Genomic DNA, 56,147 nt, shown 5'->3' on the forward strand with positions numbered 1-56,147 from the left:
CCCCGCCGACTTCTTGCAGCTGGCCCTCAGGGGTGCTTCCGGGCGCGGTCACACCCCGCATGTCCAGCTGGCCGGTCAGAGGAGCAGGCCGCCGGTGGCGCGGATGTTCTGGCCCGTGACCCAGGCGGAGTCCGGGCCGGCCAGGAACGCCACCACCGCCGCCACGTCCGCCGGCTGACCGAGACGGCCCAGCGCGGTCAGGGCCACCGTCCCCGCGATCCCCTCGTCCGAGTTCGCCCCGCGCAGCATGTCGGTGTCGGTGGCGCCGGGCGAGACCGTGTTGACGGTGATCCCGCGCGGACCGAGCTCCTTCGACGCCACTGCCGTGACCTGTTCCAGCGCTGCCTTGCTGGCACAGTAGAGCACCATGCCGGGCCCGGCCACCACGGTGTTCAGTGTGGACAGGTTGACGATCCGGCCGCCGTCGCGCATCAGGGGCACGGCAGCCCGGATGGCGAGCAGCGGGAACTTCGTGTTGATCGTCAGCACCCGGTCGAAGTGTTCCGCGGTCACCTCGCTGATCGGTGTCCGGTCGGCGATCCCCGCGTTGTTGACCAGGATGTCCAGCCCGTCCCGGACCGGCTCGAAGATCGCCGGCAGGGTCGCCGGGTCGGCCTGGTCGCCCCGCACCGCGAGGGTGTCCCCGCCGAGCTCGGCGACCAGGGCGTCCGCCTCCTGTTCCCGGGAGTGGTAGGTGAACACCACCCGGGCCCCGTCCGCGGCGAGCCGTCGCACGATCGCCCGCCCGATTCCCCGCGATCCTCCGGTCACCAGTGCCGTCTTCCCCGTGAGCGTCATGCCCGACGCTAACACCGAGGTCGATGATCGTGGATGGATGTGCCTGTCCGCCGTACGCGGGAAGGGTCTTGATCCTCAGCGTGGCCGCAGGGCCGCCGGAGCGTGGGACGGGACCGCTGGGGAGTTCGGGGCGACCGCTTTCACCTGCTGATAGGGGGAGCCGAGGGCCGGCCGCGCGTCGTCGTCGCCCTTGTTCGGCCAGAACGACATGGCCCGCTCCGCCATCGCCGTGATCGTCAGCGACGGGTTCACCCCGAGGTTCGCCGGCACCGCGGAGCCGTCCACGACGTGCAGCCCGGGACAGCCGAAGACCCGGTGGTACGCGTCCACCACCCCGGTCTCCGCCGTCTCGCCGATCGTGGCCCCGCCGAGGATGTGCGCGGTCATCGGGATGTTGAAGACGTCACCGACCGTCCCGCCGGGGAAGCCGTCGATGCGGTCCGCGATCCTCCGCACCGCCTCGTGACCGACCGGGATCCACGTCGGGTTCGGGTCGCCGTGCCCGGGGCTCGTGGTCAGCCGGCCGCGCCTGGTCCGCCGTACCGTCAGGGAGTTGTCCAGGGTCTGCATGACGAGCGCGATGATCGTCCGCTCGCTCCACCGCCGCACCGAGATCGAATGCGCCAGGACCATCGGGTGCCGCACGCAGTTGAGCAGGAACTTGAGCGGCCGCGGGAGCCGGCCGCCGCCGTCCACCAGCAGCGTGGAGAGCAGGCCCATCGCGTTGCTGCCGGGGCCGTACCGGACCGGTTCGATGTGGGTGGTCGCGTCCGGGTGGAACGACGAGGTGATCGCGACGCCCTTGCTGAACGGCTCGGCCGGCACCCGCTTGGTTTCCGCACCGAGCAGCGCCTCCGAGTTCGTCCTGGTCAGCGAGCCGAGGCGGGCGGAGATCCGGGGGAGTACGCCGGTGTCGCGCATGCCGTGCAGCAGCCGCTGGGTGCCGAGCGCGCCGGCCGAGAGGATCACCTGGCCGGCCGTGAGCGTGCCGGTGCGCGTCTCGACCCGCCAGCCGTCGCCGTCCGGGCGGATCGCGGTGACCTCGGTGTCCGGGTGGACCGTGGCGCCCTTGCGTTCGGCCAGGTAGAGGTAGTTCACGTCGAGCCGGTTCTTCGCGCCGATCTTGCAGCCGATCATGCAGTTGCCGCACTCGACGCAGCCGGTGCGGTCCGGGCCGGCGCCGCCGAAGTAGGGGTCGGGCACGGTCTTCCCCGGCTCTCCGAAGAAGACCCCGACCGGTGTGCGGCGGAACGTGTGCCCCGCCCCCATGTCCTCGGCGACCTGCTTGATGACCACGTCGGACGGCGTCATCGTGGGTTGCTCGGTCACGCCGAGCATCCGGGACGCCTGGTCGTAGTGCGGCGCGAGCTCCCGCTCCCAGTCGGTGATCCCGGCCCAGTGCGGGTCCTGGAAGAACGGCGCCGGTGGCCGGTAGAGCGTGTTGGCGTAGACGAGCGAGCCCCCGCCGACGCCCGCCGCGGACAGCACCATGATGTCCTTCAGCAGCGTGATCCGCTGAATGCCGCGCATGCCGAGCTTCGGCGCCCAGAGGAAGTTCTTCAGATCCCATGACGTCTTCGGCAGCGTCTCGGGGGTGAATCGGCGGCCGGCCTCGAGCACGCCGACCCGGTAACCCTTCTCCGCCAGCCGCAGTGCGCTGACGCTGCCGCCGAAGCCGCTGCCCACGATCACGATGTCGTAATCCGTCATCGCTTCACCTAAGCATTACTCGCCAGTAACGTCCAGGGGTGGAAATCAGCGCCGGTAGATCGTCATCGAATATCCGACTTGGTCGATCTCGGTGCTTTCCGCGAGCAATGCCCGCAGCCGGAAGGTCGAGAGCGCGACCCGCGAGTCGGAGATGACCAGGATTCCGCGGACCTGGTCGGGCGGGACGCTGAAGGGATCGCTCGCCGTGATGCCGTAGTAGGCCGGCACGCCGCTGCCCTTGTAGATCAGCCAGATCTTCTCGCCCGGATAGTCCGTCTTCAGCTTCTGACTCAGCCGGGCCAGGTCCTGCCCCCAGTCGACGTTGGAGTCGTGCAGGTTGCGGTGCGTGTTCGCGGTCCCGCCGAACGCCTCGTTCGAGTAGGGCAGGTAGTAGGGGAACGTCAGCAGCGAGCTGACCGCGACGAACAGGACCAGCAACGCCGTCGTGACCCGCACCCAGCGGACGCGGATCAGCGCCACCGTCCCGGCCCCGACGGCCAGGAACATCGGCAGGAAGATCGCGTAACGGCTGCCGTAGTCGCGCGAGCCGGTCATCGCGGCCGCCAGCAGCACCGCCGAGACCGGGAGCAGGTAGAGCGCGGCGGCCCGCAACCGCGGAACGAAGATCATGGTGAGCGCGCCGGCCGCCCAGAGCACCAGCATCCCCAGCGGCGTCTTGATCAGCATCGCGGCCGGCAGGTAGAACCAGAGGTTCCCCTTGTAGGCGTGGCCGAACAGGAAGCCGTTGTAGGTCTTCAGCTCCAGCTTGAATTGCATCAGCATGCCGTCGCGGTAGGCCTGGGGGAACGGCAGCAGGTCGACGACCTGCGCTTTCAGGCCGGTCGGCAGGTTCGGCGGGGTCGTCCAGCGCAGCTGCGGGTCCACGATCAGATAGACGATCCAGACGACGGCGACCGCGATCAGCCCGGTTCCGAGCGCAGCGCCCGCGCTGCTGAGCAGCCGCTTCTTGAGGTCGCCGGGGCGTGCCTGCCACATGGACCAGGCCGCCAGCAACACCAGCAGCGGTACGGCCGGGAGCGCGCTCGCCCGGGTCGCCAGCGCCGCCCCGAGCGCCACCCCGGCGAGCGGCAGACAGAGATAGGGCCGGTGCCGTCCCCGCCAGGCCAGCCAGAACGCGGTGAGCAGGAACCCGGCGGCGGGAACGTCCAGCGTCGCCAGCGACCCGTGCGCGATCACATCGGGCGAGAAGGCGTACAACGCCAGCGCGAGCAGCCCCCCGACCGGCCCGGCCACGTCCCGCGCGAAGAAGAGCACGACCAGCCCGAACAGCAGCGTCAGCACGATGATCGGCAATCGCGCGGCCATCAGCAGCCGGAACGGGTTGTTCCCGCTCTCGTAGAGCAGGGTCCGCCCGAGCGCCGTCTGGCTCCCGGTGTACGCCGGGTCCAGCTCGTGCGCGCCCCCGAACGTTAGCCCGGTCGCCATGATCAGCTTGCCGAGCGGTGGATGCTCCGGGTTGTAGCGCAGGCTGTGCTGCTGGGCGTAGACCTCGGCGGTGGCGATGTAGACCGGCTCGTCGATGGTCGGCGTCTGCTGCATCGCCGTGGTCACCATGGCGAACGCCATCTGCCCCAGCATCGCCACGACAGCAAGAAGATAGAGGAGACGTCGTCGGGGCATCGGGCAAAGATAACCGGAAGATCAGCCGGTGAACTCGCCCGGAGGAGTGGCGGCCGGGTCGGCGTGTTTCTCCGCCTCGGCGGCCCGCAGCTCGACCCGCCGGATCTTGCCGGAGATCGTCTTGGGCAGGTCGGCGAATTCCAGGCGCCGGATCCGCGCGTACGGCGGCATGTGCTCCCGCGCGTGCTCGAAGATCGCCGCCGCTGTCGTCCCGTCGGCCGCCCAGCCCTCCGCGAGCAGCACGTACGCCTTCGGCACCGCCAGCCGCACCGGATCCGGCGACGGCACGACGGCGGCCTCCACCACGGCCTCGTGCTCGATCAGCACGCTCTCCAGCTCGAACGGCGAGATCCGGTAGTCGGAGGCCTTGAACACGTCGTCGGTCCGGCCCACGTACGTGATGTAGCCCTCCTCGTCGCGGAAGGCCACGTCCCCGGTGTGGTAGAACCCGCCGGTCATCCGCTCGGCGGTCAGCTCCGGGTCGCCGTGGTAGCCGGTCATCAGCCCGACCGGCCGCGGCTCCATCGCCACGCAGATCTCGCCCTCCTGCGCCGGCCGCCCGGTGACCGGGTCGAGCAGCTCGATCCGGAACCCGGGCACGGGCCGGCCCATCGACCCCGACTTGACCGGCTGCCCGGGCGAGTTGGCGATCTGCACCGACGTCTCGGTCTGCCCGAACCCATCCCGGATCGTCACGCCCCACTTCGCCGCGACCTGGTCGATCACCTCGGGGTTGAGCGGCTCGCCGGCCCCGACCGCGATCCGTGGCGGCGTCTTCAGCTCGGTCAGGTCGGCCTGGATCAGCATCCGCCACACGGTCGGCGGCGCGCAGAAACTGGTCACGCCGCAGCGCTGCATCTCGCCCATCAGCCGGCCCGCGTCGAACCGGGTGTAGTTGTAGATGAACACGCAGGCCTGCGCGTTCCACGGGGCGAAGACGTTGCTCCAGGCGTGCTTGGCCCAGCCGGGCGACGAGATGTTCAGGTGCACGTCACCGGGTTGCAGGCCGATCCAGTACATCGTCGAGAGGTGCCCGACCGGGTACGACACGTGGGTGTGCTCCACGAGCTTGGGCTGTGCCGTGGTGCCCGAGGTGAAGTAGAGCAGCAGCGTGTCGCCGGCCTTGGTCACGCCGTCCGGGGTGAAGGAGTCGCTCTCCTCGTACGCCGAGCGGAAGTCCTTCCAGCCCTCGGCGGCGCCCACCGCGATCCGGGTCACCGACTCCTCGACCTGGTCGAACTTGCCGGTCGCCGAGCCCATCGCGATCACGTGTCCCGCCCCGCCACGGGCCACCCGGGCGGCCGCGTCCGCCGGGCCGAGCAGCGGGGTCGCCGGGATCAGGACCGCGCCCAGCTTGATCCCGGCGAGCACGGTCTCCCAGAGCTCCACCTGGTTGCCGAGCATCACCACGATCCGGTCGCCGCGCCGGACGCCCTGCTTGCGCAGCCAGTTCGCCACCCGGTTGGAGCGCTGGGACATCTCGGCGAAGGAGAGGCGCTGCTCGCTGCCGTCCTCCTCGACGATCCAGAGCGCGGGAGCGTCGTTGCCCGCGGCGATCACGTCGAACCAGTCGAGGGCCCAGTTGAACTCGTCCAGCTCGGGCCAGGCGAAATGCTCGTACGCGAAAAGGTAGTCCGCGCGATGAGCGAGCAGGAAGTCTCGTGCCTGCCGGAACTCGTCAGCCATGCCCGTCAGTCTGCTCCGCCGGAACGGGGGCCGCCAGTGAGTCCGCCAGTCTCGCCGCCTGGAACAGTCGCATGATCACGATCAGCTCGAAGAACAGCATCGCCGCTCCCGCGAGCGCCGTGACCGGCAGGATCAGACCGGTCAGCGGCCCGATGATGTAGACGAACATCTCGAACTCGATGCCGCTGAACAGGTGGGTCCGGATCCGGTGCCGCCGCAGCCGGGCCGCCGTCCCGGCCCGGGGCCCGGCCGGCGTGCCGAGCTCGGCGGCCATCCCGCTGCGGACCTTCGCGACCTGACCGCCGTTCACGTAACGGATCAGATCGAGGAAGATCGCGACGGCCATCATCCAGAGGTACGTCACGTCGTGCTGCCGCGCGTACTGCCCGCCGAAGAGCGCGAGCGCGCAGAAGAAGACGCGCACCCGGTCCAAAACGAAGTCCAGCCACTGGCCGAAGATCGTGCCGGTCCCGTTGAGGCGGGCGACCTTGCCGTCCATGCAGTCGGCCACGAAGCTCAGGTGGAACAGCACCGCGCCGGCGACCAGCGACCACCGGTCCCCGCGGGCGAAGGCGGCCGCCGCGCCGGCGCCGAGCACTGTCGCGACCAGGGTCAGCACGTTGGGCGTGACCCATCGGACCGGCGCGACGAGCCACACCAGCCGGGACGCCAGCGGATCGACCAGCAGGACCGTCCACCAGGCGTCGACCGGCTTGTAGGTGCGCTCCCGGATCTCCGCCAGCGAGACCCTCACGCGTGTTCCTTCAGCCCCAGACGCGCGTGGATCGCCCGCAGCGGCCGTGGCGCCCACCAGTTCCACCGCCCGGCCGCCCGCATGAACGCCGGCACCAGGATCGGCCGGACCAGCAGCGCGTCCAGGATGATCGCCAGGCTCGCGCAGAGACCGAAGAACTGGATCAGCGACACCCCCGACGACAGCATCGCCAGGAACGAGACCGACAGGATGCCGGCCGCCGCGCTGATCACCCGGACGCTCTTGCTCATCCCCTCGACCACCGCGGTGTGCAGGTCGGCGCCCTGCTCGTGCCGCTCGATCACCCGGGACAGCACGAACACCTCGTAGTCCATCGACAGGCCGAACGCCACGCAGAACAGCAGCACCGGGATGGCCACCGCGAGCGGCGCCCCGGTCTGCCCGAGCACCGAGGAGAGATGGCCGTCCTGGAAGATCCAGACCGCCACGCCGAAGACCGCGCTCATCGTGAGCGTGTTCAGCAGCAGCGCCTTGATCGGCAGCAGCACGCTGCCGGTGAGCAGGAAGAGCAGCACGAACGTGCTGACCGCGATCAGGACCGCGGCGATCGGCAGCCGGCGGGCGATCGAGCCGGTGATGTCCACCAGCTGCGCCGCCGGTCCGGTGACCAGGACCGGGACCTCGGCCGGCACCGGCACGGCACGGATCGCCCGGGCCAGGACGGCGCCCGCGTCCGAGTAGGGCTCCACGTCGCTGACCACCGAGAACCAGGTGGTGTCCGCACCGGTGAAGCGTGGATCGGCGCGTCCGGGCGCGACCACGATCACGCCGTGCTGGTAGCTGCCGACCATGCTGTCCACCCGGGTGACGCCGGGCACCTCGGAGAGCCGCGCGGCGTAGTCGGCCACCCGGATCCGCGCCTCCGTCCCGCTGCCCCAGTGCTCGGCGACCACCACTGTCGCGCCGCTGCCGGTGTCCGCGAACTCGGTGCGCAGCGTGTCGGCGACCACCCGGCTCTCCGCCTCGTGCGGCAGCACACGGTCGTCCGCCACCCCGAAGCGCACGTGGGCGAAGGGCAGGGCGAGAAGAACCAGGACCAGGATCACCGGCGCGGCCGTACGGACGGGCCGGCGCAACACGAAGTCGGCCAGTCGCGCCCAGAACGTCGACTCGGAGCGCACCTTCCACAGCGACCACTTGTCGATCCGGTGCCCGAGCAGGGCCAGCAGCGCGGGCAGCACCAGCATCGCGGCGCCCACGGTGGTGACCACCACGGCGATGCCGGCGAAGGCGAACGAGCGCAGGAAGTACTGCGGGAAGACCAGCAGACTGCACAGCGCCACGGCCACCGTCGCGGCGCTGAACAGGATGGTCCGCCCCGCCGTCCGCATGGTGGCGCCGATCGCGGTGGTCAGGTCCGGCGTTCGTAGCCGCTCCTCGCGGTAGCGCGAGACGAACAGCAGGCTGTAGTCGACGGCCAGGCCCAGCCCCAGCGCCGTGGCCATGTTGACCGAGAAGACCGAGACGTCGGTGAGCGCCGCCAGCAGCCGCAGCGTGCCGAGCGTGGAGACGATCGAGAAGATGCCGATCAGCAACGGCGCCCCGGCCGCCCCGACCGTCCCAAACACCAGCAGCAACAGCACCAGCGTGATCGGGACGGCGATCGTCTCGGCGGTCGCCAGATCCTTGGTGACCTGGTCGTTGATGTCGTTGTTGATCTGGGTGAAGCCACCGAACTCGACCCGGATCGGCCCGTCCTGGACGGCGAGGTCGTCGTGCAGCACCGCGGCCCGCTCGGCGCTGGTGTCGTCGTCGCCGTCCACGTGCACCAGGATCATGCCCTTGTCGTGGGCCCGGCTGGCGAGTTGCGGCAGCCGGCCGGCCCAGTAGGAGCCGGCCACGGTCACGGCGGGATCGGTGACGAGACGCTGGGTGACCCGTTGCGCCGCGGCCCGGGTGTCCGGGTCGTCGACGCTGCCGCCGGGCTTGGCGATCAGCACCACCAGGTTCGGGTCGGCGGCGCGGAAATGCTCGGCGAGCACTTGCCGGCCGCGTACCGAATCGGAGTCCGGATCGTCGAAACCGCCGGTCTTGAGGGCGCTCACCACATCGCCGCTGAACGCCACGGCCAGACCGGCCAGCAGCAGCGCGACGAGCAGGACGAGCTTGGGGTGACGGGCGGTGAGCCGGACCACCGGCCCGGGAACGACGACGGGGTCGTCGATCCCGGACCGGGGACGGGTCGAGAGAGAGGTCATGTTTCAGGGCTGCTTTCAGGCGGGCTGCGGCACGCGGGCCGGGTCGAGGAACCGGGCGCACAGGTCCACGGTCGTCTCGATGTCCTCGTTGCTGTGCTCGGCCGTGACGAAGAACCGCAGGCGGGCCAGCTTCTCCTTGACCGCCGGGTACATGATCGGGTTCGCGCTGACCCCGTTCTTGAGCAGCATGTCGGCCAGCTTCAGCGCCTTCACCGAGTCGCCGGTGATGCACGGGACGACCGGGGTGCCGGAGCTCGGCCCGGTGTCCAGCCCGGCCTGCTTGGCCAGCCGCAGGAACGTCGCGGCCCGGTCGTGCAGCACCTTCAGCCGCTGCGGCTCCTCGCGCAGGATGTGCAGGGCGGCGAGCGCGGCGGCCGCGTTCGCCGGGCTCATGCCGGCGCTGAAGATGAAGCCCGGCAGGGTGTACCGCAGGTACTCGATCAGCTCGTGCCGGCCCGCGATGTAGCCGCCGCAGCTCGCGAGGGACTTGGACAGGGTGCCCATCCAGATGTCGACGTCCCGGCGGTCCACCCCGAAGTGCTCGCCGACGCCGCCGCCGCGGGCGCCGAGCACGCCGATGCTGTGTGCCTCGTCGACCATCAGCAGCGCGCCGTGCTTCTTCTTCAGCGCGATCAGGGCCGGCAGGTCACAGATGTCGCCGTCCATGCTGTAGACGCCCTCGACGATGACCAGCACCCGGCGGTACCGGTCGCGGATCCGGGTCAGCAGCGCGTCCAGGGCGTTCAGGTCCTGGTGCGGGAACGGCTGGCGGTTCGCCCCGGAGAGGCGGCAGCCCTGCAGGATGCTGTCGTGCGCGAGCGCGTCATGCACGATCAGGTCCTCCGGGCCGACCATGTGCCCGATGATCCCGACGTTCGTCGAGTGCCCGCCGAGCAGCGAGATCGCGTCCTCGGCACCGACCAGGGCGGCCAGTCCGCGGTCCAGCTCGTCGTGCAGCGCCCGGTTGCCGGAGAGGATGCGGGCCGCGGAGACCGAGGAGCCGTAGCGCTCGACCGCCTCCTTCACCGCGTAGTTGACCATCGGGTGCCCGGACAGGCCCAGGTAGTTGTAGCTGGAGAAGGAGATCAGCTGGCGGCCGTGCACCGAGGTCCGGGCGTTGATCACGCTGTCGTGCACGATGTAGTACGGGTTGGCCACGCCGACCCGCTCCAGGATGTTGCCGCGCGCCTCGAACTGGACCACCTCGGGCAGCTTGGTCACGTCGGCGACCTCGGGCCGGCGGGTGTCCGCCCGGTGCACGAGCGACTGCTCGGGCTCGGGCGCCGCCACCGGGGCCGGAGCCGGGGTGACCGCCTGGGCCGGCGCGCCGCCGCCGAGCGCCTGTGCCAGCAGCTGGGTCAGCTCGCCGACCGTGGCGATGCCGAAGACCTGCTCGGGCGCGAGCTCCAGGTCGGGCCAGCGGCGTTTGGCCGCGGCGATCAGCTCGGCCGTCATGATCGAGTCGAAGCCGAGGTCGGTCGCGAACGTCTGTTCCGGCCGGACCATGTCGGCCGGGTAGGCGCTGATCTTGCCCACCATCGCGGCGACCTCGGCGAAGATCTGCCGGTCCTCCACCTTGGCCGGGGCCGGCTTCTGCGCCGGGACGGTGACGCGGGCCGCGGGGGCCGCCGCGATCTCCGGCTTGGCGGCGGGGGCGGGCGGCTCCACCGCGGCGACCGGCGGGCGGGCCGGAACGGCCGGGCTCACCGGGGCGTCCGGCAGGGCGGCCGGGTCGCCTCCGATGTCGCGGAGGACCGCCAACTGCTCGCGCATCAGAGAGATGACGTCGTTCACCGGAATCGGCTCTCCGTTCCTGGGTGCTGCCGGCAGCGCTTCGCGCGCCGGGGTTTCGGGGGTACGGACGTGATGAGTGTCACTTGTACGGACAAATCGGGCCGGTGTGGCCCCCGGAGCGGTGCGCCTGATCGAGTAGTGCTGAGTGGCCAGAGGTGACGGCGGCAGTGTGACCAGCGGCACGCCCAGCCCCTCGAAGAGCGGCGTGAGATCCACCGGGGCGCCCGCCACGGCGAGCCGCCCGAGGCCTTCCAGCAGCGCGTAACCCTCGTCCGGCTCAGCCGGCATCAGCGCGATCGCGTCGAGCCCGCGCGCCGACGGGGTCTGCGCGGCCATCCCGAGCAGCGAATCCCCGGCCGAGACCTGGACCAGGATCTTCGCCCCGGCCTCGACCACCCGGTCCACCGCGTCGCGGAACAGCACCGGTGCCGAGCCCTGCCGGCCCCACAACGCGCGCAGCGTCTCCGGGTCGGCCGGCGCGGCCGGGTCCACGCTGGAGACCAGCGTGCGGATCGGCTTGCGGACCGGCAGCCGCTCCAGGTAGGTGGCGACCCGCGTGTCGACCTCGGACATCAGCGGCGAGTGGAAGGCGTGCGAGACCCGCAGCGGCACCACCGGCACGTCCCGGTCGCGGCAACGCTCGACCAGCTTGCCCACCGCGTCCAGGTGACCGCTCGCCACGATCTGGGCCGGGTGGTTGTAACAACCGGCCCAGACCCCGGGGATGCCGGTGCGCAGCTGATCGAACCCGGCCGCGTCGATCCGGACCGCGGCCATCGTGCCCGGGGCCGGCTCCGCACCCGAGGTCACCGCCGCGCCCCGCTCGATCAGGAACTCGATGCCGTCGTCCGGGGTCAGCGCCCCGGCCGCGACCGCCGCCGCCAGCTCGCCGACGCTGTGCCCGAGCGTGACCTGCGGGGTCACGCCCAGATCGGCGAGCAACTGGGTCATCCCGATCCCCGCCACGCCGAGACCCGGCTGACAGATCCGGGTCGCGCTGACCAGCTCGTCGTCGCCCGGGCCGGGCGTGTCGCAGAGCAGGTCGGTGACCGGTGCGCCGGTGCGCTCGTCGACCCGGTCGGCCAGCGGGCGCACGTGCTCGGCCAGCGCCGGGAAACGGGCGACCAGGTCCCGCAGCACGCCGGGACGCAGCGAGCCCTGACCGGGATAGAGGAAGGCCAGCGAGCGCTGCTCCGGGGCGAGCGGCGTGACACTCGCGTACAGCCCCGCGGCCAGGCGCCCGGTCGCGCCGGCCGCCAGCTCACGAGCCGCCACGGCGAGACGACCGGCCAGCTCCGCACGGGTCCGGCACATCACCGCGAGACGCGCGTCGAGCAGGACCCGGCTGGCCATCGTCCGGGACACCGCCGCCGGCGTCAGCGCCGCGTTCGTGGCGATCAGACCCGACAACCTCTGCGCGTACGAGGTCAGCAGCTCCCCGTTGTCGGCGGAGATCAGCACCACCCACGGGCGCTCCCCGTCGTCGCCGTCCTCCTCCGGCTCGGGCGCCTCGCTGAGCACCGCGTGCACGTTCGTGCCGCCGAACCCGAACGAGCTGACCCCGGCCCGCCGCCGGTCGTCGGCCGGGTGCTCCCAGGCCGTCGGCTCGGTGGCGATCGCCAGGCCCGCCTCGGCGAGCGGCAGCTCGGCGTGCGGGTCGATGGTCGCCGGCTGCGGCGGGACGGTCCGGTGGTGCAGGGCGAGCGCGGTCCGCAGGACCCCGGCCGCGCCGGCCGCCGGCAGGGTGTGCCCGATGGTCGCCTTGCCCGACGACAGGTAACAGGTGCGGTCCGCGGACTTCACGCGCAGCCGGCGGATCGCCTCCATCTCCACCCGGTCGCCGACAGTGGTGCCGGTGCCGTGCGCCTCGAGGAAGTCGATGGCGCCCGGCTCCACCCGCGCGTCCCGGTAGGCGGCGCGCATCGCCGCCTCCTGACCCTCGGCCTTCGGGGTCATCGGGCCGGCGCCCTTGCCGTCGTTCGCGGTGCCGATGCCGTTGATCACCGCGTAGATGCGGTCGCCCGCCTCCAGCGCGTCGTCCAGCGGCCGCAGCACCGCGAGCGAACCACCCTCACCCAGCACGAAGCCGTCGGCGCGGGTGTCGAACGGCCGGCACACCCCGGCCGGCGACAGCGCGCCCACCCGGGAGAAACCGACCAGCGCGTTCGGCGTGAGGTTGAGGAACACCCCGCCGACCAGGGCCGCGCTGCACGAGCCGGTCCGCAGATGGTTGACCGCCTCGTGCATCGCCACCAGGGCCGACGAGCAGGCCGCGTCCACGGCGAACGACGGCCCGCCCAGGTCGAGCAGCTCGCTCACCGTGGCCGGGGCCATGTTCAGCAGCGAGCCGGCCATCGAGAACGACTGCGGCGGGTCGATCGCCGCCTTCGCCGCCTCGGCGATGGCCTTCAGCAGCTCGGGGTCGTTGGCGTTCGGCGACAACGAGCCGTCCGCGAGCAGGCTCGCGGTGAGCCTGGCTCCCGTCATGTCCTTGTAGTCGGCGGTGCTCAACCCGACGAAGACGCCGGTGGTCGAGCGATCGAAGGGACGCCGCTCCCAGCCCGCGTCCTGGACCGCCTCGCGGGCCAGATCGACGAGCAGGCGGTGCTGCGGGTCCATGGCTTTGGCACGCCGCGGTGGGATGCGGTGGTGCAGGGCGGCGAACTTCTCGACCTCGTCAAGAAAGGCCACCCGGTCGGTGTACGTGGCATGGGTGTCACGGAAGTTCGTCGAGTAGAACGTCTCGTGATTCCAGCGAACCGACGGTACGGGCCGGAATTGATGAGCGGCGGCCAGTGAGTTCGCCCAGAACTCGACCACGTCGCGCGCCCCCGGAAAACGGCAGGATAGGCCGACGATGGCAATGTCCAAGAAACTTCCCCATGCTTGCGAGCCTGAATGTCCGCCGGAGGGCGGCCAGGAAAGCGCGGGACATGCCGATGGATGTCGTCGGCAGATGCGCTCGTCCGCAGAGGCTAACGCACGAGAAGCCGAAAGGATTATGGACAACCGGTCCGGCGTTTTAAGAGACCGGTCGCGGATTCTTCTCGAAACCTAGAACAGCGTGGTGCCGAGCCGTATGACCTCTGACTCGGGGTCATGCTTTCGCATGACGGCCGTGTCGCGGCTTCGGCGGCTCGTGCGTTGTTACTCCATGCAGGTCAGGGAGGATTTCCGTCACCCGTAAGTGTTCCGATTTGGGAATTTCGCCCCCTTCGCCTAGTTTTGTGCGTCATGAAGCACACGACCATGCGGTGGCTTGCTGCGGCCGCGGTTCTGGCCGGCCTTGCCGCCTCCAGCCCCGCTCAGGCGGCCCCCGAGACACACCGATCCGGCCCCGTTCGCATGAACGCGACCGCCTACTACGGCACGCTCGACGTCATCGCCCGCGAGACGCTCGGGCTGAAGGCGCACTTCACCACCTGGGACGGCCACCCCGTGGCCGGCCTGCCGATCCAGTTCACCACCACCGGTGAGCGCTTCCCGCTGTGCGAGGCGACCACCGACTTCGGCGGCTGGGCGGAATGCAAGAACGGGCCTGTCCCGCCGCCCGTCTCGCTGGCGAACCTGCTCGTCAACGGCTACGACGCGGTCTGGCTGGGCAACCGGCGGTTCGCTCCGGTGAGCGCGCACAACAACATCGGGATCGGCTGACCCTCCGTACCGGAGAAATGTTTTGGTTTTTGCACGCGGCCGTGGGGCGCGCTCACCGCGCGCCCCCGGGCGGCCGTTGTCTCAGGCTTTCGCATTTCCGGATCGCAGATCCGTCCCGACCTCGTGCAGATGGCTCAGCGCCTGCCGGTAGGAATCGATCAGGCCGGTCATCTCATAGGGCACGCCGATCTCCGCGCAGTAATCCCGCACGATCGGCTGCGCCTTGCGCAGATTGGGGGTCGGCATCGCCGGGAAAAGGTGATGTTCGATCTGATAGTTCAAACCGCCGAGCGCCGCGTCGGTCAGCCATCCGCCGCGAACATTGCGTGAGGTCAGCACCTGCTTACGGAAGAAATCCTCGGTTCCGTCAGGGTGCGGCATCCCCTTGTGGTTGGGCGCGAACGTCATTCCGAGGTAAACCCCGAAAAGCGCCTGGTGCACGACGAGGAACGCCAGCGCCTGCAGCGGGCTCAGCACCAGCAGCAGCGCCGCCACGTAGAACACGACGTGCGCGCCGAGCAGCAGCCACTCCGCCCGGGGACGTTTGACCGTCCCGTTCAGCAGCGCGCGGACGCTGTCCTTCTTCAGCGAGATCCCGAGCAGGGTGAGCAGCGGGAAGAAGAACCAGGCCTGGTGCTTCGTCAGGAAGCCCTTGCCCCGGGCCTGCTCCCGGGACCAGACCAGCACGCCCGGCCCGACATCCGGATCCAGGTCGTCGTGATTCGGATTCGCGTGGTGCTTGGTGTGCTTGTCCATCCAGTAGCCGTAGGACATGCCGATCGCCAGGTTGCCGGCGATCAGCCCGGCCCGCGAGCTCGGCCGGTTGGTGCGGAAGACCTGCCGGTGCGCGAGATCGTGCGCGACGAGCGCGGTCTGCGCGAACACCACGGCCAGGAAGACCGCCACGGCCAGCGTCCACCAGGAGGCGCCGACCAGGAAGAACGCCGCCCAGCCGCCGATCAGGGCGAGCGACACCAGGCTCAGGCGGACGGCGTAGTAGCCGGGGCGGCGGCGCAGCAGGCCGGCCGCGTTGATCCGTCGGTTCAGCTCGGCGAAATCACTTCCGGCCGCGCGCGGCCGCTCCGTCATGGTCGTCATGCCTCTCAGCCAACCGGATCAGGTGCTCGCGCACAGGAGCGCAGACCCCCCGATCGGCACCAGGCAGGCCCCCGGTGCGGGGGTAGTGCTGGCACTACCGACAAGCGTGCGGGCGGTCGGCAGGATGGGGACATGGACTCGCGTGACTGGATTCGCGACGGGCTCCGCTCCGTGGCCGGCGGGCTGCTCGCCATCCCGCTCGCGGTGCTGAACCTGCCGCTGTTCGTGCTCTCGGTGGCCACCCTGATCCTGGGGGTGGTGCCGTTCCTCGGGATGGTGCTGTTCCCGCTGGTCACGATGCTCGTGCGAGCCCGGGCCAACCTGGCCCGGCGGCTCGCCGGGGGTGTCGGCGTCCCGATCGCCCGGCCCTATCGACCGCTGCCCGACGGCAAACGGCTCGGCCCGTGGCGTTACTACCGGTGGATCCTGACCGACCCGGCCACCTGGCGCGACTTCGCGTGGCTGGTGCCGGGCGCCGTGATCGGCTTCGCGCTCGGCGCCCTTTCCCTGGCCGTCCCGATCTACGGCCTCGAGGGTGTCCTGCTCATCCCACTGTGGATCTGGCTCGGCACGGGGTGGTATGGATATGGCGCGATCTGGCCGTTCGACACGGTCGGCGACGCGTTCCTCTCCCTGCCGCAGGGTGCGCTGATCCTGGCGATCGGGCTGGCCGTCGCCCCCTACCTGCGCCGGTTCGACGCCCTCTTCGCCCGGCAGCTGCTCGCCCCGACCCGTAACGCCGAGCTGCGCCTGCGGGTCAGCCAGCTCACCGTCACCCGGGCCGACGCGGTCGACGCGCAGGCCGCCGAGCTCCGGCGGATCGAGCGTGACCTGCACGACGGCGCCCAGGTGCGGCTCGTGTCGCTGGGCATGACGATCGGCCTCGCCGAGGAGATGGTCGAGACCGACCCGGCCGGTGCCCGCAAACTGCTCGCCGAGGCGCGGGAGACCAGCAGCGCCGCGCTGGCCGACCTGCGCCACCTGGTCCGCGGCATCCACCCGCCGGTGCTCGCCGAGCGCGGGCTCGACGGGGCGGTCCGCGCGCTGGCCATGGCGTTGCCGATGCCGATCACCGTGGAGGCGGCGCTGCCGGGCCGGCTCGACACGCCGGTCGAGTCCGCCGCCTACTTCGCGATCGCCGAGGCCCTGGCCAACACGATCCGGCACAGTTACGCCCACACGGCGAAGGTCCAGGTCCGGCACACCGGGTCGCTGCTGATCATGCAGGTCAGCGACGACGGTCTGGGCGGGGCCGACCCGACCGGCGGCACCGGCCTGCGAGGCATCGAGCGTCGTCTTGCCGCGTTCGATGGCACGATGAGCCTGTCCAGCCCACCGGGCGGACCGACCGTCGTGACCATGGAGCTGCCTTGCGCGTCGTTCTCGCCGAAGACCACGCCCTCCTCCGGGACGGCCTGACCCGCCTGCTGACCGCACACGGCTGCGAGGTGGTTTCCGCTGTCGACAGCGGGCCGGCGCTGCTCCCGGCCCTGATCGAGCATCGCCCCGACGTGGCGGTCGTGGACGTGCGCCTGCCACCGACGTTCACCGACGAGGGTCTGCAGGCCTCGATCGCGGCCCGGGAGAAGATCCCCGGCATGCCGGTCCTCGTCCTCAGCCAGCACGTCGAGCCGCTGTACGCTCGCGAGCTACTCTCCGACCGCAACGGCGGCGTCGGCTACCTGCTGAAGGACCGGGTCTCCCACGTCGCCCAGTTCATCGACGCCGTCCGGCGCGTCGCCTCCGGCGGCACGGCGATGGACCCCGAGGTCGTCTACCAGCTCCTGGCCCGCCGCCAGTCCCCGCTCTCCGCCCTCACCGTCCGCGAGCGGGAAGTCCTGTCCCAGATGGCCGAGGGCCGCTCCAACGGCGCGATCGCCGCGAAACTGTTCATCGGGGATAAGGCGGTGAGCAAACACATCAACAACATCTTCACCAAGCTCGACCTGCCCGTCTCCGACGACGACAACCGCCGGGTCCTGGCCGTCCTCACCTACCTCCACGCCTGACCCGCGCAGTTCCGTCCTCCACGCCTGATCGGGGTGCGCCGTGGTTGGGCAGTGCCGTTGTCCACGCCTGACCGGCGTGCACTGCCGTCCTCCACGCCTGACCGGCGTGCACTGCCGTCCTCCACGCCTGATCGGGGGCGCCGCCGTGGCCGGGCAGTGCCGTCGTCCACGCCTGATCGGGGGCGGCGCTGTGGTCGGGCAGTGGCATCGTCCACGCCTGATCGGGGCGGCGCCGTCCTTCTCCAGGCTCGAGCCCGCCCGTGAACGCCCGCGATCTCGCGGCCTGCTCCCGGTGGCCGAGCGACTCACGGTTGCGGGCTGGTTCTCATGGGCGTTATTCGTTCCTCATAACGCCCATGAGAACCAGCCCGCAACGCCGGCTCGCGGCAGACGCGGAAGCAACGCCAACCCCGCGCCGCGTGTGTCCGTGAGCCCGTGCTCGCGCGTCCGTGCCCGCGCCCACACGTCCGCGTCGGCGTGCCAACGCCTGTGGTCGCGTGCCCACACCGGCGTGCCAGCGCCCGTGGCCACGTGCCCGCGCCCACGTGCCCGCGCCCGCGTGCCCGCGCTCGTGCCCGCACGTCCGTGCCTGTGGCGCGCCCGTGCGTCCGCGTGCTCGTGTCCGCTTGTCCGCGCCGGCCGGGATGTAGTGGCGGGCGTGACGGGACGCCGTGGTCGGGCGGTGCGGCTGGTCGGCTGGTGCTCACGGTTGTTGTGAGGGACGAATGACGACCGTGAGCACCAGCCCGGTGGGGGACTGCTCAGTGGTGTGACAGGCGGGCCACGCGGCCGTTCACGCCGGAGGCCCAGCACGTGTGGGACGCGCAGGCCACGGCGTCGAAGCTGCCGGTGTCGAAACGCCGCCACGTGCGGCCGCCGTCGGAAGAGACGTCGCTGCCGGTCGGGCCGACGGTGACGGCGGTACGGCCGGACCAGGCGACGCCGGAGCGGTATTCGCCCGGGACGACCCTGGACACCGTCCAGGTGCGGCCGTCGCGGGTGACGGCGGAGCCGGCCGGCGCGGACGCGGGAGTGGTGTAGTCCCCGCCCACCGCCAGGCCGTGGCCGGGGTCACGGAACGCGAGGCCGTAGATGCCGGCGGTCGGCCCGCTCGGGATCGGTGTCGAGGTGACCCGCCAGCTGTGTCCGAAGTCGCGGGAGCTGAACACCCGGGCGGCCGCGCCACCGCCGGTCGCGAAGAACGCCTGTCCGTGGGTGGAGACGAGGCAGGTTCCGCTGGCCGCGAACGCGAACTCGCCGTCCAGGGCCGCGGGCATGCCGCCGTCGGGGAGGACGGACCAGGAGCGGCCGCCGTCGCGGGTGGCGAGGATGCGGAACTTCCCGCCGACCGGGTCGGAGAGGGCCAGGCCGTGCCGCCGGTCGAGGAACGTCATGCAGTCGTAGAAGGCGGCGGCGTCCTCGTTCTGGAACGTCCGGGTCCAGGTGCGGCCGGCGTCCGCGGTCGTGTAGATCCGGGAGTCGGTGCCGGAACCGATGGTCAGGGCGACCGCGTGCCGGGCGTCGAACGCCTCGATGTCACGGAACTCGAGCGTGGCGGCGTCCGCCGGGCCGACCGAGGACCAGTTGCGGCCGCCGTCGACGGTGCGCAGGATCGTGCCCGCGCTGCCAGCGACCCAGGCGACCGAGTCGCTGACCGCGGCCAGCCCACGGAACTGGGCGGTGGACCCGGTCGTGCTGAGCCGCCATGTGAGCGCTGTCACCCCCGCGGAGGTGCCGGCGCGGGCGGCAGCCGCGCCCGGGAAGGTGCGGGCGGCAGCCGCGCCAGGGAAGGTACGGGCGGCAGCCGCGCCCGGAGAGTTGCTGGTGCGGGTGGCCGTGCCCTGCGGGGCGCCGGGAGAGGCCGCCGCCGGAGCGCCGGCGAAGCCGTTCGTGGCGGCGGCCGTCGCGAACGCGAGCAGTCCTATCGACAACCTTCGTTTGATCGTCATGGTCGGTGAACATACCGCTTCGGCGGGTGTGTGGCACGGCACTGATCTGCGATCCGCCATCGGGCCGAAACAGTGCGGTATCAGAATGTGGGACATGGAATCCGCTGTCACCGTCGCCATCACCCGCCGGGCCGACCCGTCCCGAGCAGCGGAGATGGCTGCCTGGGTGCGGGCCGGCGCATCGCTCGCCGAGGACTTCCCGGGGTTCCTCGGCACCGGCTGGGTTCAGCCCGCGCCGGGTTCGCCGGAGTGGCACATGCTCTACCGTTTCGCCGACGCGGAGGCGTTGCGGGCGTGGGAGGAGTCGTCGCAGCGGCGGTGGTGGCTGACCTCCGCCGAGGGTTTCGTCGAGCACACCCGGGTGGAGCGGCGCACCGGCATCGAGGGCTGGTTCGATCCGCCTCGCGAGCTGCACGTCAAGCAGAACGAGAAGGCCCCGCCGCGCTGGAAGCAGGCGGTCACCATCTGGCTGGGCTTCTTCCCGGTGAGCCTGCTGGCCGGCTGGCTGCTCGCTCCGCACCTGACCGGCCTGCACCTGATCCTGCGCACGATGATCACCACGTTGGTGCTGACGCCGATCATGACCTACCTGGTGCTGCCGCGGGTGACCCAGGTCCTGCAGCCCTGGCTGACGGGCTCCCGCAAGCGGAAGAGCTGACCCGGCGACACAGCCGGCCGAACTGGGAGCCGGCGAGGCAGTTCAGCCCCCGAGTCGCTCCCGCAGGCGGACCGTGTCGCCGACGGTCCAGCCCTGAGGCGGCGCGACGGTCGCCCACCCGTCCACGGTCGTCGACTTGTAGACGTGCCCGTGCCCGGTCGGTGGCTGGTTGGCGAAGGCCAGGTCACACGTGGTCTGCCAGAACGTCACCCACGGGAACCAGTGCATCGACGGCATCACGTCCGGCCCGCGTTCCCCGCGCAGCCAGGCCGGTCGTTGCCACAGCAGGCTCCAGTTCCACCAGACGATCGGGTCGGACGAGTTCTGCAGGTAGACGACCTTGGGCCGCGGCCCGGGCCGATCACGCAGCTCGGTCGCGTCGTCGGCGAAGTCCACCGGCAGGCCGGTGTAGACCGGGTCCCACACCGGTGACCCGGCCGCCCGGTCGCGCGTGAGCTGCTGGTGGACCGGGTTGGCGAAGGTGGGGCCCTCCATCAGCGCCCCGTCCGCGCTCGAGACCAGGGCGGCGGCGCTGCCGAAGGTCGCTTCGATGCCGTACGTGCCGAGGCTCTCCCCGAAGAGCAGCAGCTTGGGCCGGTGGTCCACGGGCAGCGCGGCCCAGCGCTCCCGCACCGCCGTGATCAGGGCGGACGCTGCGTCGACCACCTCCGACCGGTCCCCGATGAACGAGATCCAGCTCGGCAGGTACGAGTACTGCACGGAGACGAGGGCGGTGTCCCCGGCATACATGTACTCCAGCGACTGGGTGACCCGGTTGTCCACCCAGCCGGTGCCGGTCGGCAGGAACAGCGCCACCACGTCGCGCCCGAACGCGCCGGTCCGGTCCATCTCGCGGACCACCAGGCCGGCCCGTGCCTGCAGGGTGTCCGCGGAGGCCAGCCCGGCGTAGAGGCGGATCGGCTCGGCCGCGGGCCGCCCGGCGAACGCGGTCAACTCCTCCTGGCTGGGTGAGCTGGCGACGAAGTTGCGACCCTGCCGGCCGAGGGTGTCCCAGGGCACCAGCGATCCGGGGCCGCCGGAGCGCAGCGCCGAGGCGGGCTGGTGCACGCCGTTCCCGGTCCCGTTGTTGATCACCGCGGCGGACCGGTCGGCGACCGCGAACAGGTGCGCGACCAGCAGCCCGTCGAACGCGCTGTAGCTCAGCACGGCCACGACCACGGTGCCGGCGCAGTAGGCCGCCCGGTCCGGCACGATCAGCCGGAAGACCAGGGCGCAGCCGTGCGTGGCCAGTCGCAGGGCGCGCGCGATCAGCAGCAGCAGGCCGACGGTGAGCAGGCTCGCCCCGACGGTACGGACGATGTCGTACTCCTGGGCCGGTGCCATCCCCAGCCGCACGCGCAGCTCCCGCTGCCAGCGGACGCCGAGCACGAGGCAGGTGGCGATCATCGGGAGCAGCAGCACGGCCAGCACCCGCCACCAGATCCGTACCGTCCGGGGCGAGAACCGGAATCGCAGCCTGATCAGCGCCCCGATCGCGGTGCCCAGCGCGTACCCCATGGCGGCGGTGATCCCGGCGACCACGCCCTGCAGGATGCCGGTGCGCGGGAGCAGCGACGGCGTGAACGCGAGGCTGAAGAAGACGGCGGCCAGCCCGGCGCCGGTGAGGCTGAGCGGGGCCCGCATGATCCTCGGTTGCAGGTTCTCCGGGGAGCGTCGTGGCCGTGGGATCCGGGTGCCGGGACTCTGCGCGGGGGGAGCGGCCACTTCGTTGCGCATGCAAGCTCCGATCAGCGACGGGGGCGTCGGGTCGGTACCGCTCCATCATCGCGGGTCGATGCGTCGGTGCGCGTCCCCGTTTCCGGGTGGTTTTGTGCTCCGGGTTCGTTCAGCGGGGCGATTCGCTGCCGATTACCAGCAGGGAGGAGGGACGCGATGCGGGTACGGAACTGGATCGCGGTGCTGGTCAGCCTGTTGCTGCTGGCAGCCGCCGGCGGGGTCGCCATCATGGTGAACCGCTCGGCGCTGAGTGCGGCGGACACGGTTCACCGCGCCGACAGCACCGAACTGGGCACCAACAACGCGACCCTGACCGGTCAGCTGCAACTGCTCTCCGCGCAGGAGCTGGCCCAGGTGCTCGCGGAACACTCGCTGTCCCTGGCCGAGGGTGACGCGTCGGATCACGCGCTGCTGGTGCTGGCCGCTTCGAAGAGCGCCACCTTCCAGTACGGCATGATGCTGACCGACTCCGCCGGCAAGGTCCTCAACGCGAGCCGTGCGACCGGCCTGCCCACGGGTGACGACGCCGGCTGGGCGCCGATGCGCAAGCAGTTCGCCGGGGGCGCCAAGGTCGGCTTCTCGTCGGTGATGACGGTGGACAACATCCCGCTGGCCGCGGTGGCGGTGCCGGTCATGGTCGCCGGCGTGCCGGTCGGTTTCCTGATCGGGCTCAACCAGGTGGCGATCACGTCGCTGCAGAAGTACACCGCGCAGCTCGCCACCGGCAGTCACCGCACCGACGTGGTGGACAGTTCCGGGACGGTGGCCGCGAGCAGCGTGCCGGACCTGATCGGCGGCCGGACGGAAGCGCCGATCGTGGCACAGCTCGGCGCCACCGGCACCCGGTTCGTGGAGTACAGATCCGGCAGCACCGACATGATCGCGATCGTGGTCGGCGGCCTGCCCAGCGGTTACTCGTACATCCGGACCCAGACCAAATCGACCTTCGACGGGGCGGTGCACCGCCGCAGCCAGACGGTGAACATCACGCTGCTCGCCATGCTGCTGATCGGCGTGGTCGCGATCTCGGTGCTCGGTTACCGCAGCCAGGTCCAGCGGCGCCGCGCCGACGAGCGGTTCCAGGCGCTGTTCCAGCACGCCCCGGACATCGTGACGGTGATCGACACCGACGGCCGGATGATCTTCACGAGCCCCAGTTCAGCGGCGATCCTCGGGTTCGAGCCGGGCATGCTGGTCGGGCAGAGCGTCTTCGAGCTGGTGCATCCGGACGACCAGGCGTCGATGCGGGAGCGGCTGCAGTCGATCCTCACCGACCCGGCCGGGGTGCTGCGCCTGCAGTGCCGGGTGCGGGCGGCGACCGGTCACTACCGCTGGTTCGACTTCACCGCCTCCAACCAGATGGCCAACCCGGCCCTGAACGGCGTGGTGATCAACGCCCGGGACGTCTCGGAGAACCGGGCGTTCCAGGAGCGGCTGGCGCACGAGGCCCAGCACGACCCGCTGACCGGCCTGCCGAACCGGCGCCGGATGCAGGACGCGCTCGGCTCGTCGTTGCGCCGTGACCCGGTGGCGGTGCTCTTCGTCGACCTGGACGGGTTCAAGCCGGTCAACGACCAGTTCGGGCACGAGGCCGGCGACGAGTTGCTGCGTCAGGTGGCCGAGCGGCTCAGCGGCTGTATCCGGGCCGGCGACGTGCTGTCCCGGGTCGGCGGCGACGAGTTCGTGGTGCTGATGCCGGGCGTGCTCGGGCCGGGCGACGTCGAGGCGATGGCCAACCGGGTACGGATGGTGGTGGAGATGCCGTTCCGGATCGCCGGTCAGCACGTCACCATCGGGGCGAGTGTCGGCGTGCACCTGGCCGGCCCCGCCGAGGACCCGGACTCCGCCCTGCGGGCCGCGGACCACGCGATGTACGAGATCAAGCGCGCCGGCGGCAGCCGTAGCAGGAGCCGCGTGCTGGACCGGATCGGCAGGCACCGCGCGGAGGCCTGAGAATAGTGCACACTGGGTGCATGAATTCGAAGGTGCTGTCGCGGCGCGATCTTGACTTCCTGTTGTACGAGTGGCTCGACGTCGAGTCGCTGACCACGCGCGAGCGGTTCGCCGACCACTCCCGTGAGACGTTCGACGCGTTCCTGGACGTGTCGCAGCAGATCGCCGAGCGGGACTTCGCGCCGCACAACCGCAAGAACGACCTGAACGAGCCGACCTTCGACGGCGACCGCGTGACGATCATCCCGGAGGTGTCGCACGCGCTGCGCGTCTTCGCCGAGTCCGGGCTGCTCGGCGCGACGATGGACGCCGAGCACGGCGGGCTGCAACTCCCGCACGTCGTGCAGCGCGCCTGTTTCCTCTGGTTCCAGGCGGCGAACACGGCGACCTCGGCGTACGCGATGCTCACCGGCGGCAACGCGCACCTGCTGCTCGCCCACGGGACGCAGGACCAGATCCGGCGCTACGTGCACCCGATGCTCGAGGGCCGGTTCACGGGCACGATGTGCCTCTCCGAGCCGCAGGCCGGTTCGTCGCTGAGTGACGTGACCACCAGGGCCGTACCGCAGGGTGATGGTCTTTATGAGGTCACCGGCGGCAAGATGTGGATCTCCGGCGGGGACCACGAGCTCAGCGAGAACATCATCCACCTGGTGCTGGCCCGGGTCGCCGGCGCTCCGGCCGGCGTCAAGGGCCTGTCGCTGTTCATCGTGCCGAAGCGCGACCTGGAGACCGGTGAGCGCAACGGCGTCACGCTCGCCGGCCTGAACCACAAGATGGGCTACCGCGGCACCACCAACACGGTCCTGGCCTTCGACGGCGCGCGCGCCGAACTCGTCGGGGAGGAGGGGCGCGGCCTGCAGTACATGTTCCACATGATGAACGAGGCGCGGATCGGGGTCGGGTCCGGCGCGGTCGCGCTCGGCTACACCGGGTACCTGCATGCGCTGGACTACGCGCGCGAGCGGCTCCAGGGCCGTCCGGTCGACGCCAAGGACCCCGCGGCGCCTCCGGTGCCGATCATCAACCATGCCGACGTACGACGGATGCTGCTCGCCAGCAAGTCGTACGTCGAAGGCGGTCTGGCCCTGATGCTCTACTGCGCGAAGCTGCTCGACGAGCCGTCGGCCGAGCACGATCTGCTCCTCGACACGCTCACCCCGATCGTCAAGGCCTGGCCGTCGCAGTGGTGCCGGCTCGCCGACGACCACGCCATCCAGATCCACGGCGGCTACGGCTACACCCGGGAGTACCCGGTCGAGCAGTTCTACCGCGACAACCGGCTGAACTCGATCCACGAGGGCACCGACGGCATCCAGGCCCTCGACCTGCTCGGCCGCAAGGTGACCCAGAAGGGCGGCGCCGGCCTCGGCCTGCTCCTCGACCGGATCCGGGCGACCGCGCAGAAGTCGGACCTGGGCGCCCCCGTCCTGGCGGCGTGCGACCGGCTGGCCGCGACGACCGCCAAGGTCTGGGCCTCCGGAGATCCGGCGAAGGCGCTGGCCAACGCCACGGCGTACCTGGACGCCGCCGGCCACCTGGTGATCGCCTGGATGTGGCTGGAGCAGTCGATCGCCGCGGGGGACAGGCCGGGCGACTTCTACGACGGCAAGCGGATCGCCGCGAAGTACTTCGTCACCCACGAGCTCCCGCGGATCGGGCCGATGCTCGACCTGCTCGACTCGGGCGACACGCTGCTTCTGGACCTCGAGGACGCCTGGTTGGGCTAGGTTCGACGGATGGCCAGCAAAGCCACCGTCATCGAAGTCGGCGACCACGACGTCCGCGTCTCCAACCCGGACCGGATCTACTTCCCGGAGCTCGGCGCCACCAAGCTCGACCTGGTCGAGTACTACTTGGCGGTGAGCGACGGGATCGTCCGCGCGCTGCGCGAGCGCCCGTGCATGCTGCACCGTTTCCCGGACGGGCTGGCCGGGGAGAAGGTGCACCAGAAGCGCGTGCCGAACGGCGCGCCGCCCTGGCTGGAGACGGTCCGGGTGACGTTCCCCCGCTACAACCGGCACGCCGACGAGCTGTGCGTGACCAAGCCGGCCGACGTGATCTGGGCCGTCCAGATGTCCACCGTGGAGTTCCACCCGTGGAACTCCCGGCGGGCGGACACCGAGAAGCCCGACGAGTGGCGCATCGACCTGGACCCGATGCCGGACTGCCCGTTCGATACGGTCCGCCGCGTCGCGCCGGTCGTCCGCGAGGTGCTCGACGAGCTGGGCATCACCGGCTTCCCGAAGACGTCCGGCGGCAAGGGCCTGCACATCTACCTGCGGATCGCGCCGCAGTGGGGTTTCTCCGACGTGCGCCGGGCCGCGCTCGCCTTCGCCCGCGAGGTCGAGCGCCGCGCCCCGCAGGACGTGACCACCACCTGGTGGCGCAAGGACCGCGACCCGAAGGCGCTGTTCATCGACTACAACCAGAACGCGCGCGACCACACGATCGCCAGCGCGTACTCGGTGCGCGGCGTCCCGCAGGCCACGGTGTCGACGCCGATCACCTGGGACGAGATCGCCGACGTGGATCCGCAGGCGTTCACCATCCGTACGGTCCCGGCCCGGTTTGCCGAGCTGGGTGACCTGCACGCCGCCATCGACGACGTCCACCACTCCCTGGACACGCTGCTGGAGTGGGCCGACCGCGACGAGCAGGCCGGGCTGGAGACCCCCGTCGAGCCGTGACCTGGCATGATCGCGCGATGACCGACAGATCGAAGCAGCTGCGCACCGGTTCCGGGATTGTCGGGCGGGCCGCCGTTCTGCTGGTCGCCACGGTCGGCCTGGTCTACGTGGGTGAGGCCACCGCCGGCCTGTGCAGCCGGGCCGACGGCGCGTCCAGCGGCAGCGTCATGGCGATCCTCTTCGCCGCCGTGGGCCTGCCGATCCTGCTGTTCCTTGGCTTGTGGCGCACCCGCGGCACCGGAGCGTGGCCTGGCGTCGTGCTCGGCTGGCTGGTCGCGCTGCTGCTCACGGCGGGGGTGCTGGCGGCGGAGGTAGCCTACGCCCGCAGCATCCCCCTCGGCTGCGGCTAGCCTTTCCCGGCGGTGCTCTCCCGGATGATCAGTTTGTGCGGGGCGCGCATCTCGACCGCCGGGGGAGGGGCCGGGCTGTCGATGCGCAGCAGGAGCCGTTCCACAGCGGTCGTCGCGATCATCTCCTTGTCCGGCGAGATCGTGCTGACCGACGGGTTGGAGTAGGCGCCGTCCTCGATGTCGTCGTAGCCGATCACCGCGACGTCCTCCGGCACCCGCAGACCGCGGCTGATCAGGGTGTGGATCGCCCCGAGCGCCACCAGGTCGGAGTAGCAGAACACCGCGTCCGGCGGATCGGCACGGTCCAGCAGGTACGCCATCGCCTGCGCGCCGTCCTTCCGGTTGAACCGGGGCGTGCCGACGATCAGGTCTTCCCGGGCGGTCAGCCCGCGCGCCTCGTGCGCCTCGCGGAAGCCGCGGGTACGCAGCTGGGCCGCCTCGCCGGTGGCGTAGGGCTGGTCGCCGATCGCCGCGAGACGCCGTCGTCCCAGGTCGAGCAGGTGTTCGGTGGCCTGGCGGGAGGCTGCCACGTCGTCGATGCCGACGTGGTCGAACGTGCCGTCGCTGGACCGTTCGCCGAGGACGACCAGCGGCAGGTTCGGGTCGTGGTCGGCGAGCGCCCTCTGGTCGAGGCCGAGCGGGCTGAAGATGACCCCGTCGAAGAGCAGCCGGCGGGAGCCGTGGGCGATGAACGCGCGCTCGTGCTCCGGGTCGCCGTCGGTCTGGTCGATCAAAACGTTATAGCCGCGCGCCCGGGCCGCCCGGATCACGCTTTGCAACAGCTCCGAGAAGTAGGGCGTGTCGAGGTACGGCACGACGAGGGCGATCTGCCCGGAACGTCCCTGGGCCAGGTTGCGGGCCAGCACGTTCGGCCGGTAGCCGAGTTCCTCCACGGCGCGCTGCACCCGGACCCGGGTGCGCTCGGTGACGTTCGCATACCCGTTGACCACGTTGGAGACGGTTCGGCTGGAAACCCCGGCCAGTTCCGCGACGTCACGTAGCGTGACTTCTCGACGCAATGTGCCCCCTCTGCCCGCGCCAAGTTTCCGGCAGGTTACTCCTTGCCGTGGTTTGGACGCCCGTGCATGCTGTTTTGCAGCGCTGCAAAAGCGTAGCAACAAAGCCCGATGCGAAGTGAAGAGCGAACTTGCCGACCCCCGGTGTGCCAGCACCGGAGGCCGGCCTCTGACCCATCACTAATCTTGTGAGGACCCAGTGAACGTCAGAAATTTTAGTGTACGGCGGTCCGCCGCGGCCGTTGTCGCGGCTGTGACCGCGCTGACTCTCGCCGCCTGCAGCGGCGGCTCCGATGCCGGCGCTGACAAGACCGACGGCCCGGTGACCGTGAAGGTGTGGGCGTGGTACCCCTCCTTCCAGAAGGTCGTCGACCTGTACAACTCCACCCACACGGACATCAAGATCGAGTGGACGAACGCCGGCGCCGGTCAGGACGAGTACACCAAGCTGCAGACCGCGCTAAAGGCCGGCAAGGGCGCGCCCGACGTGGTCATGCTCGAGTTCCAGGAGCTGCCGACCTACCAGCTCACCAAGCACCTGGTCGACATGGGCAAGTACGGGGCGAACGACCTGAAGAGCTCCTACGTCGACTGGGCCTGGAAGCAGGTCAGCCAGGGCGACAAGGTCTACGCCATCCCGGTCGACGCCGGCCCGATGGCGATGCTCTACCGCGAGGACCTCTTCAAGCAGTACGGCCTGACCGTCCCGACCACCTGGGACGAGTACAAGGCGCAGGCCGAGAAGCTGAAGACCGCGTCCGGCGGCAAGGCGTTCATGACCGACTTCGGCGGCAACGACGGCGGCTTCATGACCGGTCTGATGTGGCAGGCGGGCAGCAAGCCGTACACCTACGACCCGTCCAACCCGTCGACCATCGGCGTGAGCGTCAACGACGCCGGCGCCAAGCAGGTCGCGACGTACTGGGAGGGCATGGTCAACTCCGGCCTCGCCGACACCAAGGCGTACGGCACGACCGACTTCTACAACGGTCTCGGCTCCGGCAAGTACGTCACCTACCTGGCCGCCGGCTGGGGTCCGGGCTACCTGGCCAGCGTGGCGAAGACGACCTCCGGCAAGTGGCGCGCGGCCCCGCTGCCGCAGTGGACCGCCGGCGCGAACGTGCAGGGCGACTGGGGCGGCTCGTCGTTCGCGGTGACCGACCAGGCGAAGAACCCCGAGGTGGCCACGAAGGTCGCGATGGACATCTACGGCGCCAAGAACACCGAGGCCTGGAAGATCGGCATCGACGAGGCGTACCTGTTCCCGACCGCGACCCCGGTCCTGGAGTCGGACGCGTTCCTCAAGAAGAAGTACGACTTCTTCGGCGGCCAGACCGTGAACGACATCTTCGTCCCGGCGTACAAGCAGATCTCCCCGTTCGCCTGGAGCCCGTTCAACAGCTACAACTTCAACCAGCTGACCACCGGGATCAACGGCGCGATCGAGAAGAAGACGTCCTGGACGGCGGCGCTGGACACGGCCCAGGCCAACATCCAGCAGTACGCCACCCAGCAGGGCTTCAAGGTCCAGTAATGACCCAGGTGGCAACCCGGTCCGCGGCCGCTCCGGCGGTCGCGGGTCCCGCTCCCCGCTTCAAGCGCGGTCGCGAGGCCGCGGTCGGCTGGCTGTTCGTCGCGCCGTTCGTGGTCCTGCTGGTCGCGTTCCTGCTGCTGCCGATGGCGTACGCGCTGAAGCTCAGTCTCTACCGGTCGACGCTGATCGAGGGCGAGCACTTCGCGTTCTTCGAGAACTACACGCAGGCGTTCAACGATCCGCTGGTCCGCGAGGGCGTGGTCCGGGTGATCCTGTTCGGACTGGTGCAGACGCCCGTGATGATCGGAGTCGCCCTGCTCGCGGCGCTGCTGATCGACCACGCGACCTCCCGGTTCTCCCGGTTCTTCCGGCTGGCCGCCTTCGTGCCGTACGCCGTCCCGGTCGTCATCGGCACCCTCATGTGGGGCTTCCTCTACAGCAAGGACACCGGCCCGCTGAGCGCCGTCCTGCACGTGGACTTCCTGTCCAGCAACGTCGTGCTCGCCTCGCTCGGCAACGTGGTGACCTGGCAGTGGGCCGGCTACAACATGATCGTGCTCTACGCGGCGCTGCAGGGCCTGCCGCGGGAGGTCTACGAGTCCGCGCGGATCGACGGCGCCGGCCCGGCCCAGATCGCGTGGCGGATCAAGACCCCGATGATCTCCTCGGCGATCGTGCTGGCCACGCTCTTCACGATCCTCGGCACGCTGCAGTTCTTCACCGAGCCGTTGATCCTGCAGCCGCTGAACCCCGGATCGATCACAGCGCACTACACACCCAACGTGTACGCGTTCAACCAGGCGTTCTCGTTCCAGCAGTACAACTACTCGGCCGCGATCTCGTTCCTGCTCGGCGCGGTGGTCTTCGTCGGGTCGTACGTCTTCCTCTTCGCCACCCGGAAACGGAGCGCGCTGTGAACAGTAAGAGTGAGCGCGCAGGGATCGTCCCGCACCTGGTCATGGGCGTGATGGCGCTCTACTTCCTGCTGCCGTTCTGGTGGCTGCTGGTCGCCGCGACCAAGGACAACGACGGGCTGTTCCTCTCCGCCCCGCTGTGGTTCTCCGACTTCCACCTGATCGACAACCTGAAGACGGTGTTCTCCCAGGAGAACGGCATCTACCTGGTCTGGCTCCGGAACTCCGCGCTCTACGCGGTGGTCAGCGGCGTCGGCGCGACGGTCGTCTCGGCGCTCGCCGGGTACGCGTTCGCGAAGTTGCGCTTCCCCGGCCGTACCAAACTGTTCGCTCTGCTCCTGGGGTTGATCATGGTGCCGGCCACGGCTCTGGTGCTCCCCACCTACCTGCTGATGTCGAAGGCGGGACTGGTCGACTCGATCTGGGCGGTCATCCTGCCGTCGCTGCTGAACCCGTTCGGCGTCTACCTGCTGCGGGTCTACACCCACGAGTCGCTGCCCGACGAGATGCTCGAGGCGGCCCGCATCGACGGCGCCGGCGAGCTGCGCGTGTTCACCAGCGTCGCGCTGCCGGCGATGCGCCCGGCCCTGGTCACCGTGCTGCTGTTCTCGATGGTCGCGTCGTGGAACAACTTCTTCCTGCCACTGGTGATGCTCAGCGACGACCACCTGTTCCCGCTGACCGTCGGCCTGCGCACCTGGTACATGTCGGCGACCCTCGGCAACGGTGGCGAGGCCCTCTTCAACGTGATCGTGACGGGCGCCCTGGTGGCGATCCTCCCGCTGATCGTCGCTTTCCTCCTTCTTCAGCGTTACTGGCGCGGTGGTCTGACCATCGGCGCCGTCAAGTGACCTTCTCCGCGCTCCACAAGGGAAAACACATGCTCCGTGCGCGTGTCGCATTGAATCCGGCTGCCGTCGTGGCGCCCGTCAACCGCCGCACCTTCGGCTCGTTCGTCGAGCACATGGGCCGGTGCGTCTACACCGGCATCTACGAGCCGGGCCACCCGAGCGCCGACGAGGACGGGTTCCGCACCGACGTGCTGGCGCTCGCCCGCGAGCTCGGTGTCACCATGGTCCGCTACCCCGGTGGCAACTTCGTCTCCGGCTACCGCTGGGAGGACGGCATCGGCCCGGTCGAGAAGCGGCCGCGCCGTCGTGACCTGGCCTGGCGCAGCATCGAGACGAACGAGGTGGGCATCGACGAGTTCGCCAAGTGGGCGCAGAAGGCCGACGTCGAGATCATGTACGCCGTCAACCTCGGCACCCGCGGCGTCCAGGAAGCCCTCGACGTGCACGAATACGTCAACCACGCCGAGGGCACCGAGCTCTCCGAGCGGCGGCGGGCGAACGGGGCCGAGAAGCCGTACGGGATCAAGCTCTGGTGCCTGGGCAACGAGCTCGACGGGCCGTGGCAGACCGGGCACAAGACCGCCGAGGAGTACGGCCTGCTGGCCGCCTCGACCGCCCGCGCGCTCAAGTCCGCGGAGCCGGACCTGGAGCTCGTCGCGTGCGGCAGCTCCAGCTCGGTGATGCCGACGTTCGGCTCCTGGGAGTCGACGGTGCTGGAGCACGCCTACGACGTGGTCGAATACGTCTCCTGCCACGCCTACTACGAGGAGCACGACGGCGACCTCGGTTCGTTCCTGGCCAGCGCCGTCGACATGGACCACTTCGTGAACAGCATCGTGGCCACCGCGGACGCCGTCGGCGCGCGCCTGAAGAGCAAGAAGAAGATCAACCTCTCGTTCGACGAGTGGAACGTCTGGTACCTGTCCCGCTTCCAGAACGCGCCGCTGCCGGCCGAGTGGGGCGTGGCCCCGCGCGTCATCGAGGACCAGTACAACGTCGCCGACGCCGTCGTGGTCGGCAACCTGCTGATCTCGCTGCTCCGGCACAGCGACCGCGTCACCGCCGCCTGCCAGGCGCAGCTCGTCAACGTCATCGCCCCGATCATGACCGAGCCCGGCGGGCCGGCCTGGCGGCAGACGATCTTCCACCCGTTCGCCCGCACCGCGGCGCTGGCCAAGGGCGACGTGCTGGAGACGCGCGTCGACAGCCCGGCCTACGAGACCGCCCGATACGGCGAGGCCCCCCTGGTCGACGCCGTCGCCACCCACGACCCGGCGACCGGCGACGTCACGCTCTTCGTCGTCAACCGCTCGCAGTCCGAATCGGTCACGCTCACTGTCGACCTCACCGCCTTCGGCACCGGCCTGTCGGTCGCCGAGTCGGTGACGCTGACCGACGACGACGTCCGCGCGAGCAACACCAAGGACGAGCCGGACCGCGTCACGCTGCGCCCCACGGCGGACATCCCGGGCGGAGCGGTCACCGCGGACGATGGCGGGGTCACGCTGACGCTGCCCTCCGTCTCCTGGACAGCACTGCGCCTGACCAGGTAGAACGCTGATCCTCAGGGGCGCGGACCGGGGCGGGACGTGCCCCTGAGGATCAGTTTCGACCAGGAGAACCTGCCGGGTCGCTGGGCCGCGCCGTCTACTCGGCCCCGGCGGACGTCACGGCCTCGGAGCGCCGGTCGGAAAACCTTCGCGGAAACTGTTATCCATTCACGGAAAAGACGTCGACGTTAAAGAAACCTTAAACGACAGGCGCCTTTCCGGGGTTGCTTCGCATACTGGGATTCCCCCGACCGAATCTCCCCCCGGAGGCTGTTCCTGATGCGCCGGAAAAGAACGTTGTTTCTCGCCTCGCTGGCGACCGTTGCCGCGGTGGGCACCGCCTGGATCGCGCTGCCGGCCTCGGCCGCCGCGTCCACGGCGACCCTGCGTACGGTGTCCGACTGGGGCTCCGGCTGGCAGGACGAGGTGGTCGTCACCAACGGCGGATCGGCCGCCACGACCTCCTGGAAAGTCGAGTTCGACCTTCCCGCCGGAGCCACGATCGGCAGTTTCTGGGACACCGAGATGACAGCCAGTGGCAGTCACCGGGCATTTACCAACCGTAGCTGGAACGGCACGATTCCGGTCGACGGAAAGGTGACGTTCGGATTCGTCGGCTCGGGCGGGCAGCCGCTCAACTGCAAGCTCAACGGCCGGCCCTGCGGCGGCGACGAGACGACCGTGCCGGCCGCGCCCGCGACCACCGCGCCGGCCGTCACGCCCACCAGGACCGCGACCGTGACGCCGACCACCGCCGCGCCGGTCCCGACCGCCACGGCGACAGCGACGGCCACGGCGACGAAGACCGCGACCAAGGCGGCGACCGTCCCGCCGCGGGAGGACCTGCTCCCGGTCACTGTCACCAACAAGACCGGTCGCGGCGATGCCGTTCACCTGTACGTTCTCGGCGTCAACCTGGACACCGGCAAGCTCGGCTACGTGAACCAGGCCGGCACGTTCACCCCGTGGACCGGCGGCGCGGCCGTCCCCGTCGCGGCGCCGGACGTCTCGATCAACGGCCCGGCCAACGGCGGCAGCACCACGATCCGGGTGCCGCGCAACCTCTCCGGCCGGCTCTACTTCTCCTTCGGGCGCAAGCTCGACTTCCGGCTCAGCACGGACGGCCTGGTCCAGCCGGCGCCGTGGGCCGGTGGCGACCCGAACCACGACATCCTCTTCGACTGGAGCGAGTTCACCGTTAACTCGTCCGGCCTGTGGCTGAACAGCTCCCAGGTGGACATGTTCGCGGTGCCGCACATCGTCAGCGTCACCGGCGGCAGCGGCACGACCAGCTCGACCGGCGAGGTGGTGGCGGGCGGCCGGCAGAAGGTCATCAACGCGATCAAGGCCGACGCCGACTTCGCGAAGAGCGTGGTGACCGGCCCCGACGGCACGGTCCTGCGGGTGCTCGCGCCGGGCAAGGCGGCCGACGCCGGCCTGATGAGTCCGGCCTATCTGGACCCGTACATCGCCTCGGCCTGGAAGGCGTACACCTCGAAGAGCCTGACCGTGACGCCCTTCACCGATCGGCCGGACGTCAAGTACACCGGCCGGACCTCGGGTGATGTCATGAGCTTCACCGATTCCTCGGGCAAGGTGGTCGCGTCCTTCACCAAGCCGTCCACCGCGAACGTCTGGGGCTGCGACGGCGCGCTCGGCGCCCCGAACGACCAGGTGGTGGGCCCGATCGCGCGGACCCTCTGCGCGGCGCTGCAGCGGACCACGCTCGGCCGGCTCGACGTCCAGCCCAGCGGCACGGCGGCCGACTTCTACCAGGGCAGCCCGGCCAACCTGTACGCCAAGGTGATCCACGCGAACATGACCGACGGCAAGGCGTACGCGTTCGCCTTCGACGACGTCCAGAACCAGGAGTCCCTGGTCCACGACGGCGACCCCCGCACGGCAGCCATCACCTTCTCCCCGTTCTGACCCCGTTGCACGCCGGGAGGCAGCGCCGCTCACACAGCGGCGCTGCCTCCCGGCGCATACGTGATCCCAGCCCCACCCAGATCGGCGTGCTCCGCGCCGCGGGACCGCGACCCGCGTCGTGGCCCGGGCAGGTGCGGCGCTCGCGGTTCCGGGCTGGTTCTCATGGGCGTTATGAGGGACGAATAACGCCCATGAGAACCAGCCGGGAGGGTGAGTCGCGCGGCGGCCGTGACCACGGGCTACGTCGCGGGCTCCCGCGGGCGGGGCTCCGCGTCGGACGGGCGCCGTCGGCACGTCCTAACTCAGGAGATCGGGCGGTACGCGACCTCGGGATCGAGCAGCCTCGTCCATGACGGACGCCAGTTCGGGTGGCGCGCCTCGACCTCTTCCTGCAGGTTCGTGCGCCACGGGCCGGAGACGCCGTCGTCGTGCCACCACGCCGGCCACGAGTCGTAGGCGCGGTCGATCTCGTAACCGGTGGCGGTGGTCTCGACGCGCAGGAACAGCCAGCGGCCGTATCGCGGGTCGGACTCGGCGCGGCGCAACGCGCGGACCAGCTCGGTCAGGCGGCGGAAGGCGGCGTAACGCTCCTCGCCGGGGTGGTCGGCCGGCGGGTGGTCGCCGGGCTGCGAGCTGAAGCTGGTGGCGTCGGCGTAGACCAGCAGGGAGCAGCGACCGTCACCGGCCGGCGCGCGTTCCTGCAGCCGGCGGACCAGCGTGCCGAGCTCGTCGGTGTCCGGCGGCGACGGGCGGCGCAGCTCGGGCGCCTCGTGCATGGCGGCCCAGACGAGGCGGTCGTGCTCGCCCTGGCTGATCCGGCGGACCCTGCGCATCGGCGGGCGCTGGCCGGGGGCGATCCGTGGCGGCCTGGTGCCGGGGGTGAGGCCGGCCCGGGTGGCGGTGGCGAGCGCGGCCTCGACGTCCGCGGTGTCGCCGAGCAGCGCGGCGAGATCGCCGGCGGTCACCTCGCCGCGGACGGCGGCGTGCAGCAGGCGGGCGGCGAGCTGGCGGTCGGGCGAGGCGCTCAGGCCGCTCAGGCCGCGCAGGGCGGCGGCGGTCTGCTCCTCGGCGAGCAGTGGCGCGATCACCTCGGTCAGCCCGTCCTCGGCACGGTGCAGGTAGCGGACCCGCGACCAGCGGCCGCTCTCGTGCCAGATGACGAAACCGAGCTGATCACTCTCGGCCAGCGGGGTGAGGTCCGCCCAGGGCAGCCAATCCGGCGCGCCGGTCAGCGGGTCGACCGCGGGATCGGTGGAGACCTGCGCGTGGTGGTCACGGTGCGCGCCGTAGAGCACCGCGCGGCGGCCGTCGAGCAACGCGAAGCGGGCCCAGCCGGTGCCCGGGTCGTCGCGCCGGGCACCGCGCTCGTCGACGGACCACGGCTCACCTCGGTCGATGCCGGTCATCGCGGCGCTGAGCGTCGCCCAGCGGGTCCAGAGCAGTCCGGGCGCGGGAAGGTCCACGTCGGTCAGCATGAGTCCACTGTGCCAAATGCGGTAGGCCTCGCGTCACCCACGGGGTACCCGGCGGTTGCCTGACGGGTGCGTATGGTTGCGGTCCGGGTGCTGATGGTCAGCGATGTCGGACGTTTGCCGAACGCAACGGTGTCACCACGTCACCGACCCGGAACGGATCATGTCTGCCCACGCGTTCGGCCTTCTCGGGGCCGCCCTGTCCATGTCCATCGCCTGGCCCCAGGTCTTTCTCTCCTGCGTACGGCGTCGCACCGGCGGACTGTCGCCGGCGGCGTGCCTGCTCTCGGTGGTGATGCCGGTCGGCTGGCTGACGTACGGGCTGCTGATCGGGGACCGGATCCAGGTCGTCTCGAACACTCTCAACCTGCTCGCCGGGGTGGCCGTCCTGGTCGCGCTGCTGGCCACGCAGCCGCACCTGCGGCGGGCTCGCGTGCTGGGCGGCGCGGCGGGACTGGCCGGGGCGGTGCTTTTCGCCATCTGCGTGTCGGCCGGTACCGCCGTACTGCCGCAAATCTCGACATCGCGGGCGGCCCAGCTGCTCGGTGCGGTGCTCGCGGTCTCGTCGCTGGTGTCGGCGCTGCCGCAGCCGCTGGCGCTGCTCCGGAACCGGGCGCAGGACATGTCGGGATTGTCCCCGGCACGATTCCGGCTCGCCACCGCGGCCAGCGGATCATGGCTGCTGTACGGCCTCGGCACCGGCCAGCCCGCCGTCTGGGCGTCCGCGATGGTCGGCGTGAGCAGCGCGCTGACGGTCTGCCTGGTGCTGGCGTCGCGCCGGGAGCGGGCCGTGTCCATCGCGACGCCGGAGTGGCGTGGCGCGGTCGTCACCCGCAGCCTCGCGGTCGCCGGGGTCTGACCTCCGTGGACGGGGGAGTCGTGAACGGGCGGCTTCCCCGATTCCCGGCCGCGCCTGGACTGATGATTTCCGGTCAGCGGGCGCGGGGGAGTTCCTCCTGGGCGGCGGCGAGCCAGTCCAGGGCGTATTCCAGGTCCGCGGCCGCACCACGGCGGCGGTAGGAACGGTCGGCGCGCGCCGAGGCGGCACAGGACTCGATGGTGCGGCGGGCCCGGGCGTACAGGAACGGATCGTCGATCGGCGCCGGGCGGTCCGGCGCTTTCCGGGCCCGGCGGATCCGCAGCCGGCGGAGCACGGCACGGAAGAGATACAACGCCCAGACGCACGCCACCGCGATCGCGGTCAGCCGCGCGGGTTGCGCCGGGCCGGGCACCAGGAGCAGCAGCGGCACCCCCACGAGAAGCACGGCGAGCAGCACGGCCGAGATCATGGTGCGGTCCGGGCCGGTGGTGCCCGTCCGGTAGCGCGCGGCGGCGTTGCCCAGCTCGCGGCGCACCTGGCCGAGCCGGGCGAAACCGATGCGATCGGGGCGGTCGGCCGTCCAGTCCCGGCACTGCGCGTCGGTGGTCGCCGCGGCCAGCTCCCGGTCGAGCCGGCGCAGCCGGGGCGCGACCCCACCGGCGAACGGATCATCCCTGCTCACCGGGCGCTCCCCTCGACCGCGGCGGCGCTCACGGCCAGTCCTTCGAGATGTCGTCCAGATAGCGTTCCAGGCAGTCGATCGCCTGGCAGAGCAGCAGGTCCGCCACGGCGAGCCGCCCCAGCACCGGATCGCCGCTCATCGCCTGACGCAGCGCCGGCGCCCGCCAGTTGGCCTGTCCGGCTCGCCGCAGCCCCGCCGAGACGAGCCGGACCCGGGCCCGCTCCAGCGCGAACGGCACCTCGGCCAGCCCCGGTCCGGGTCTGTCCGGTGGTGACGGCAGCGCGGAAACGGTTCCGCGGCGGCGCAGCACTCCGGCAAGGTGCAGCGCCACGATCGACAGGAGACCGGAGAAGGTGAGCGCGGCGAGCAGCCCGCCGCCGGTCGCCCGGGCCAGCGTGGCCGACCCGGCGACCACGGCGGCCGTCACCACTGTCGTGATCAGCACCGGTATCAGCGCCGGGCGGCGGCGAAGAACCCCGGCCAGCTCGGCGTCGGCCGCGGCGAGCCGCCCGCACGCCGAGCGGATCCAGAACTGGTCGAGATCGCCGGCCTCCCGGACGACCTCGTCGAAGCCGTCGGCGATCGGGGCACGCACGGCGCCGAGTTCGGCGGGCAGCGCACGGGCCGGCGGCATACTTGCAGCGTCGCACCGAAGTGGCGGTTGTGGACTGTCGGGTTTCCGCAACGTCCAGGGTGGCCGGAACCGCCTGGGGTCAGCGGGACCGCTGCTGCCGGAGCCACGCCGCCGCGGCCTCCGCGCTGCTCACGGCCGGCGCCGCGGGCATCGGCGGCCGATCGACGAGAATCACGCGTACGCCCTCGGCCCGCGCCGCCGCGAGCTTCGCGTCCGAGCCGCCGCTGTCCTTGGTGACCAGCACGTCGATCCGGTGCTCGGCGAGCAGCCACCGTTCGCCCTCGACCGTGAACGGCCCCCGGTCCAGCAGCACCTCGAGATGGCGCGGCATCGGCGGGGCGGGGGGCTCCACCGACCGTGCCAGGAACCAGCAGTCGTCCCGGTGCGCGAACGCGTGGATCGTCTGCCGCCCGGTGGTCAGGAACACGCGTCCCCCGGTCAGCGCCGCCGCCGCGTCCGCTACCGACGCGACGCGCTGCCAGTCGTCGCCCGGCGACGCGACCCATCCGGGCCTTCGCAGGATCAACGTGGGTACGGCCATTGCCGCCGCGTTCGCGCTGATCCGTGCCGCGAACGGGTGCGTCGCGTCGACCAGCACGTCGATTCGCTGCTCGGCGAGATAGCGGGCCAGGCCCTCCGGTCCGCCGAAACCGCCGACCCGCACCTCGCCGGCCGGCAACCGGGGCGCACTGGTCCGCCCGGCGAGCGACGTGATCACCTCGTGCTCGCCGGCGATCAGGGCCGCCAGCTCACGGGCCTCGGTCGTCCCGCCCAGGATGAGGACCCTCACGAGCGGCAGCGGCCCGCGGAGTAGAGGTGACTGTCCGGGAACTGCCCGGCGGTCAGCGCGGCCCCGACCACGATCACCGCGGTCCGCTTGATCCCCGCCTCCTTGACCTTGGCGGCGATGTCGGCGAGGGTCCCGCGCACGACCAGCTCGTCCGGCCGGCTCGCCCGGGCGACCACAGCCACCGGGCAGTCCGTGCCGTAGTTGCCGACCAGCTCCGCCACGACCGCGTCGATCCGCTGCACGGCCAGGTGCAGGACCATCGTGGCCCGGCTCGCGCCGAGCGTGGCCAGGTCCTCGCCGGGTGGCATGGCGGTGGCGCGCTCGGCCGTCCGCGTCAGGATCACCGTCTGCGCCACCTCGGGCACGGTGAACTCCCGGGCCAGTGTGGCGGCGGCCGCGGCGAACGCCGGAACGCCCGGGGTGACGTCGTAGGGCACGCCGGCCGCGTCCAGCCGCCGCATCTGCTCGGCGACCGCGCTGAACACCGACGGGTCGCCGGAGTGCAGCCGGGCCACGTCGTGACCGTTCGCGTGGGCGGTCACCATCTCGGCGACGATCTCGTCGAGGGTCAGGTTCGCCGTGTCGACCAGGCGCGCGTCCGGCGGGCAGGCCGTGAGGAGCTCGGCGGGGACCAGACTGCCCGCGTACAGGCAGACCGGGCTCTTGCTGATGAGCCGGTGGCCACGCAGCGTGATGAGGTCGGCGGCGCCGGGGCCGGCGCCGATGAAGTGCACGGTCATCGGGTCACCGTCCAGATCGTCACGGGCATGAAGGATCGCCAGCCGGTGAAGCCACCCACCGGCGAGCCGCGCTGCACCGTCAGGCGGGTCAGCTCGCCGCCCAGTCTCGCGTATGCCCCGGCCAGCACCGCCTCCGACTCCACCGTCACCGCGTTCGCGACGAGGCGGCCGCCGGGCCGCAACTGCCCGAGACACTTCTCCAGTACGCCGTCGCGGGTCACGCCACCACCGATGAAGATGGCGTCCGGGGCCGGCAGGCCGTCCAGCGCCTCGGGCGCGCGCCCGTGCACGACCCGCAGGTGCGGCACGCCGAGCGCGGCCGCGTTCGCGCTGATCGTGGCGGCCCGGGTGGCGTCCGGCTCGATCGCCACCGCCTGACCGGCCGGATGGGCGCGCAGCCACTCGATGCCGATGCTGCCCGAGCCGGCGCCGACATCCCAGAGCAACTCACCGGGCACGGGGGCGAGCGCGGCCAGGGTCACGGCGCGGACCTCGCGCTTGGTGAGCTGGCCGTCCGTCTCGTAGGCCGCGTCGGGCAGCCCCGGGACGACCGCCAGCCGCGGGCCGTCGCCGCACTCGACGGCGATCACGTTGAGCGGGTCGCCGGGCGGCGCCGCCCAGTCGCCGGCCGTGCCGGTCACCAGCCGCTCATCGGGCCCGCCGAGCTGCTCCAGGACGGTGAGCAGCGCGTGCGACCAGCCGCGGGCGGTCAGGTGCTCCGCGACCGCGGCCGGGGTGTCCGCGCCCGACGACAGGACCAGGATCCGGCGGCCCGGGTTGAGCGCGCGGCCCAGCGTCGCGACCGGCGCTGTCACCAGGCTCACCACGTCCGTCCGGGCCAGGTCCCAGCCCAGCCGGGCGGCGGCCAGCGACACCGAGGACGGGTGCGGGAGGACCCGCAGGCGCTCCGCTCCCAGGACCCGGGCCAGGGTCGCGCCGATGCCGTGGAACATCGGGTCGCCGCTGGCCAGGACACAGATCCGGCGGTCACGGGCGGCCTCGAACAGGCCGGGGAGCGCGGGCAGCATCGGGGACGGCCAGGAACGCCGCGTGGCGGTCACCGAACGGGGCAGCAGGGCCAGCTGGCGCGGGCTGCCGAAGATCACTTCGGCGTCGTGGAGAGCTGCCGTGGCCGTACCGGAAAGGTCTTGCGGGCCGCCGGCGCCGATACCGACAACCGTGACCCTCGCTGGTGGCAGCGGCTCTGATGGCAGCGGCTCTGATCGCACCGGGAGAACCTATCCCGTCCCGCGATCCGGAAATTCTCGGTCCGTGGTTGAGCCATCCGGCGACGGCGCGCGTACGCATTCCTGACGGCTTCCGACCGAGACCGGGCCGTCACGTCGGCCGCAGGGGTGGCGGGCGCCGCGAGACGACTGGTGAGCAGGTGAGGACGATGGCCATACCGGCCTTCCAGGACCAGCGTGAGTTACCGGACGACGACGACGGCTACTTCGCTGGGCTGCGTGCGGAGTCGCGTGACGAGCAGGAGTCGTGGTCGCGTACCCCCGCGCGGTCCGCCTCCCGTCACGACGACGATCGTCCGTCCTGGGACTCGCCCTCCCGATCCGCCACCCGGTATCAGGATGACCGGCCGTCGTGGGATTCCCCGTCCCAGGCACGGCCCTCCTGGGACGGGCCCTCGCATGCTGCCCGATTCCAGGATTCAGCCCGATTCCAGGATTCAGCCCGATCCCAGGATTCAGCCCGATCCCAGGAATCAGTCCGGTCTCAGGATTCAGCGACCCGGGAAGCCCCGTCCCGGGAGTCGCTGCCGTCCTGGGACTCGATGCCGGAGTGGCCGGCGCAGGAGCCGGGCCCGCAGTCCGCGCCCGCCGACCCGTACCGGCGCGGCGACATCGTCGTCGAGTCGAACACCTCGCCGACCGGCTGGAAGGCAGGCACCGGCTTCCCCGTGACGGAGGACGACCGGCCGCCGGCCGAGGCCACCTCGGGCAACCGGCTCTTCACCGTCATGCTTTTCTTTTCCGGGCTGGCGACCAGCATCGCGCTCTGGCTGTTCGACACCCAGGCCGGCGCGGTCAGCGACACCGCCAGCATGATGCTCGCCGCCGGGCGGATCTCCGGCCTCGTCGGCGGCTACCTGCTCTTCATCCAGCTGCTGATGATGAGTCGCGTCTCCTGGCTGGAGGAGTGGGTCGGCTCCCGCGACCTGCTGCGCTGGCACCGCTGGCTCGGCACGTCGCTGCTGGTCGCGGTGCTCGCGCACATCGTCACGATCGTCTACGGGTACGCGTTGCTCGCCCAGACCGGCGTCGTCGACCAGGCGTGGAGCGTGATCACCACGTTCCCCGAGATGATCAGCGCCACGGTTGCGACCGGCCTGCTGGTCCTGCTGTCGTTCACCTCGATCCGGTGGCTGCGCACGCACCTGCCGTACGAGCTGTGGCACCTGATCCACCTCACCGGTTACCTCGTTCTGCTCCTGGGATACGGCCACCAGGTCGCCACCGGTGCGGACCTCAGCGGCCGGTTCGCCTCCTACTTCTGGCCCGGCCTCGGCGCGCTGGTGATCGCCGCGCTGGTCTGGGGCCGGATCGTCGAGCCGGTCTGGCTCAACGCGCGGCACCGGTTCAGCGTCGCCGAGGTGGTCGCCGAGGGCGCCAACACGTTCTCGATCTACATCGCCGCGAAGAACCTGGACAAGCTGCCCGCGCAGGCCGGCCAGTTCATGCGGTGGCGGTTCCTGAACGGCAACGGCTGGTGGCAGTCGCACCCGTTCTCGCTCTCCGCCGCCCCGAACCGGCAGTGGCTGCGCCTCACCGTGACCGTCGCCGGCGGGCACACCGCCAAGCTGGGACAGCTGCTGCCGGGCACGCCGATCTGGGCGGAAGGCCCGTTCGGCACGTTCACCGCGCAGCGCCGCACCCGGCGCCGGGCCCTGCTGATCGCCGGCGGCAGCGGGATCGCGCCGATCCGCGCGCTGCTGGAAGACATGCCGGCGGACACCATCGTGATCTACCGGGCCAGCCGCCCGGACGAGCTGGTCTTCCGGGCCGAGCTGGAGGAGCTGGCCGAGGAACGCGACGCCTGGGTGCGTTACATCGTCGGCTCCCGCACCGACCCCGGGCCGCGCCGGCTCTTCACCGAGAACGGGATGCGCGGCCTCGTCCCCGACGTGAACCGCCGTGACGTGTACCTGTGCGGTCCGCCCGGACTGGTGAACGCGGCGGTCGGGACGCTCAAGCAGCTCGAGGTCCCGGACAGCCAGATCCACCTCGATCCTTTCGAGTTCTGACCGTTCCCCCACGACCTTCGTCTGGAGTCTTGCCATGCGCCGTAGTACCGCAGCAGCCGTCGGCACCCTCACCGGCGCGGCCCTGATCCTCGGGGTCCGCCTGAGCGTGCAGCCGCCGGCGGCACCGGCAGCCGCGCCGGCCGCTCAGGAACTGACCGGGGAGCCCGCGCCCGCGGAGTCCTCCGCCGCGGCGAAGAAGCCGGCCGGATCGTCGTCGGCCAAGCCGAAGGAGAACGGCAAGCCGGCCGGGCAGGCCAAGGAGGAGGACGGCCTCAAGGCCGGGACCTACAAGGGCAAGGCCGTGCAGAACCCGTACGGCACGGTGCAGGTCACCATCAAGGTCAGCGGCGGCAAGGTCGCCGGCGCCGACGCCACCTACCCGAAGACCGGCTTCAGCGGCACGATCAACCCGGCCGCGGTCACCAAGCTCAACCAGGAGACGCTGACCGCGCAGAGCGCCAAGGTCGACGCGGTCTCCGGCGCGACCTTCACCAGCCAGTCGTACGTGACCTCGCTGCAGGCCGCCCTGGACGCCGCCGGCGCGTGATCCGCGTGCGCTCCGGCCGGCGACCGGCCCGCGGCGCGTAGGGTTTTCGCGTGCGCCACGTCGAGCAGGTCATGGGGACGGTCGTCAGCATCGAGCTCGCCGACGACCTGCCCGAGCCGCGCCTGCGGGAGCTGATCGCCTCGACGTGCGCGTGGCTGCACGAGGTGGACGCGCGGTTCAGCACCTACCGGGAGGACAGCGAGGTCAGCCGCCTCCGGCGTCGCGAGATCGACCTGCCGGACTGCTCGGACGATCTGCGCCTGGTCCTGGACCGCTGCGCCGGGCTGTGGCGGGAGACCGACGGCTACTTCGACGCGTACGCGACGGGCCCGCTCGACCCTTCCGGATACGTCAAGGGCTGGTCCGTCGAGGTGGCCTCGGCACGCCTCGCCGCGGCCGGCTCCACACGGCACCACCTCAACGCCGGCGGCGACATCCGGATGCGCGGCGCGGCTCCCGGCGGCGGGCCGTGGCGTGTCGGGATCCGGCACCCGTGGCAGGCCGACAAGCTCGCCTGGGTCCTCGCCGTCCGGGAGGGCGCGGTCGCGACCTCCGGAACGTACGAGCGGGGCGCGCACGTCTGGAACCCGCGCACCGGCGCCCCCGCCACCGGGCTGCGGTCGGTCACCGTCACCGGCCCGGACCTGGCGGTGGCCGACGCCTACGCCACCGCGGCCCTGGCCATGGGGGAGCCGGGGCTGGCCTGGCTCGCCAAGCGGGTCGCCGACGGCTACGAGTCGGCGGCCGTCACCGAGGACGGCCGCGCCTTCACCTCGCCGGGCCTGCCCGTCGCCCCTTGACCGTCCCAGGCCTCCCGCCGGTCCCGGTCTTGCCGCGAGCCCCGGTTCTCCCGGCGGTCCCGGTTCTCCCGGCCATCCCGGTTCTCGTGACGGTCGCGGTGCTCGCTGCCGTCCCGGTCCTCCCGGCGCTTCCGGTCAGAACTGCGCGAACAGGTACGGCAGCCGCCGTGGGAACAGCGCACCCAACCGGCTGATCGCGTCAGCGTCCAGGTCACCCAGACCGCGGGTGACGACCTCGACGGGATCCAGCGCCCCGTAGGCCAGCGCGCTGAACCCGGCCGCCGTCAGCGTCGCCGACGGGGTGCCGCCGGACTTGACCGTGAGCTGCCCGTCGTCGGCGCCGAGTTCCCACACCCCGCCGATCAGCTCGTCGCCGGCGATCTCCACGGTGATCCCGCCGGCGCCCACCCGGCTGCCGGCCAGGCCCGGCACGTCGAGCACCCGGACCATTGCGGCGGTGTGCAGCGGGTTCTCGATCACGGCACTGGTGGTCACCGTCATGTCGGTGCCCCACAGCTCGGGCAACTCGTCCGCCCCCAGCTTCACCTCGATGTGGGCGACCTGGTCGACGTGCCGGGCGAAGAACTGCAGCAGCAGCGCGCGCCCGAGCGGACCGGTGGTGAACAGGTTCGACCCGAGGAGGGTGCCGCCGTAGTCGTCGATCTTGTAGCGCACCCCGCCCACGACCTCGTCGCCGACCCGGGCGATCGCCACCCACATCTGCTCCTCACGGAACTCCGCCGAGCGGGTCTCGTCGAAGACCGCGAACCCGTGGCGCTCGGCGAGGAGACGGTGCTGCAAGCCGTCGTACGCCTCCCAGCCGTCCTTGATCCGCAACCGCTGGACCGAACCGGGGAGCTCGCGCCGCTGGAGCTCGGAGAGCCCTTCCGGGGTGAACCGGACGGTGCGCGTGCGGGGGATGCCGACATAGCCGAACCGCGCGTAGAAACTCGGGCGGAACGGATAGAGCGCACTCACCGTGGAGCCCTCGTCGCGCGTCTGCCGCAACAGCCGGGTCAGCAGCTCACGCACCAGCCCCCGGCGCCGCGCCGACGGGTGCGACGAGACCCCGGACACGCCGGCCATGTCGTGCACCTGGCCGCGCACGTTCTGCCGCATCGGAATGGAGACGACGCCGGCCAGGGCCTCGCCCTCCTCCTCGGCGATGAGGCAGGTCACCGTCTCGAAGAACCGCAGCCGCTTCCGGTATTTCTCGAGTTCGTCGTCGGACCAGGGCGATGACGCGAACGCATAGCTCTGCAAGGGGAACGTGGTCGTCTCGCGCTCATCGACGCCGATCTGCCGGATCTCCATGCCGCCCATCCAACCCATCCGCGCCCGCCGCCGCACGCCGAATTCCGCACCCCCGCGGCCAGCCCCGCATCTGCCCTGGTCACGACACGCCGGGGGACCCCGGTTTGGAGAAGTCCCAGGTGACCGGCTATGGTTTTGTCCGTCGCCAGGGAGACCAGGCGGCAACGCGGAAGTGGCGCAGTGGTAGCGCATCACCTTGCCAAGGTGAGGGTCGCGGGTTCGAATCCCGTCTTCCGCTCGGAGAGGCCTTCACAGGTAACCGTGCGGGGTCTGCTCGGTGGAGTGGCCGAGAGGCGAGGCAACGGCCTGCAAAGCCGTGTACACGGGTTCAAATCCCGTCTCCACCTCGCAGTGTTGCGGGCGATTGGCGCAGCGGGAGCGCGCTTCCTTGACACGGAAGAGGTCACTGGTTCGATCCCAGTATCGCCCACGATCAGCAAGGGCCGTGTGTCCGCGTGCAAACGCGGACCGCGGCCCTTGGTCGTTCCGGCGCGCAGGCGCCGAAGCTCTCCGGAGCCCCCACGATCCGGCCAGGTGCCACCCCAGACCGTGAAGAAACATCGCAGGCCCCCGGCACCTCACCTCGTAAGGCCGCCGCGCTCGGCCGGTGGGCGCACCGGGCCTGTTCTCATCGAGTCGTGAAGGCGCCCGCGCGTGCCGCCGTGGCCGCGCCGCGGGCGGCGATCTCGGGCAGGCGCGCGTCGGCTGCCGACCGCAGGAGCACCAGCTCGTGATACAGCGGGGCGGTCGCGGCGATCAGCAGCCGGTACGCGTCGGTGCCTGCCGGTATCTCACCGCGCTCGACGGCGCGCCGCACCAGGCCGGCGCAACGGTCGTACCGCTCGGTCCAGAACGCTCGTAAGGCCTCGGCCGCCTGGCCGGACCGGAACGACGCGGCGATCAGCGCGACGGTCACCGGCTCGTCGGTCAGCGCGGTGCAGATTTCCCGGTTGACCGCGACCAGGTCACCTTCGAGGGTGCCCGTGTCGGGCGGCAGCCAGGCATCGTCGGCCGCCTCGTTCAGCACGTCGGCCAGGAGACCCCCGACGTCGCGCCAGCGCCGATACACCGTCGTGCGGTGCACGCCCGAGCGCTCGGCCACGACGTCGATGCTCAACGAGTCGTAGCCGTGCTGCACCAGCTGGGCGAGCGTCGCGTCGAGAACGCGGCGGCGGACCGTCGCGCTGCGCCCGCCCGGACGGCGCGCGCGATCGGTCACCGGCTCGTCCGGGAGATCTCTTGTCGATCGCGGTGGGGTCATGCCACGATACTACTGCTACAACTGTAGCTTTAATGAGTGGCAGTCAGGGAGCGAGCACTGTGACAACCGCCGCTGTTCAGGAGTACGCGGTGACCGACGCCGCCCGCGGTCTGTATGCCGTCACCACCGGGCCGGACGGCGCCCTGTGGTTCACCCTCGCCCACAGCGGCCAGGTCGGTCGCCTGGTTCCGGGCGAGGAGCCCACCCTGTATCAACTCGACCCGGCCGGGCAGCCCACGATCATCGTGACCGGCCCCGACGGGGCGCTGTGGTTCACCGAGACGCGGGGCCACCGGATCGGCCGGATCACCACGGGCGGCGAGACCGCGCAGTTCTCCGTGCCCACCAGCGACGGCGGGCCGTACGGCATCGCTCCCGGCCCCGACGGCGCGCTGTGGTTCACCGAGATGAACGCCGATCGCGTCGGCCGGATCACCACCGGCGGCGAGACCACCGATTTCCCGCTAGCGACCGCCGGCGCCTTCCCGTCGGCCATCACCGCCGGCGCCGACGGCGGCATGTGGTTCACGATGAATCAGGCGAACGCTATCGGCCGGATCGGCATGGACGGCGCCGTGACCACGTACCCGCTGCCGACCGAAGCCGCCGCTCCGGTGGGCATCACCGCAGGCCCCGACGGAGCTGTCTGGTTCGTCGAGATCGCCGCCGGGCAGATCGGGCGGGTGACTCCCGGTGGCGCGATCGCCGAGTTCCCGCTACCGGACCGGGCCGGCCGGCCGCACGCCATCACCGCGGGCGACGACGGCCGCCTGTGGTTCACCGAGTGGGGCGGCAACCGGGTCGGCTCCATCACCACGGACGGGAAGATCGAGGTTCACGACCTGCCCACCCCGGGCTCCGAGCCGCACGGCATCACGCGCGGGCCGGACGGCGCCCTGTGGGCGGCACTGGAGAACGGCGTCCTGGCCCGCATCACCCCCGCGATCACAGCTGCCTGAGATCGACCTCGACGGCGAAGGGCGCGGTCGCCTTCACGACGCCGGTGAAGATCTCGCCGGGATGTAGGTCTGGGGGCCCGTGGCGGCGACCATCCCGGCACTCACGCGCACCTCCTGGACGGCTTGCTGACGACCTCAAGATACCCAGGGCTCCGGCGCCGGGACATATGACGCCAAGCCACTCATGACTGCGCGTTACGCCATGCGCACTGAGCGGAGCGCACTCGCAGTGCGACATGATCCACTATGGAGTGGCGTACGTTCGCATTTCAGAGGGTCTGCGGAGTGAGAGATCGCGGATAGCCAGTCCGACATTCGGGCGGGTACCGTACGAACCTCCTAAGTAGTGATCTTCTGTCGTTGCAGTCCTACTGAAGGCGAATTGGGGAGCATTCGATGCCCGAGGCAGGCCGCTGGTGGAGCTGGTTGCGCGGGCGGCGGCACGAGCAGGGCGAGCCCGTTGCCGTACCGGAGACGGCTCCTGCCCCGCGGCAACCGCAGGCGGCGGAGAAGCCTGATCCGTGGCGGCCTGTCGCCGGCGAGTTCGCGCTGCGGCTGCTCACCCTTACGTGGGAGGCCGTTCACCACATCGGGGAGGCCGAATTCCGCGAGCAGGACGCCGAACGCCGCAAGATCCTGTTCCGGATCGACCACTCGGTGACGCGGGTCCGGCGGCTCGCCGAGAACCTGCGGGTGCTGACCGGTGAGCCGCTCGACGACCCCGACCAGCAGGTCACCTCGCTGCACGACGTCACGCACGCGGCCGGCGCGGCCGTCGAGCACTACGAGCGCCTGCACTTCGGCCCGATCGCGGATCTGGCGGTGGCCGCGAGCGCCGCCGACGACGTGATCCGGATCCTGACCGAGCTGATCGACAACGCCGATCGCTATTCGCCGCCGACCGAGCCGGTCAGCATCGCCGCGCACCTGACCGGCGACGGCGACGTGGTGATCAGGGTGGAGGACAACGGGATCGGCCTCAACCCGGCGCATGTGCCGTGGATCGAGTCGCTGCTGGCGAACGGGCCGGCCGAGGACCAGCTCCAGCCGGCTCACCTGGGGCTGACGGTGGCGTCGGTGCTGACCCATCGGCACCGCTCGCTGCGGGTCAGGGTGGTGCCGCGCCAGCCGCAGGGCACGGTCGCCATGCTGCTGATCGGCGCGGATCTGCTGTGTGAGGCGCCGCGCCCGGAGCCGGAGCCGGCCGGGACGGCCGCCGGGCCGTCGCCGATGCCCGCGCCGCCTCATCAGAACGACGTGACCATGATCCTCCCGGCGGTGCAGAGACCGATGCCGCGCCGGGTCCCGGCCAGCGTCCGGACCAGCACGCTCCCGCCGCCGGTGACCACCGAGGTCCACCAGACCGCCTGGCACGACGACGCCGCCGACTTCAACGCGGGGGTGGACGCGGCCCGCTCCAAGACGCCCCAGCAAAGCGGCCCGGCCCCCCAGCAAGGCCCGGCCCAGCAAAGGTCGGTCCAGCAAAGCCCGGCCCAGCAGACGAACGGCTCCCGCCGGACAAGCTCCCCTCAGCAGACAAGCACCCCCCAGCAAGAACCGAAGGACTCCCATGAATGACAAACCGGATGTCTCCTGGCTGATAAGCCAGCTCGTCCGTGAGGTGCCGACGATCACCGCGGTCGTCCTGGTCTCCGCCGACGGCCTGCAGCTCGCCTCCTCCGGGCACCTGAGCCGCGAGCACGCGGAGAGCGTCGCCGCCCTCGCCGCGGGCTTCCTCGGCATCACCGGCCAGCTCGGCGGCCTGCTGCAGCTCGGCGCCCCGGAGAACCTGAGCATCCGCTACCCGCACGGGCACCTGGCGTTCCTGCGGATCGACGATCCGGTCGGCGAGTTCGTCGCTGCGCTGCTCGTCTCGGCCCAGCCGCAGACCCAGATCGGCCACCTGGGGTACGCGATGACCACGTTCAGCCAGGCGGTCGGTCACGCGCTCACCCCGGAGACCCGTCACGCGCTGCACCAGCGCACCCTGCCCGCACCGGCTCGCTGAGCGGAGGCCGATGATGGCCCGAAGGCCGGGGTTGCACTGGAAGGTGCGCCCGTACATGACCGCCCGCGGGCGGACCAGCAGCCGTAGCCCCTTGCTGATGCACACCCTGGTCTCGACCGGGAACAGGTATGACCCGGTCCTCGCCGCCAGCATGACTCCGGCTTCCCGATCGCTCTACGAGCAGGCTCGCCGGATGTGCTCGGTGGCGGAGTTGTCGGCGGCGTGCAATCTGCCGCTCGGGCTGACCCGGCTGCTGATCAACGACCTGCTCAAGATCGGTCAGCTGGTCGTGCATGACGCTCGCCCCTCGCAAGATCTAGCGCTCCTGGAGAGACTTCGTGCCGGCCTCCTCCGACTCACGTGACTCGCACCTGACCGGGCAGATGACCTCGGCGAAGATCGTGATCGCCGGGGGCTTCGGGGTCGGCAAGACGACCGCGGTCGAGGCCATCTCGGAAATTCCGGCAATTCGTACGGAGTCCTGGATGACCGCCGCCGCGGCGCAGATCGACCGCCTCGATCCGGGCATCGACAAGGTCACCACCACCGTCGCCATGGACTTCGGCCGCGTGACGATCGACGATTCTCTTGTGCTCTATCTGTTCGGCACGCCGGGCCAGCCCCGGTTCTGGCCGATGTGGGACGACCTGGTCCGGGGTGCGGTCGGCGCCCTGGTCCTGGTCGACACCAACCATCTGGAGAACTCGTTCGCCGCGGTGAACTACTTCGAGAACGACGCGGACGTCCCCTGGATCGTCTGCGTCAACCTCTTCCACGGCATCCAGACCCACGAGCTCTCCGAGGTACGGGAGGCGCTGACCCTGCCTCCGCACGTCCCGTTGATCGCCGCGGACATCCGCGAGCCGCGCAACGTCGCGCACGCATTGCTGGCCGTGGTGAACCATGCGACCGAGCGCGTCACCGCCGTCGTCCCCTCCGGCGTCGGCTAGTTTCACAGGAGGCACCACATGCGCAAGATCCTTATCGTGGGGGCCGGTCAGGCCGGTCTCCAGCTCGCCCTCAGCCTGCGCGCCGAGGGCTATGAGGTCACCCTCATGTCGGCGCGCACCCCCGAGGAGATCCGCGCCGGCTGGCCCACCTCCACCCAGGCGATGTTCGACCTGGCGCTGAGCACCGAGCGGGCGTACGGGCTGAACCACTGGGAGGAGCAGGCCCCGCCGATCCACGGGCTGCGGCCGCAGCTCTCCGTCGAGAAGGGACAGCTGGCGCTGGCGTTCAACGGGCTGCTGGACCGCCCGGCCCAGTCCACCGATCAGCGGATCAAGATGGCCCGCTGGCTCCAGGACGCCGAGGAGCGCGGCGTCGAGGTGATCTACAACCCGGCCACCACGCAGGACCTGGACGCGATCACCCAGCTCGGCCGCTACGACCTGACCGTGGTCGCGGCCGGCAAGGGTGACCTGGTGGCGATGTTCGACCGGGACCCGGAGCGCTCGCCGTACACCGAGCCGCAGCGTGGCCTGGCCGTCGCCTACGTCCACGGCCTGGAGCCGGACCCGGAGTGGCCGGAGCCGCACGTCGGTTTCCACGCCCTGCCCGGCCTCGGCGAGCTGTTCGTGATCCCCGGCCTGACCCACGCCGGCGCGTGCGACATCCTGTTCTGGGAGACGGTCCCGGGCGGCCCGCTCGACCGCTGGGCCGGTCACACCGGCCGGATGGCTCCCGGGCAGCACCTGGAGATCACGCTCGATCTGATCCGCGAGCACCTGCCCTGGGTCGCCGCGCGCGCCGGGAAGGTGGAGCTCACCGACGCGAAGTCCACGCTGCACGGCCGTTACACCCCGACGGTCCGCAAGCCGGTCGCGCACCTGCCGGGCGGCGGCAAGGTCCTCGGGCTCGCGGACGTGGTGATCGCCAACGACCCGATCACCGGCCAGGGCAGCAACACCGCAGCGAAGGCCGCCCACCACTATCTCCAGGCCATCCTGGCCCGTGGTGAGCAGCCGTTCGACGAGAAGTGGATGACGGAGACGTTCGAGGCGTTCTGGACCGCGCACGGCATGGCCGTCACCGGCTGGACCAACGCGATGCTGCAGCCGCTGCCCCCGCACGTCCAGGAGCTCCTCGGCGCCGCCACCGCGAACGAGCAGATCGCGCGCCGCTTCGCCTACGGTTTCGTCGACCCGAACGACCTGCTCAACTGGTTCGTCGACCCGGAGAAGGCCACCGCCTACCTCGCCGAGGTCAGTGGGTCCTAGATCAGATCAACTTCCCGATTGGGTACGCCGTGAGCACCGCGAACGTCCTCGCTGAGCACCCGGCCACCGGCTGACGCGGACGGGGCGCATCGCGTGGATGCGCCCCGCCCGCACGCCTGGCTCAGGTGCCGGTGCCGGTCGTCCCGTTCTGGGTCGTGCCGCCCTGGTCCTGCCCCGTGGCACCCCCCTGTCCCGTCTCGCTCTGTCCCGTCTGGCCCTGTTGACCGGTGGTGCCGTCCTGACCGGTCTCACCCTGCTGACCGGTGCCGTCCTGACCCTGCTGGCCGCCGCCCAGGTTGCCGCCGAAACCGCCGCCGCCCCCACGCATGCCGCCACCACCGGGACCGCCCTGCTGACTGACGCCGGCCGGGCCGGACGAGTCACCACCGATCGCGGACATGACCCCGGCGGTGATGCCGGAGCTCGCGACCGCGGTGGCCAGCACGGCCGCGATCAGGACGGTCTTCGGGCTACGGGGCTTCCCGGCCTTCGCCGCAGGCCCGGGCGGCGCCCAGACGCCGGGCGGCGGACCACCGACCACCCCTCCGCCGGCTACCCCAGCGCCGACCACCCCAGCGGCGACCGGCCCAGCGGCGACCGGCCCAGCCGGGGCCGGAACCAGCGCGGTGGGCGGCTCGGGCTCCTGGTGGGCGGCCGGCTGGGACCACGGATCGCTGGGGTGCAGGGTGCTCACCGTGCCGGCCGGCTCGGCGAGCGGCGGGGTCGTGGCGGTGTGCTGTCCGGTTTCTTCGTTCGTGCTCATGCGGCGACTCCTCGGCTCGTCTCGCTGCGCCCATCGTCGCCACCGGGACTATGTGGACCCTGTCCCCGATGTAGGGGTCTGCTGTCAACGACGCCGCCGCGCCGGAAGGTGGGACGCGTGCCCGCGCCGCGTCCTGACGACGTGACGGAATTCCCGCTTTGACAGCAGATGGGCGATCTTGCGTACCGGAAACCATTAGAGGACTCACGGGGAATTCTTAGAAATCGCTTCTAGGGTCAAGTAATGCTGAGTCTGGCGGTCGTGACGTGATGACCGTGCTCCGCCCGGACGGCTCCGAGCCCCCGGAGCCGGCGCCGGAGGAGCCGGCCGCCGGCCGGGTGGCCCGGTGGAACAGTCCGGAGCGGCGCCGCCAGGCCCTGATCGCCCTGGTCGCGGTCTGGGCCGTGGTGATCACCGTGGTGGCGTTCACCCGCGGTGGCGACAGTGGACAGAGCCCGCAGGCGGCCGCGCCCAGACCGTCCCCGTCGGCGTCGCAGGGCCCGCTCGCGGTCTCCCAGATCTACCAGACGATGCTGCCCTCGGTGGTGCTGATCCAGACCACCGGCCACGACGCGAAGAAGGCCGTCGAGTCGGCCACCGGCACGGGCGTGATCGCGAATGCCGACGGCACCGTGATGACCGCCAATCACGTGATCGACGGCGCCGAGACCATCAAACTGACGTACGCGGACGGAAGCTCCTCGTCGGCGAAGGTCGCCGATGCGAACCCCGAGCAGGACATCGCCACCCTCACCCCGGAGAAGCTGCCGGAGACGCTGGTCCCGGCCGTGCTCGGCGGCGGCGTGCAGGTCGGCGACCCGGTCGTCGCGATCGGCAACCCGCTCGGCCTGGTCGACTCGACCAGCAGCGGCGTCGTCTCCGGGCTGGACCGCAAGCTCACCCGCGAGGCGACGGACGACATCGCGGGGCTGATCCAATTCGACGCGGCGGTCAACCCGGGCAACTCGGGCGGCCCGCTCGTCAACGACCAGGGTCAGGTGGTCGGGATCGTGGTGGCGCTGGCCAACCCGACCGACGCGGGCACCTTCATCGGCATCGGGTTCGCCGTCCCGATCGGCGCCGCCATCGGCGGCGGTGAGAACGGCGACGGCCGCGCACCACCACTGTGAGACAGAGCGACCAGAGGACGGATACATGAGCTGGACCGACGCCCCGCCGGCCTCCGCCGGACCGATCGAGAAGGTGCTCTACGAGGTCAAGAAGACCATCGTGGGCCAGGACATCCTGCTCGAGCGGCTGATCGTGGCCCTGCTCGCGCGCGGTCACATCCTGGTCGAGGGCGTTCCCGGGCTGGCCAAGACCCTGGCCGTGAAGTCGCTCGCGGAGGCGATCGGCGGGGACTTCCACCGCGTCCAGTTCACCCCCGACCTGGTCCCCGCGGACATCGTCGGCACCCGCGTCTACCACCAGCCGAGCGGCGAGTTCCAGGTGCAGCTCGGCCCGGTCTTCACGAACCTGCTGCTCGCCGACGAGATCAACCGCGCGCCGGCCAAGGTGCAGTCCGCGCTGCTGGAGACCATGCAGGAGCGGCAGGTCACGATCGGCCGGGAGACCCACAAGCTGCCGAACCCGTTCCTGGTCATGGCCACCCAGAACCCGATCGAGAGCGAGGGCGTCTATCCGCTGCCCGAGGCGCAGGTCGACCGGTTCATGATGAAGGTGGTGATCGGCTACCCGACGCCCACCGAGGAGTTCGTGGTCGTCGAGCGGGCGCTCGCGCCGGCCGCGGTCATCCAGCGCATCATCGACCCGGAGACGCTGGTCACCCTGCAGCAGGCCGCCGATCAGGTGTACGTCGACCCGTCGCTGATCGAGTTCGCGGTGCAGCTCGCCAACGCGTCGCGCGACCCGTCCCGTGCCGGCCTCACCGACCTCGCCAAGTATGTGACGTTCGGCGCCAGCCCCCGATCGTCGATCAGTCTCGTGCTGGCGGCGCGGGCTCTCGCGTACATCCGCGGTCGTGAGTACGTGGTGCCGGAGGACCTTGCCGACCTGGCGCTCGACGTGATGCGCCACCGGATGGTGCTCTCCTACGAGGCGCTCTCCGACGACGTCACGGCCGACCTGATCCTCTCCAAGATCATGGCGAACCTGTCGTTCCCGGAGCCGACCGGCCGGGGCCGCTGACCCATGGCGACACCCTCCGACCGGCTGCTGCGGCGCCTGGAGTGGCAGCTCGGACGCCGCCTCGACGGGCGGTTGCAGGGCGCGTACCGCACGGTGTGGCACGGCGCCGGGATCGACTTCACCGACCTGCGCGCCTACACGCCGGAGGACGACGTCCGGCACATCGACTGGAACGTGACGGCGCGCCTGGACGAGCCGTTCGTCAGGCAGTACACGGAGGATCGCGAGCTCACCGCCTGGCTGGTGATCGACAGATCCGCCTCGATGCGGTTCGGGGGACACGACGGCAAGGAGTCGGTCGCCACCGAGCTGGCGGTCAGCCTCGCCAAACTCGTGTCCAAGGGCGGCAACCGGGTCGGCGCGATCCTGTTCGACAACGCGGTGCACCAGGTCATCCCGCCGCGCGGTGGCCGCGACCAGATCCTCCGGATCGGCCACGAGTTGCTGAAAACCGCGCCGGCCGGTAAGCCGCCGAAGAAGTCGAAGCAGCCGGCGCCCACGACGGATCTCACCGCGATGCTCGACCTCGCGGCGGTGACCACGTCCCGGCGCCGCAGCCTCATCTTCGTGATGTCCGACTTCATCGGCGACCCCGGCTGGGACCGCCCGCTCGGCATGCTCACCCACCGCCACGAGGTCGTCTGCGTCCGGGTCGTCGACCCCGCCGAGCTGGACCTTCCCGACCTCGGCGTGATCCTGGTCGAGGACGCCGAGACGGGCGAGCAGATCCTGGTCGACACCAGCGATCCGTTGCTGCGCAGCCGCCTCGCGACGCAGGTCGGCGCGCGGGAGACCGAGCTCACCGGGGCGATGCGCCGGGCGGGCGTCGCGGCCCACCGGATCACCACGGATCAGGACCTGATGTCAGCGCTCGTGCAGATGGTCCGGGCGTCGGGACGAGGCCGCCGATGAGCTTCCTGTACCCGTACGTGCTGATCCTCGCGGTCCTGATCTCAGCCGTCGCCGTGGCCGCCTACCTCTCGTTGCAGCGGCGCCGTGCCGCCGCGCTCAGAGCGGCGGGTTTCGGCACGCTGACAGGCGGCGGCCTGCGGCGCCATCTGCCGTACGCCTTGCTCCTCGCCGCCCTGCCCATCCTGCTCGTGGGTCTGGCCCGGCCGCAGGCCCAGGTCGCGGTGCCGCGGGTGTCCGGCACCGTGCTGCTCGCGTTCGACATCTCCAACAGCATGGCCGCCACCGACGTCTCGCCGTCCCGGCTGGCCGCCGCGCAGGCCGCCGC

47 protein-coding genes and 3 tRNA genes (1 of these 50 running past the window's edge) are annotated in these 56,147 nt (G+C 71.1%); 30 read left to right on the forward strand and 20 right to left on the reverse strand.

Going from position 1 to position 56,147, the window contains the following annotated elements; translation table 11 throughout:
* Positions 1-75 precede the first annotated feature (75 nt).
* From Acy02nite_RS32295 to Acy02nite_RS32325, 7 genes are all read right to left on the reverse strand, one after another.
* Positions 76-798 carry an SDR family oxidoreductase gene (locus tag Acy02nite_RS32295; protein WP_203748982.1) on the reverse strand — a complete coding sequence of 241 codons (723 nt, stop codon included), beginning with the start codon at positions 796-798 and terminating at the stop codon, positions 76-78.
* A 75-nt stretch (positions 799-873) separates the two neighbouring features.
* A complete protein-coding gene (locus tag Acy02nite_RS32300; RefSeq protein ID WP_203748985.1) occupies positions 874-2,508 on the reverse strand; it encodes an FAD-dependent oxidoreductase in 1,635 nt (544 codons plus the stop codon).
* A 45-nt stretch (positions 2,509-2,553) separates the two neighbouring features.
* Complete coding sequence (locus Acy02nite_RS32305; RefSeq protein WP_203748997.1) at positions 2,554-4,149, reverse strand: phospholipid carrier-dependent glycosyltransferase; 1,596 nt, start codon at positions 4,147-4,149, stop codon at positions 2,554-2,556.
* Positions 4,150-4,170: 21 nt separating this feature from the next.
* Positions 4,171-5,835, reverse strand: coding sequence for an AMP-binding protein (locus Acy02nite_RS32310; RefSeq protein WP_275407304.1), 1,665 nt, complete (start codon positions 5,833-5,835; stop codon positions 4,171-4,173).
* Positions 5,828-6,589 carry a CDP-alcohol phosphatidyltransferase family protein gene (locus Acy02nite_RS32315; protein ID WP_203748999.1) on the reverse strand — a complete coding sequence of 254 codons (762 nt, stop codon included), beginning with the start codon at positions 6,587-6,589 and terminating at the stop codon, positions 5,828-5,830. The genes Acy02nite_RS32310 and Acy02nite_RS32315 overlap by 8 nt, the downstream gene beginning before the upstream one ends.
* Complete coding sequence (locus tag Acy02nite_RS32320; RefSeq protein WP_203749001.1) at positions 6,586-8,808, reverse strand: MMPL family transporter; 2,223 nt, start codon at positions 8,806-8,808, stop codon at positions 6,586-6,588. The genes Acy02nite_RS32315 and Acy02nite_RS32320 overlap by 4 nt, the downstream gene beginning before the upstream one ends.
* A 15-nt stretch (positions 8,809-8,823) precedes the next feature.
* Positions 8,824-13,473, reverse strand: a complete 4,650-nt coding sequence (locus Acy02nite_RS32325) for a type I polyketide synthase (protein ID WP_264653414.1) — start codon at positions 13,471-13,473, stop codon at positions 8,824-8,826.
* Between the two features lie 363 nt (positions 13,474-13,836).
* On the opposite strand from Acy02nite_RS32325, the gene Acy02nite_RS32330 reads away from it, so the two are divergent.
* Complete coding sequence (locus tag Acy02nite_RS32330) at positions 13,837-14,256, forward strand: hypothetical protein (RefSeq protein WP_203749003.1); 420 nt, start codon at positions 13,837-13,839, stop codon at positions 14,254-14,256.
* An 81-nt stretch (positions 14,257-14,337) separates the two neighbouring features.
* On the opposite strand, the gene Acy02nite_RS32335 is transcribed toward Acy02nite_RS32330, so the two are convergent.
* On the reverse strand, positions 14,338-15,354 hold the full coding sequence (locus Acy02nite_RS32335) for a fatty acid desaturase family protein (protein WP_203749005.1): 1,017 nt from the start codon (positions 15,352-15,354) through the stop codon (positions 14,338-14,340).
* Between the two features lie 132 nt (positions 15,355-15,486).
* Here Acy02nite_RS32335 and Acy02nite_RS32340 point away from each other — a divergent pair, with 132 nt between their 5' ends.
* Positions 15,487-16,773 carry a sensor histidine kinase gene (locus Acy02nite_RS32340; RefSeq protein WP_203749007.1) on the forward strand — a complete coding sequence of 429 codons (1,287 nt, stop codon included), beginning with the start codon at positions 15,487-15,489 and terminating at the stop codon, positions 16,771-16,773.
* Entirely contained in the window at positions 16,725-17,363 is a 639-nt protein-coding gene (locus tag Acy02nite_RS32345; RefSeq protein WP_203749009.1) for a response regulator transcription factor, read from the forward strand. The genes Acy02nite_RS32340 and Acy02nite_RS32345 overlap by 49 nt, the downstream gene beginning before the upstream one ends.
* Before the next feature lie 761 nt (positions 17,364-18,124).
* Here the strand turns inward: Acy02nite_RS32345 and Acy02nite_RS32350 are convergent.
* Positions 18,125-19,312 carry a beta propeller repeat protein gene (locus Acy02nite_RS32350; RefSeq protein ID WP_239175414.1) on the reverse strand — a complete coding sequence of 396 codons (1,188 nt, stop codon included), beginning with the start codon at positions 19,310-19,312 and terminating at the stop codon, positions 18,125-18,127.
* A gap of 94 nt (positions 19,313-19,406) precedes the next feature.
* Here Acy02nite_RS32350 and Acy02nite_RS32355 point away from each other — a divergent pair, with 94 nt between their 5' ends.
* Positions 19,407-19,970, forward strand: coding sequence for an antibiotic biosynthesis monooxygenase (locus tag Acy02nite_RS32355; protein WP_203749011.1), 564 nt, complete (start codon positions 19,407-19,409; stop codon positions 19,968-19,970).
* 42 nt (positions 19,971-20,012) lie between these two features.
* Here Acy02nite_RS32355 and Acy02nite_RS32360 read toward each other — a convergent pair whose 3' ends face one another.
* On the reverse strand, positions 20,013-21,707 hold the full coding sequence (locus Acy02nite_RS32360; protein ID WP_203749014.1) for an alpha/beta hydrolase: 1,695 nt from the start codon (positions 21,705-21,707) through the stop codon (positions 20,013-20,015).
* A 156-nt stretch (positions 21,708-21,863) separates the two neighbouring features.
* Between Acy02nite_RS32360 and Acy02nite_RS32365 the strand changes: the two genes are divergently transcribed.
* Genes Acy02nite_RS32365 through Acy02nite_RS32380 form a run of 4 tightly spaced genes read left to right on the forward strand, consistent with a single transcriptional unit; the run spans position 21,864 to position 26,700 of the window.
* Positions 21,864-23,660: a sensor domain-containing diguanylate cyclase gene (locus Acy02nite_RS32365; protein ID WP_203749017.1), complete on the forward strand. Its 1,797-nt coding sequence runs from the start codon at positions 21,864-21,866 to the stop codon at positions 23,658-23,660.
* 20 nt (positions 23,661-23,680) lie between these two features.
* The gene (locus Acy02nite_RS32370) at positions 23,681-25,390 is read left to right on the forward strand and encodes an acyl-CoA dehydrogenase (RefSeq protein ID WP_203749020.1); all 1,710 of its coding nucleotides are present in this window, start codon (positions 23,681-23,683) and stop codon (positions 25,388-25,390) included.
* 9 nt (positions 25,391-25,399) lie between these two features.
* Positions 25,400-26,350 (forward strand): non-homologous end-joining DNA ligase, encoded by a 951-nt coding sequence (gene ligD / locus Acy02nite_RS32375; RefSeq protein WP_203749023.1) that lies wholly within the window; start codon positions 25,400-25,402, stop codon positions 26,348-26,350.
* A gap of 17 nt (positions 26,351-26,367) precedes the next feature.
* The gene (locus Acy02nite_RS32380) at positions 26,368-26,700 is read left to right on the forward strand and encodes a hypothetical protein (RefSeq protein ID WP_203749027.1); all 333 of its coding nucleotides are present in this window, start codon (positions 26,368-26,370) and stop codon (positions 26,698-26,700) included.
* Here Acy02nite_RS32380 and Acy02nite_RS32385 read toward each other — a convergent pair.
* Complete coding sequence (locus Acy02nite_RS32385) at positions 26,697-27,719, reverse strand: LacI family DNA-binding transcriptional regulator (RefSeq protein ID WP_203749029.1); 1,023 nt, start codon at positions 27,717-27,719, stop codon at positions 26,697-26,699. The two genes, Acy02nite_RS32380 and Acy02nite_RS32385, sit on opposite strands and share 4 nt — an antisense overlap.
* A gap of 250 nt (positions 27,720-27,969) precedes the next feature.
* Between Acy02nite_RS32385 and Acy02nite_RS32390 the strand changes: the two genes are divergently transcribed.
* The 5 genes from Acy02nite_RS32390 (at position 27,970) to Acy02nite_RS32410 (ending at position 34,494) form a co-directional block, all read left to right on the forward strand.
* Complete coding sequence (locus Acy02nite_RS32390) at positions 27,970-29,250, forward strand: ABC transporter substrate-binding protein (protein WP_203749049.1); 1,281 nt, start codon at positions 27,970-27,972, stop codon at positions 29,248-29,250.
* Positions 29,250-30,167: a carbohydrate ABC transporter permease gene (locus Acy02nite_RS32395; protein WP_203749066.1), complete on the forward strand. Its 918-nt coding sequence runs from the start codon at positions 29,250-29,252 to the stop codon at positions 30,165-30,167. Before Acy02nite_RS32390 ends, Acy02nite_RS32395 begins: the two co-directional genes overlap by 1 nt.
* A complete protein-coding gene (locus tag Acy02nite_RS32400; RefSeq protein ID WP_239175415.1) occupies positions 30,164-31,015 on the forward strand; it encodes a carbohydrate ABC transporter permease in 852 nt (283 codons plus the stop codon). The genes Acy02nite_RS32395 and Acy02nite_RS32400 overlap by 4 nt, the downstream gene beginning before the upstream one ends.
* Before the next feature lie 29 nt (positions 31,016-31,044).
* Entirely contained in the window at positions 31,045-32,568 is a 1,524-nt protein-coding gene (gene arfA / locus Acy02nite_RS32405; RefSeq protein WP_203749069.1) for an arabinosylfuranosidase ArfA, read from the forward strand.
* Between the two features lie 276 nt (positions 32,569-32,844).
* Entirely contained in the window at positions 32,845-34,494 is a 1,650-nt protein-coding gene (locus tag Acy02nite_RS32410; RefSeq protein WP_203749072.1) for a beta-1,3-glucanase family protein, read from the forward strand.
* A 302-nt stretch (positions 34,495-34,796) separates the two neighbouring features.
* Here Acy02nite_RS32410 and Acy02nite_RS32415 read toward each other — a convergent pair whose 3' ends face one another.
* Complete coding sequence (locus tag Acy02nite_RS32415; protein WP_203749075.1) at positions 34,797-35,969, reverse strand: hypothetical protein; 1,173 nt, start codon at positions 35,967-35,969, stop codon at positions 34,797-34,799.
* A 160-nt stretch (positions 35,970-36,129) separates the two neighbouring features.
* On the opposite strand from Acy02nite_RS32415, the gene Acy02nite_RS32420 reads away from it, so the two are divergent.
* Positions 36,130-36,825, forward strand: coding sequence for a SemiSWEET transporter (locus tag Acy02nite_RS32420; RefSeq protein WP_203749078.1), 696 nt, complete (start codon positions 36,130-36,132; stop codon positions 36,823-36,825).
* 73 nt (positions 36,826-36,898) lie between these two features.
* On the opposite strand, the gene Acy02nite_RS32425 is transcribed toward Acy02nite_RS32420, so the two are convergent.
* The 5 genes from Acy02nite_RS32425 to cbiE all read right to left on the reverse strand — a co-directional run bounded on the left by Acy02nite_RS32425 (position 36,899) and on the right by cbiE (position 40,861).
* Positions 36,899-37,468, reverse strand: coding sequence for a hypothetical protein (locus Acy02nite_RS32425; protein ID WP_203749081.1), 570 nt, complete (start codon positions 37,466-37,468; stop codon positions 36,899-36,901).
* A 28-nt stretch (positions 37,469-37,496) separates the two neighbouring features.
* The gene (locus Acy02nite_RS32430; protein ID WP_203749084.1) at positions 37,497-38,102 is read right to left on the reverse strand and encodes a hypothetical protein; all 606 of its coding nucleotides are present in this window, start codon (positions 38,100-38,102) and stop codon (positions 37,497-37,499) included.
* 79 nt (positions 38,103-38,181) lie between these two features.
* Positions 38,182-38,892, reverse strand: coding sequence for a cobalt-precorrin-6A reductase (locus tag Acy02nite_RS32435; RefSeq protein WP_203749087.1), 711 nt, complete (start codon positions 38,890-38,892; stop codon positions 38,182-38,184).
* Positions 38,889-39,632, reverse strand: coding sequence for a precorrin-4 C(11)-methyltransferase (gene cobM / locus Acy02nite_RS32440; protein WP_203749090.1), 744 nt, complete (start codon positions 39,630-39,632; stop codon positions 38,889-38,891). Before cobM ends, Acy02nite_RS32435 begins: the two co-directional genes overlap by 4 nt.
* Entirely contained in the window at positions 39,629-40,861 is a 1,233-nt protein-coding gene (gene cbiE, locus Acy02nite_RS32445) for a precorrin-6y C5,15-methyltransferase (decarboxylating) subunit CbiE (RefSeq protein WP_239175416.1), read from the reverse strand. The genes cobM and cbiE overlap by 4 nt, the downstream gene beginning before the upstream one ends.
* A gap of 560 nt (positions 40,862-41,421) precedes the next feature.
* On the opposite strand from cbiE, the gene Acy02nite_RS32450 reads away from it, so the two are divergent.
* The 3 genes from Acy02nite_RS32450 to Acy02nite_RS32460 all read left to right on the forward strand — a co-directional run bounded on the left by Acy02nite_RS32450 (position 41,422) and on the right by Acy02nite_RS32460 (position 44,238).
* Positions 41,422-42,891 (forward strand): ferredoxin reductase family protein, encoded by a 1,470-nt coding sequence (locus tag Acy02nite_RS32450; RefSeq protein ID WP_239175417.1) that lies wholly within the window; start codon positions 41,422-41,424, stop codon positions 42,889-42,891.
* Positions 42,892-42,925: 34 nt separating this feature from the next.
* Entirely contained in the window at positions 42,926-43,438 is a 513-nt protein-coding gene (locus Acy02nite_RS32455; RefSeq protein WP_203749093.1) for an FMN-binding protein, read from the forward strand.
* A gap of 71 nt (positions 43,439-43,509) precedes the next feature.
* Positions 43,510-44,238, forward strand: coding sequence for an FAD:protein FMN transferase (locus Acy02nite_RS32460; protein ID WP_203749449.1), 729 nt, complete (start codon positions 43,510-43,512; stop codon positions 44,236-44,238).
* Positions 44,239-44,373: 135 nt separating this feature from the next.
* Here the strand turns inward: Acy02nite_RS32460 and Acy02nite_RS32465 are convergent, their stop codons facing one another.
* On the reverse strand, positions 44,374-45,552 hold the full coding sequence (locus Acy02nite_RS32465; protein ID WP_203749096.1) for a GNAT family N-acetyltransferase: 1,179 nt from the start codon (positions 45,550-45,552) through the stop codon (positions 44,374-44,376).
* A gap of 166 nt (positions 45,553-45,718) precedes the next feature.
* Here Acy02nite_RS32465 and Acy02nite_RS32470 point away from each other — a divergent pair.
* The 3 genes from Acy02nite_RS32470 to Acy02nite_RS32480 all read left to right on the forward strand — a co-directional run bounded on the left by Acy02nite_RS32470 (position 45,719) and on the right by Acy02nite_RS32480 (position 45,982).
* Positions 45,719-45,790: transfer RNA gene (locus tag Acy02nite_RS32470), tRNA-Gly, on the forward strand.
* A 38-nt stretch (positions 45,791-45,828) separates the two neighbouring features.
* Positions 45,829-45,899, forward strand: a tRNA-Cys gene (locus Acy02nite_RS32475).
* 11 nt (positions 45,900-45,910) lie between these two features.
* Positions 45,911-45,982, forward strand: a tRNA-Val gene (locus tag Acy02nite_RS32480).
* A 198-nt stretch (positions 45,983-46,180) separates the two neighbouring features.
* On the opposite strand, the gene Acy02nite_RS32485 is transcribed toward Acy02nite_RS32480, so the two are convergent.
* Positions 46,181-46,813 carry a TetR/AcrR family transcriptional regulator gene (locus Acy02nite_RS32485; RefSeq protein ID WP_203749099.1) on the reverse strand — a complete coding sequence of 211 codons (633 nt, stop codon included), beginning with the start codon at positions 46,811-46,813 and terminating at the stop codon, positions 46,181-46,183.
* A 59-nt stretch (positions 46,814-46,872) separates the two neighbouring features.
* Here Acy02nite_RS32485 and Acy02nite_RS32490 point away from each other — a divergent pair, with 59 nt between their 5' ends.
* From Acy02nite_RS32490 to Acy02nite_RS32515, 6 genes are all read left to right on the forward strand, one after another.
* A complete protein-coding gene (locus tag Acy02nite_RS32490) occupies positions 46,873-47,772 on the forward strand; it encodes a virginiamycin B lyase family protein (RefSeq protein ID WP_203749102.1) in 900 nt (299 codons plus the stop codon).
* A 396-nt stretch (positions 47,773-48,168) separates the two neighbouring features.
* Positions 48,169-49,350: a sensor histidine kinase gene (locus Acy02nite_RS32495; RefSeq protein ID WP_203749105.1), complete on the forward strand. Its 1,182-nt coding sequence runs from the start codon at positions 48,169-48,171 to the stop codon at positions 49,348-49,350.
* A complete protein-coding gene (locus Acy02nite_RS32500) occupies positions 49,343-49,780 on the forward strand; it encodes a roadblock/LC7 domain-containing protein (RefSeq protein WP_203749107.1) in 438 nt (145 codons plus the stop codon). Before Acy02nite_RS32495 ends, Acy02nite_RS32500 begins: the two co-directional genes overlap by 8 nt.
* A gap of 55 nt (positions 49,781-49,835) precedes the next feature.
* The gene (locus tag Acy02nite_RS32505) at positions 49,836-50,144 is read left to right on the forward strand and encodes a DUF742 domain-containing protein (RefSeq protein ID WP_203749110.1); all 309 of its coding nucleotides are present in this window, start codon (positions 49,836-49,838) and stop codon (positions 50,142-50,144) included.
* Between the two features lie 19 nt (positions 50,145-50,163).
* On the forward strand, positions 50,164-50,730 hold the full coding sequence (locus Acy02nite_RS32510) for a GTP-binding protein (RefSeq protein WP_203749452.1): 567 nt from the start codon (positions 50,164-50,166) through the stop codon (positions 50,728-50,730).
* An 18-nt stretch (positions 50,731-50,748) separates the two neighbouring features.
* Entirely contained in the window at positions 50,749-51,999 is a 1,251-nt protein-coding gene (locus tag Acy02nite_RS32515; protein ID WP_203749113.1) for a styrene monooxygenase/indole monooxygenase family protein, read from the forward strand.
* A 121-nt stretch (positions 52,000-52,120) separates the two neighbouring features.
* Here the strand turns inward: Acy02nite_RS32515 and Acy02nite_RS32520 are convergent, their stop codons facing one another.
* Entirely contained in the window at positions 52,121-52,762 is a 642-nt protein-coding gene (locus Acy02nite_RS32520) for a hypothetical protein (protein WP_203749116.1), read from the reverse strand.
* A 269-nt stretch (positions 52,763-53,031) separates the two neighbouring features.
* Here Acy02nite_RS32520 and Acy02nite_RS32525 point away from each other — a divergent pair, with 269 nt between their 5' ends.
* The 4 genes in view from Acy02nite_RS32525 to Acy02nite_RS32540 are tightly spaced (at most 25 nt apart) and all read left to right on the forward strand, a layout consistent with a single transcriptional unit that may run on beyond the window.
* Entirely contained in the window at positions 53,032-53,892 is an 861-nt protein-coding gene (locus tag Acy02nite_RS32525) for a S1C family serine protease (RefSeq protein WP_203749119.1), read from the forward strand.
* A gap of 25 nt (positions 53,893-53,917) precedes the next feature.
* Positions 53,918-54,910 carry an AAA family ATPase gene (locus Acy02nite_RS32530; RefSeq protein WP_203749121.1) on the forward strand — a complete coding sequence of 331 codons (993 nt, stop codon included), beginning with the start codon at positions 53,918-53,920 and terminating at the stop codon, positions 54,908-54,910.
* Between the two features lie 3 nt (positions 54,911-54,913).
* Entirely contained in the window at positions 54,914-55,822 is a 909-nt protein-coding gene (locus tag Acy02nite_RS32535; RefSeq protein ID WP_203749125.1) for a DUF58 domain-containing protein, read from the forward strand.
* On the forward strand, positions 55,819-56,147 hold the 5' end (the start) of the coding sequence (locus Acy02nite_RS32540; protein WP_203749128.1) for a vWA domain-containing protein. 640 nt of this gene lie beyond the right edge of the window; the window shows 329 of its 969 coding nt (coding positions 1-329); its start codon is at positions 55,819-55,821; its stop codon lies off the right edge, out of view. Before Acy02nite_RS32535 ends, Acy02nite_RS32540 begins: the two co-directional genes overlap by 4 nt.

Origin of the sequence: Actinoplanes cyaneus, from assembly GCF_016862095.1 — a bacterium.
GTDB classification, from domain to species: domain Bacteria; phylum Actinomycetota; class Actinomycetes; order Mycobacteriales; family Micromonosporaceae; genus Actinoplanes; species Actinoplanes cyaneus.

What these genes read in the sequence shown, in the direction of transcription:
- Acy02nite_RS32415 (WP_203749075.1), bottom strand. Translation starts at nt 35,969, where the DNA reads ATGCTGACCGACGTGGACCTTCCCGCGCCCGGACTGCTCTGGACCCGC.
- ligD (WP_203749023.1), top strand. Translation starts at nt 25,400, where the DNA reads ATGGCCAGCAAAGCCACCGTCATCGAAGTCGGCGACCACGACGTCCGC.
- Acy02nite_RS32460 (WP_203749449.1), top strand. Translation starts at nt 43,510, where the DNA reads ATGGGGACGGTCGTCAGCATCGAGCTCGCCGACGACCTGCCCGAGCCG.
- Acy02nite_RS32350 (WP_239175414.1), bottom strand. Translation starts at nt 19,312, where the DNA reads ATGACGATCAAACGAAGGTTGTCGATAGGACTGCTCGCGTTCGCGACG.
- Acy02nite_RS32295 (WP_203748982.1), bottom strand. Translation starts at nt 798, where the DNA reads ATGACGCTCACGGGGAAGACGGCACTGGTGACCGGAGGATCGCGGGGA.
- Acy02nite_RS32340 (WP_203749007.1), top strand. Translation starts at nt 15,487, where the DNA reads ATGGACTCGCGTGACTGGATTCGCGACGGGCTCCGCTCCGTGGCCGGC.
- Acy02nite_RS32335 (WP_203749005.1), bottom strand. Translation starts at nt 15,354, where the DNA reads ATGACGACCATGACGGAGCGGCCGCGCGCGGCCGGAAGTGATTTCGCC.
- Acy02nite_RS32410 (WP_203749072.1), top strand. Translation starts at nt 32,845, where the DNA reads ATGCGCCGGAAAAGAACGTTGTTTCTCGCCTCGCTGGCGACCGTTGCC.
- Acy02nite_RS32420 (WP_203749078.1), top strand. Translation starts at nt 36,130, where the DNA reads ATGTCTGCCCACGCGTTCGGCCTTCTCGGGGCCGCCCTGTCCATGTCC.
- Acy02nite_RS32510 (WP_203749452.1), top strand. Translation starts at nt 50,164, where the DNA reads ATGACCTCGGCGAAGATCGTGATCGCCGGGGGCTTCGGGGTCGGCAAG.
- Acy02nite_RS32530 (WP_203749121.1), top strand. Translation starts at nt 53,918, where the DNA reads ATGAGCTGGACCGACGCCCCGCCGGCCTCCGCCGGACCGATCGAGAAG.
- Acy02nite_RS32365 (WP_203749017.1), top strand. Translation starts at nt 21,864, where the DNA reads ATGCGGGTACGGAACTGGATCGCGGTGCTGGTCAGCCTGTTGCTGCTG.
- Acy02nite_RS32320 (WP_203749001.1), bottom strand. Translation starts at nt 8,808, where the DNA reads ATGACCTCTCTCTCGACCCGTCCCCGGTCCGGGATCGACGACCCCGTC.
- Acy02nite_RS32495 (WP_203749105.1), top strand. Translation starts at nt 48,169, where the DNA reads ATGCCCGAGGCAGGCCGCTGGTGGAGCTGGTTGCGCGGGCGGCGGCAC.
- Acy02nite_RS32525 (WP_203749119.1), top strand. Translation starts at nt 53,032, where the DNA reads ATGACCGTGCTCCGCCCGGACGGCTCCGAGCCCCCGGAGCCGGCGCCG.
- Acy02nite_RS32500 (WP_203749107.1), top strand. Translation starts at nt 49,343, where the DNA reads ATGAATGACAAACCGGATGTCTCCTGGCTGATAAGCCAGCTCGTCCGT.
- Acy02nite_RS32355 (WP_203749011.1), top strand. Translation starts at nt 19,407, where the DNA reads ATGGAATCCGCTGTCACCGTCGCCATCACCCGCCGGGCCGACCCGTCC.
- Acy02nite_RS32370 (WP_203749020.1), top strand. Translation starts at nt 23,681, where the DNA reads ATGAATTCGAAGGTGCTGTCGCGGCGCGATCTTGACTTCCTGTTGTAC.
- Acy02nite_RS32310 (WP_275407304.1), bottom strand. Translation starts at nt 5,835, where the DNA reads ATGGCTGACGAGTTCCGGCAGGCACGAGACTTCCTGCTCGCTCATCGC.
- Acy02nite_RS32515 (WP_203749113.1), top strand. Translation starts at nt 50,749, where the DNA reads ATGCGCAAGATCCTTATCGTGGGGGCCGGTCAGGCCGGTCTCCAGCTC.
- Acy02nite_RS32300 (WP_203748985.1), bottom strand. Translation starts at nt 2,508, where the DNA reads ATGACGGATTACGACATCGTGATCGTGGGCAGCGGCTTCGGCGGCAGC.
- arfA (WP_203749069.1), top strand. Translation starts at nt 31,045, where the DNA reads ATGCTCCGTGCGCGTGTCGCATTGAATCCGGCTGCCGTCGTGGCGCCC.
- cobM (WP_203749090.1), bottom strand. Translation starts at nt 39,632, where the DNA reads ATGACCGTGCACTTCATCGGCGCCGGCCCCGGCGCCGCCGACCTCATC.
- Acy02nite_RS32450 (WP_239175417.1), top strand. Translation starts at nt 41,422, where the DNA reads ATGCCGGAGTGGCCGGCGCAGGAGCCGGGCCCGCAGTCCGCGCCCGCC.
- Acy02nite_RS32485 (WP_203749099.1), bottom strand. Translation starts at nt 46,813, where the DNA reads ATGACCCCACCGCGATCGACAAGAGATCTCCCGGACGAGCCGGTGACC.
- Acy02nite_RS32430 (WP_203749084.1), bottom strand. Translation starts at nt 38,102, where the DNA reads ATGCCGCCGGCCCGTGCGCTGCCCGCCGAACTCGGCGCCGTGCGTGCC.
- Acy02nite_RS32360 (WP_203749014.1), bottom strand. Translation starts at nt 21,707, where the DNA reads ATGCGCAACGAAGTGGCCGCTCCCCCCGCGCAGAGTCCCGGCACCCGG.
- Acy02nite_RS32330 (WP_203749003.1), top strand. Translation starts at nt 13,837, where the DNA reads ATGAAGCACACGACCATGCGGTGGCTTGCTGCGGCCGCGGTTCTGGCC.
- Acy02nite_RS32305 (WP_203748997.1), bottom strand. Translation starts at nt 4,149, where the DNA reads ATGCCCCGACGACGTCTCCTCTATCTTCTTGCTGTCGTGGCGATGCTG.
- Acy02nite_RS32465 (WP_203749096.1), bottom strand. Translation starts at nt 45,552, where the DNA reads ATGGAGATCCGGCAGATCGGCGTCGATGAGCGCGAGACGACCACGTTC.
- Acy02nite_RS32505 (WP_203749110.1), top strand. Translation starts at nt 49,836, where the DNA reads ATGACCGCCCGCGGGCGGACCAGCAGCCGTAGCCCCTTGCTGATGCAC.
- Acy02nite_RS32395 (WP_203749066.1), top strand. Translation starts at nt 29,250, where the DNA reads ATGACCCAGGTGGCAACCCGGTCCGCGGCCGCTCCGGCGGTCGCGGGT.
- Acy02nite_RS32520 (WP_203749116.1), bottom strand. Translation starts at nt 52,762, where the DNA reads ATGAGCACGAACGAAGAAACCGGACAGCACACCGCCACGACCCCGCCG.
- Acy02nite_RS32535 (WP_203749125.1), top strand. Translation starts at nt 54,914, where the DNA reads ATGGCGACACCCTCCGACCGGCTGCTGCGGCGCCTGGAGTGGCAGCTC.
- Acy02nite_RS32455 (WP_203749093.1), top strand. Translation starts at nt 42,926, where the DNA reads ATGCGCCGTAGTACCGCAGCAGCCGTCGGCACCCTCACCGGCGCGGCC.
- Acy02nite_RS32380 (WP_203749027.1), top strand. Translation starts at nt 26,368, where the DNA reads ATGACCGACAGATCGAAGCAGCTGCGCACCGGTTCCGGGATTGTCGGG.